The organism is Aureimonas sp. Leaf324 (assembly GCF_001423245.1).
GTDB lineage: Bacteria > Pseudomonadota > Alphaproteobacteria > Rhizobiales > Rhizobiaceae > Aureimonas.
This window is the reverse complement of record NZ_LMOH01000027.1, coordinates 166,524-221,057: the sequence shown is the minus strand read 5'-3', so window position 1 is coordinate 221,057 and position 54,534 is coordinate 166,524. Positions and strand designations below refer to the sequence as shown.

58 protein-coding genes (2 of these 58 running past the window's edge) are annotated in these 54,534 nt (G+C 69.6%); 20 read left to right on the top strand and 38 right to left on the bottom strand.

The window, feature by feature from the left end; translation table 11 throughout:
* From pheS to rpmI, 3 genes are all read right to left on the bottom strand, one after another.
* On the bottom strand, nt 1-872 hold the 5' portion of the coding sequence (pheS, locus tag ASF65_RS17955; RefSeq protein WP_055892263.1) for a phenylalanine--tRNA ligase subunit alpha. The gene continues 211 nt to the left of window position 1, outside the view; only the first 872 of its 1,083 coding nucleotides appear in the window; the start codon lies at nt 870-872; its stop codon lies beyond the left edge, outside the window.
* A 201-nt stretch (nt 873-1,073) separates the two neighbouring features.
* Nucleotides 1,074-1,490, bottom strand: a complete 417-nt coding sequence (rplT, locus tag ASF65_RS17950) for a 50S ribosomal protein L20 (RefSeq protein WP_055892260.1) — start codon at nt 1,488-1,490, stop codon at nt 1,074-1,076.
* A 39-nt stretch (nt 1,491-1,529) separates the two neighbouring features.
* A complete protein-coding gene (gene rpmI, locus ASF65_RS17945; protein ID WP_055892255.1) occupies nt 1,530-1,730 on the bottom strand; it encodes a 50S ribosomal protein L35 in 201 nt (66 codons plus the stop codon).
* Between the two features lie 269 nt (nt 1,731-1,999).
* Between rpmI and ASF65_RS17940 the strand changes: the two genes are divergently transcribed.
* Nucleotides 2,000-2,710: a hypothetical protein gene (locus ASF65_RS17940; RefSeq protein ID WP_055892252.1), complete on the top strand. Its 711-nt coding sequence runs from the start codon at nt 2,000-2,002 to the stop codon at nt 2,708-2,710.
* 93 nt (nt 2,711-2,803) lie between these two features.
* Here the strand turns inward: ASF65_RS17940 and infC are convergent, their stop codons facing one another.
* Nucleotides 2,804-3,343 (bottom strand): translation initiation factor IF-3, encoded by a 540-nt coding sequence (infC, locus tag ASF65_RS17935; protein ID WP_082505828.1) that lies wholly within the window; start codon nt 3,341-3,343, stop codon nt 2,804-2,806.
* A gap of 204 nt (nt 3,344-3,547) precedes the next feature.
* Here infC and ASF65_RS17930 point away from each other — a divergent pair, with 204 nt between their 5' ends.
* From ASF65_RS17930 to yacG, 7 genes are all read left to right on the top strand, one after another.
* Nucleotides 3,548-4,345 (top strand): alpha/beta hydrolase, encoded by a 798-nt coding sequence (locus ASF65_RS17930; RefSeq protein WP_055892249.1) that lies wholly within the window; start codon nt 3,548-3,550, stop codon nt 4,343-4,345.
* 262 nt (nt 4,346-4,607) lie between these two features.
* Nucleotides 4,608-5,225 carry a transglutaminase-like cysteine peptidase gene (locus ASF65_RS17925; protein ID WP_055892246.1) on the top strand — a complete coding sequence of 206 codons (618 nt, stop codon included), beginning with the start codon at nt 4,608-4,610 and terminating at the stop codon, nt 5,223-5,225.
* A 46-nt stretch (nt 5,226-5,271) separates the two neighbouring features.
* Nucleotides 5,272-5,430, top strand: a complete 159-nt coding sequence (locus ASF65_RS21880; RefSeq protein WP_200940079.1) for a hypothetical protein — start codon at nt 5,272-5,274, stop codon at nt 5,428-5,430.
* A 114-nt stretch (nt 5,431-5,544) separates the two neighbouring features.
* Nucleotides 5,545-6,834 (top strand): UDP-N-acetylglucosamine 1-carboxyvinyltransferase, encoded by a 1,290-nt coding sequence (gene murA / locus ASF65_RS17920; RefSeq protein ID WP_055892243.1) that lies wholly within the window; start codon nt 5,545-5,547, stop codon nt 6,832-6,834.
* Nucleotides 6,835-7,006: 172 nt separating this feature from the next.
* The gene (gene infA, locus ASF65_RS17915) at nt 7,007-7,225 is read left to right on the top strand and encodes a translation initiation factor IF-1 (RefSeq protein ID WP_055892241.1); all 219 of its coding nucleotides are present in this window, start codon (nt 7,007-7,009) and stop codon (nt 7,223-7,225) included.
* Nucleotides 7,226-7,232: 7 nt separating this feature from the next.
* Nucleotides 7,233-7,865 (top strand): Maf-like protein, encoded by a 633-nt coding sequence (locus ASF65_RS17910; RefSeq protein ID WP_055892238.1) that lies wholly within the window; start codon nt 7,233-7,235, stop codon nt 7,863-7,865.
* 12 nt (nt 7,866-7,877) lie between these two features.
* On the top strand, nt 7,878-8,072 hold the full coding sequence (yacG, locus tag ASF65_RS17905) for a DNA gyrase inhibitor YacG (RefSeq protein ID WP_055892235.1): 195 nt from the start codon (nt 7,878-7,880) through the stop codon (nt 8,070-8,072).
* 104 nt (nt 8,073-8,176) lie between these two features.
* Here the strand turns inward: yacG and ASF65_RS17900 are convergent, their stop codons facing one another.
* Nucleotides 8,177-8,890: a TerC family protein gene (locus tag ASF65_RS17900; RefSeq protein ID WP_082505812.1), complete on the bottom strand. Its 714-nt coding sequence runs from the start codon at nt 8,888-8,890 to the stop codon at nt 8,177-8,179.
* 304 nt (nt 8,891-9,194) lie between these two features.
* Between ASF65_RS17900 and queF the strand changes: the two genes are divergently transcribed.
* The 4 genes from queF (at nt 9,195) to ASF65_RS17880 (ending at nt 12,825) form a co-directional block, all read left to right on the top strand.
* Nucleotides 9,195-9,653: a preQ(1) synthase gene (queF, locus tag ASF65_RS17895; RefSeq protein ID WP_055892232.1), complete on the top strand. Its 459-nt coding sequence runs from the start codon at nt 9,195-9,197 to the stop codon at nt 9,651-9,653.
* A 139-nt stretch (nt 9,654-9,792) separates the two neighbouring features.
* Nucleotides 9,793-10,908, top strand: a complete 1,116-nt coding sequence (gene ribB, locus ASF65_RS17890) for a 3,4-dihydroxy-2-butanone-4-phosphate synthase (protein WP_055892228.1) — start codon at nt 9,793-9,795, stop codon at nt 10,906-10,908.
* A 98-nt stretch (nt 10,909-11,006) separates the two neighbouring features.
* Nucleotides 11,007-11,864: a VOC family protein gene (locus tag ASF65_RS17885; protein WP_055892224.1), complete on the top strand. Its 858-nt coding sequence runs from the start codon at nt 11,007-11,009 to the stop codon at nt 11,862-11,864.
* A 1-nt stretch (nt 11,865) separates the two neighbouring features.
* On the top strand, nt 11,866-12,825 hold the full coding sequence (locus ASF65_RS17880; RefSeq protein ID WP_055892220.1) for a glutathione S-transferase family protein: 960 nt from the start codon (nt 11,866-11,868) through the stop codon (nt 12,823-12,825).
* A 106-nt stretch (nt 12,826-12,931) separates the two neighbouring features.
* Here the strand turns inward: ASF65_RS17880 and ASF65_RS17875 are convergent, their stop codons facing one another.
* The 10 genes from ASF65_RS17875 to ASF65_RS21550 form a co-directional block, all read right to left on the bottom strand.
* Nucleotides 12,932-13,951, bottom strand: a complete 1,020-nt coding sequence (locus ASF65_RS17875) for a zinc-dependent alcohol dehydrogenase family protein (RefSeq protein ID WP_055892217.1) — start codon at nt 13,949-13,951, stop codon at nt 12,932-12,934.
* A gap of 145 nt (nt 13,952-14,096) precedes the next feature.
* Complete coding sequence (locus ASF65_RS17870; RefSeq protein ID WP_055892214.1) at nt 14,097-14,624, bottom strand: hypothetical protein; 528 nt, start codon at nt 14,622-14,624, stop codon at nt 14,097-14,099.
* A 61-nt stretch (nt 14,625-14,685) separates the two neighbouring features.
* Nucleotides 14,686-15,537: a fumarylacetoacetate hydrolase family protein gene (locus ASF65_RS17865; RefSeq protein ID WP_055892210.1), complete on the bottom strand. Its 852-nt coding sequence runs from the start codon at nt 15,535-15,537 to the stop codon at nt 14,686-14,688.
* A gap of 13 nt (nt 15,538-15,550) precedes the next feature.
* Nucleotides 15,551-16,297 carry an SDR family NAD(P)-dependent oxidoreductase gene (locus ASF65_RS17860; protein WP_055892208.1) on the bottom strand — a complete coding sequence of 249 codons (747 nt, stop codon included), beginning with the start codon at nt 16,295-16,297 and terminating at the stop codon, nt 15,551-15,553.
* A 65-nt stretch (nt 16,298-16,362) separates the two neighbouring features.
* Nucleotides 16,363-17,385, bottom strand: a complete 1,023-nt coding sequence (locus ASF65_RS17855) for a LacI family DNA-binding transcriptional regulator (RefSeq protein WP_055892205.1) — start codon at nt 17,383-17,385, stop codon at nt 16,363-16,365.
* Nucleotides 17,386-17,476: 91 nt separating this feature from the next.
* Nucleotides 17,477-17,635, bottom strand: coding sequence for a hypothetical protein (locus ASF65_RS21560; RefSeq protein WP_156369375.1), 159 nt, complete (start codon nt 17,633-17,635; stop codon nt 17,477-17,479).
* A gap of 77 nt (nt 17,636-17,712) precedes the next feature.
* Nucleotides 17,713-18,555, bottom strand: a complete 843-nt coding sequence (locus ASF65_RS17850) for a metal ABC transporter permease (protein ID WP_055892202.1) — start codon at nt 18,553-18,555, stop codon at nt 17,713-17,715.
* On the bottom strand, nt 18,552-19,415 hold the full coding sequence (locus ASF65_RS17845; protein WP_055892200.1) for a metal ABC transporter permease: 864 nt from the start codon (nt 19,413-19,415) through the stop codon (nt 18,552-18,554). The genes ASF65_RS17850 and ASF65_RS17845 overlap by 4 nt, the downstream gene beginning before the upstream one ends.
* The gene (locus ASF65_RS21555; protein WP_156369374.1) at nt 19,412-20,209 is read right to left on the bottom strand and encodes an ATP-binding cassette domain-containing protein; all 798 of its coding nucleotides are present in this window, start codon (nt 20,207-20,209) and stop codon (nt 19,412-19,414) included. The genes ASF65_RS17845 and ASF65_RS21555 overlap by 4 nt, the downstream gene beginning before the upstream one ends.
* A complete protein-coding gene (locus ASF65_RS21550) occupies nt 20,206-21,054 on the bottom strand; it encodes a metal ABC transporter substrate-binding protein (protein WP_244486814.1) in 849 nt (282 codons plus the stop codon). Before ASF65_RS21550 ends, ASF65_RS21555 begins: the two co-directional genes overlap by 4 nt.
* 550 nt (nt 21,055-21,604) lie before the next feature.
* On the opposite strand from ASF65_RS21550, the gene ASF65_RS17830 reads away from it, so the two are divergent.
* Nucleotides 21,605-22,390: a thermonuclease family protein gene (locus ASF65_RS17830; protein WP_055892193.1), complete on the top strand. Its 786-nt coding sequence runs from the start codon at nt 21,605-21,607 to the stop codon at nt 22,388-22,390.
* Here ASF65_RS17830 and ASF65_RS17825 read toward each other — a convergent pair.
* Both ASF65_RS17825 and ASF65_RS17820 read right to left on the bottom strand, forming a co-directional pair.
* Nucleotides 22,379-24,040: a lysine--tRNA ligase gene (locus ASF65_RS17825; RefSeq protein WP_055892191.1), complete on the bottom strand. Its 1,662-nt coding sequence runs from the start codon at nt 24,038-24,040 to the stop codon at nt 22,379-22,381. The genes ASF65_RS17830 and ASF65_RS17825 overlap by 12 nt on opposite strands.
* A gap of 114 nt (nt 24,041-24,154) precedes the next feature.
* Nucleotides 24,155-25,042, bottom strand: coding sequence for a transporter substrate-binding domain-containing protein (locus ASF65_RS17820; protein WP_055892187.1), 888 nt, complete (start codon nt 25,040-25,042; stop codon nt 24,155-24,157).
* An 80-nt stretch (nt 25,043-25,122) separates the two neighbouring features.
* On the opposite strand from ASF65_RS17820, the gene ASF65_RS17815 reads away from it, so the two are divergent.
* Complete coding sequence (locus tag ASF65_RS17815; RefSeq protein WP_055892185.1) at nt 25,123-27,045, top strand: glycosyltransferase family 2 protein; 1,923 nt, start codon at nt 25,123-25,125, stop codon at nt 27,043-27,045.
* Nucleotides 27,046-27,073: 28 nt separating this feature from the next.
* On the opposite strand, the gene ASF65_RS17810 is transcribed toward ASF65_RS17815, so the two are convergent.
* On the bottom strand, nt 27,074-27,331 hold the full coding sequence (locus ASF65_RS17810; protein ID WP_055892183.1) for a DUF2188 domain-containing protein: 258 nt from the start codon (nt 27,329-27,331) through the stop codon (nt 27,074-27,076).
* A gap of 273 nt (nt 27,332-27,604) precedes the next feature.
* On the opposite strand from ASF65_RS17810, the gene ASF65_RS17805 reads away from it, so the two are divergent.
* Nucleotides 27,605-30,631 (top strand): calcium-binding protein, encoded by a 3,027-nt coding sequence (locus tag ASF65_RS17805; protein ID WP_055892181.1) that lies wholly within the window; start codon nt 27,605-27,607, stop codon nt 30,629-30,631.
* A gap of 1,089 nt (nt 30,632-31,720) precedes the next feature.
* Here the strand turns inward: ASF65_RS17805 and ASF65_RS17795 are convergent.
* From ASF65_RS17795 to ASF65_RS17770, 6 genes are all read right to left on the bottom strand, one after another.
* Nucleotides 31,721-31,948 carry a hypothetical protein gene (locus ASF65_RS17795; RefSeq protein WP_055892175.1) on the bottom strand — a complete coding sequence of 76 codons (228 nt, stop codon included), beginning with the start codon at nt 31,946-31,948 and terminating at the stop codon, nt 31,721-31,723.
* Between the two features lie 356 nt (nt 31,949-32,304).
* Nucleotides 32,305-33,573, bottom strand: a complete 1,269-nt coding sequence (locus tag ASF65_RS21875; RefSeq protein WP_244486812.1) for a DUF4167 domain-containing protein — start codon at nt 33,571-33,573, stop codon at nt 32,305-32,307.
* 336 nt (nt 33,574-33,909) lie between these two features.
* Entirely contained in the window at nt 33,910-34,809 is a 900-nt protein-coding gene (prmC, locus tag ASF65_RS17785; protein ID WP_055892169.1) for a peptide chain release factor N(5)-glutamine methyltransferase, read from the bottom strand.
* Nucleotides 34,810-34,816: 7 nt separating this feature from the next.
* Complete coding sequence (prfA, locus tag ASF65_RS17780; RefSeq protein WP_055892166.1) at nt 34,817-35,890, bottom strand: peptide chain release factor 1; 1,074 nt, start codon at nt 35,888-35,890, stop codon at nt 34,817-34,819.
* Between the two features lie 52 nt (nt 35,891-35,942).
* The gene (ptsP, locus tag ASF65_RS17775; protein WP_055892163.1) at nt 35,943-38,210 is read right to left on the bottom strand and encodes a phosphoenolpyruvate--protein phosphotransferase; all 2,268 of its coding nucleotides are present in this window, start codon (nt 38,208-38,210) and stop codon (nt 35,943-35,945) included.
* 91 nt (nt 38,211-38,301) lie between these two features.
* On the bottom strand, nt 38,302-39,555 hold the full coding sequence (locus tag ASF65_RS17770; RefSeq protein WP_055892160.1) for an aspartate kinase: 1,254 nt from the start codon (nt 39,553-39,555) through the stop codon (nt 38,302-38,304).
* Between the two features lie 241 nt (nt 39,556-39,796).
* On the opposite strand from ASF65_RS17770, the gene ubiG reads away from it, so the two are divergent.
* The 3 genes from ubiG (at nt 39,797) to ASF65_RS17755 (ending at nt 41,896) form a co-directional block, all read left to right on the top strand.
* The gene (ubiG, locus tag ASF65_RS17765) at nt 39,797-40,540 is read left to right on the top strand and encodes a bifunctional 2-polyprenyl-6-hydroxyphenol methylase/3-demethylubiquinol 3-O-methyltransferase UbiG (RefSeq protein ID WP_055892158.1); all 744 of its coding nucleotides are present in this window, start codon (nt 39,797-39,799) and stop codon (nt 40,538-40,540) included.
* A gap of 115 nt (nt 40,541-40,655) precedes the next feature.
* A complete protein-coding gene (locus ASF65_RS17760) occupies nt 40,656-41,132 on the top strand; it encodes a hypothetical protein (protein WP_055892154.1) in 477 nt (158 codons plus the stop codon).
* 281 nt (nt 41,133-41,413) lie between these two features.
* Complete coding sequence (locus tag ASF65_RS17755; protein WP_055892151.1) at nt 41,414-41,896, top strand: DNA starvation/stationary phase protection protein; 483 nt, start codon at nt 41,414-41,416, stop codon at nt 41,894-41,896.
* 63 nt (nt 41,897-41,959) lie between these two features.
* Here ASF65_RS17755 and ASF65_RS17750 read toward each other — a convergent pair whose 3' ends face one another.
* Genes ASF65_RS17750 through ASF65_RS17725 form a run of 6 tightly spaced genes read right to left on the bottom strand, consistent with a single transcriptional unit; the run spans nt 41,960 to nt 44,943 of the window.
* Complete coding sequence (locus ASF65_RS17750) at nt 41,960-42,241, bottom strand: DUF1289 domain-containing protein (protein WP_055892148.1); 282 nt, start codon at nt 42,239-42,241, stop codon at nt 41,960-41,962.
* Between the two features lie 31 nt (nt 42,242-42,272).
* Complete coding sequence (locus tag ASF65_RS17745; protein ID WP_055892145.1) at nt 42,273-42,566, bottom strand: DUF1289 domain-containing protein; 294 nt, start codon at nt 42,564-42,566, stop codon at nt 42,273-42,275.
* A gap of 18 nt (nt 42,567-42,584) precedes the next feature.
* Complete coding sequence (locus tag ASF65_RS17740; protein WP_055892142.1) at nt 42,585-43,028, bottom strand: DUF1178 family protein; 444 nt, start codon at nt 43,026-43,028, stop codon at nt 42,585-42,587.
* Nucleotides 43,025-43,885 (bottom strand): carbon-nitrogen hydrolase family protein, encoded by an 861-nt coding sequence (locus tag ASF65_RS17735; protein WP_055892140.1) that lies wholly within the window; start codon nt 43,883-43,885, stop codon nt 43,025-43,027. Before ASF65_RS17735 ends, ASF65_RS17740 begins: the two co-directional genes overlap by 4 nt.
* Nucleotides 43,886-43,897: 12 nt before the next feature.
* A complete protein-coding gene (gene grxC / locus ASF65_RS17730) occupies nt 43,898-44,155 on the bottom strand; it encodes a glutaredoxin 3 (protein ID WP_055892137.1) in 258 nt (85 codons plus the stop codon).
* 38 nt (nt 44,156-44,193) lie between these two features.
* Entirely contained in the window at nt 44,194-44,943 is a 750-nt protein-coding gene (locus ASF65_RS17725) for a ComF family protein (protein ID WP_055892351.1), read from the bottom strand.
* Between the two features lie 117 nt (nt 44,944-45,060).
* On the opposite strand from ASF65_RS17725, the gene ASF65_RS17720 reads away from it, so the two are divergent.
* The gene (locus tag ASF65_RS17720) at nt 45,061-45,933 is read left to right on the top strand and encodes a methyltransferase domain-containing protein (protein ID WP_055892135.1); all 873 of its coding nucleotides are present in this window, start codon (nt 45,061-45,063) and stop codon (nt 45,931-45,933) included.
* Between the two features lie 7 nt (nt 45,934-45,940).
* On the opposite strand, the gene ASF65_RS17715 is transcribed toward ASF65_RS17720, so the two are convergent.
* The 6 genes from ASF65_RS17715 to ASF65_RS17690 all read right to left on the bottom strand — a co-directional run bounded on the left by ASF65_RS17715 (nt 45,941) and on the right by ASF65_RS17690 (nt 50,116).
* Nucleotides 45,941-46,135, bottom strand: a complete 195-nt coding sequence (locus ASF65_RS17715; RefSeq protein ID WP_055892133.1) for a Flp family type IVb pilin — start codon at nt 46,133-46,135, stop codon at nt 45,941-45,943.
* Nucleotides 46,129-46,455: a hypothetical protein gene (locus tag ASF65_RS17710; RefSeq protein WP_156369373.1), complete on the bottom strand. Its 327-nt coding sequence runs from the start codon at nt 46,453-46,455 to the stop codon at nt 46,129-46,131. The genes ASF65_RS17715 and ASF65_RS17710 overlap by 7 nt, the downstream gene beginning before the upstream one ends.
* Before the next feature lie 69 nt (nt 46,456-46,524).
* Nucleotides 46,525-46,935, bottom strand: a complete 411-nt coding sequence (locus tag ASF65_RS17705; protein ID WP_055892126.1) for a (deoxy)nucleoside triphosphate pyrophosphohydrolase — start codon at nt 46,933-46,935, stop codon at nt 46,525-46,527.
* A gap of 15 nt (nt 46,936-46,950) precedes the next feature.
* Complete coding sequence (locus ASF65_RS17700; protein ID WP_055892123.1) at nt 46,951-47,739, bottom strand: GNAT family N-acetyltransferase; 789 nt, start codon at nt 47,737-47,739, stop codon at nt 46,951-46,953.
* The gene (argJ, locus tag ASF65_RS17695) at nt 47,720-48,952 is read right to left on the bottom strand and encodes a bifunctional glutamate N-acetyltransferase/amino-acid acetyltransferase ArgJ (protein WP_055892121.1); all 1,233 of its coding nucleotides are present in this window, start codon (nt 48,950-48,952) and stop codon (nt 47,720-47,722) included. Before argJ ends, ASF65_RS17700 begins: the two co-directional genes overlap by 20 nt.
* 168 nt (nt 48,953-49,120) lie before the next feature.
* Entirely contained in the window at nt 49,121-50,116 is a 996-nt protein-coding gene (locus tag ASF65_RS17690) for a peptidylprolyl isomerase (protein ID WP_055892118.1), read from the bottom strand.
* 309 nt (nt 50,117-50,425) lie between these two features.
* Between ASF65_RS17690 and secA the strand changes: the two genes are divergently transcribed.
* The gene (gene secA, locus ASF65_RS17685; protein WP_055892115.1) at nt 50,426-53,158 is read left to right on the top strand and encodes a preprotein translocase subunit SecA; all 2,733 of its coding nucleotides are present in this window, start codon (nt 50,426-50,428) and stop codon (nt 53,156-53,158) included.
* Between the two features lie 81 nt (nt 53,159-53,239).
* Here the strand turns inward: secA and ASF65_RS17680 are convergent, their stop codons facing one another.
* On the bottom strand, nt 53,240-53,719 hold the full coding sequence (locus ASF65_RS17680) for a hypothetical protein (protein ID WP_055892112.1): 480 nt from the start codon (nt 53,717-53,719) through the stop codon (nt 53,240-53,242).
* Between the two features lie 172 nt (nt 53,720-53,891).
* A protein-coding gene (locus ASF65_RS17675) for a murein L,D-transpeptidase family protein (RefSeq protein ID WP_156369372.1) crosses the window boundary here: on the bottom strand, nt 53,892-54,534 show its 3' portion. It continues 392 nt past the right edge of the window; 643 of the gene's 1,035 nt are visible here — the last part of the coding sequence; its start codon lies off the right edge, out of view; the stop codon is at nt 53,892-53,894.

The following is a 54,534-nucleotide window of genomic DNA, read 5'->3' as shown; positions in this document are numbered from 1 at the left end:
CCGCAGCCGAGGATCTCCATCCAGTCGGTGCCTTCACCGAAGCGCACCTCGGACCCGGAGCGGTCGCACTGGATGTCGACCTCCATCGAGGGCTCGGTGAAGGGGAAGAAGCTCGGGCGGAAGCGCATGTTGAGGCTCGGCACCTCGAAGAACGCCTTGCAGAACTCCGTCAGCACCCACTTCATGTTGGCGATGTTGGCGGACTTGTCGATGACGAGCCCTTCCACCTGATGGAACATCGGCGTGTGGGTGGCGTCCGAATCCTGCCGGTAGGTCTTGCCGGGGATGACGATGCGGATCGGCGGCTTTTGCGCTTCCATCGTGCGGATCTGCACGGGCGAGGTGTGGGTGCGCAGGAGCTTGCGCTCCGCCCCGTCCCTGGCCTTCAGGAAGAACGTGTCGTGCATCTCGCGGGCCGGATGGCCCTCGGGGAAATTGAGCGCCGTGAAGTTGTAGCGATCGGTCTCGATGTCCGGCCCTTCGGCGACCGAGAAGCCCATGTCGGCGAAGATCGCGGTGATCTCGTCGACGACCTGGCTGATTGGATGGATGCGCCCGCGCGCGACCGGCGAGAGGCGGACGGGCAGCGTCACGTCGAGCCGCTCGGCCGACAGGCGCGCCTCGATCGCGGCATCGGCCAGCCGCTCGCGCTTGGCGCCGAGCGCCTCGGCCACCCGGTCGCGCAGGCCGTTGAGCTTCGGCCCGAACTCGCGCCGCTCCTCGGCGTCCATCTTGCCGAGCCCTTTCAGAAGTTCGGAAATCTCGCCCTTCTTGCCGAGCGCGGCAAGGCGCACGGCCTCGAGCGCCGCTTCGTCGGCAGCGTGCTCCACGTCGTTGAGATAGCGGGCTTCGATCGCGGACAGGTCCGTCACGGCAGGTCCTCACGGGCAGGCGAAGGGAAGGCGGGACGGGATGGCCCGTTCCGGCGGGCCCGTCCTACAGCATCGATCGCGGAAGAAAAACGCTTAAAACACGCCCGGCCGCCCGGCGGCGGCTCGTGGGAAACGCCAAAAGGCCCGCGACGCTGACGCCGCGGGCCTTGGATGTCATCGACCTCGAGAGGTCGACCGCCCTCAGGCGGCCTGCTTCTCGCCGACGGCGCGGGCGTGAGCGGTCTCGCTCGCGTCCTTGATGTAGCCGAGTGCGGTGCGCGACTGGTCGACGAGGGCGGCGAACGCCTCCGGCTCGTGGATCGCGATGTCCGAGAGGACCTTGCGGTCGACCTGGATGCCGGCCTTGTTCAGGCCGTCGATGAAGCGGGCGTAGGTCAGGCCATGCTCGCGCACGCCGGCGTTGATGCGCTGGATCCACAGGGCGCGGAAGTTGCGCTTCTTGACGCGGCGGTCGCGCGTGGCGAACTGCTTGGACCGATCGACGGCCGCCTTGGCGGCGCGGATCGTGTTCTTGCGACGGCCGTAGAAGCCCTTGGCGGCCTTCAGGACCTTCTTGTGCTTGGCGTGGGACGTAACGCCCCGCTTGACGCGTGCCATGATCTTATCTCCTTGAAATCTTTGAGTGCCCGACCGCGATCAGCGGTTGTAGGGCATGTAGACCTTGACGATCTTGGCATCGGCCTCGCTGAGGATCATCGATCCACGCGCGTTGCGGATGAAGTCGTTGGAGCGCTTGATCATGCCATGGCGCTTGCCGGCGGCACCCGCCTTGACCTTGCCCGAGGCGGTCATGCGGAACCGCTTCTTGGCGGCCGACTTGGTCTTCATCTTGGGCATTTTGCTCTCCTCGATCGGAAAATCGCGCCCCGCATCGACCGGACCCGGAGGAACGGTCGAATCAAATCCCGACAAAGGATCGGAGGCCACGACAGCATCAGAACCGACACGGCATGCCCTGCCGGCCGGTTCGCGTGAACGGGCGGCTTATACAGACGAGAGACGCCAGACGCAAGATCGACGCATCGCCGCCAAATTGCGCGTTCGGATTGAACCTTTGCAGAGGTTTGCACGCGATACTCTTCGCATCGCCCTCCGTCCCCGCGCCCATGACCCACACCCCCTGCCCTGCCGGCCACCGCGCCGCCCTCATGCTCCGCATCGGCGAGGCCGTGCTGGAAGGAACCGGCTGGCAAGCAGTCGCCGCAAGCCTTGCGGCGGAACTCGGGCCCGACCTCGCCATCGCACCGGACGGCGTTCTCCCTGCGCCCGCGCCGCAGCCGGGAGCCATCGCCTTGCGGGTCGAGGCACCGGACGTCGGCGCCTGGACGATCCGCGTGCCGGCCGACACCGATGCGGGCCTCATGGCGTCCCTCCCGCTCGGCGAAGCCCTGGGCCTGGCCGCGCAGATCACCGCGGGACGCGCCCCTGCGCGCCGGGACCTCGAGCGCCTGCTCGATCCCCTGCCCTATGCCGCCGTGCTCCTCGACGCGCGCGCGCGCATCCTGTTCGCCAACGCGGCCGGCGAGGACACCCTGTCCAGCAGGCGCCGGTTCCGCCCCGCGGCCAGGGGCCGGCCGCTGCGCCCGACGCATCGTCAGGCGAGCGAGCGCTTCGACACCGCGCTCGCGGCCATCCTTCTCGACGGCGCGCCGGACAGGCGCTGGATCATGGCGGGGCCGGACGGCACGCACCTTGCGGTCCACATGCGCCCGGTCGGGCCGCCGGCGGCAGCGATCGGAGCGGTGCGTCTCGTGGTGACACTGCGCGCGATCGGCGCGGCCCTTTCGGGCGAGGCGCCCGCCCCCCTTGGGAGTTGACGGATCCAACCGCGACCCGAACGGCGCGCACGAAAAAGGGCGACCCGTGCGGGCCGCCCTTCAAGGCTTGGAGGGCGAACGCCCCCGTGCCGGTCAGCCCTTGGGCGACAGCACCATCATCATCTGACGGCCTTCGAGCTTCGGCTCGGCCTCGACCTTGGAAATCTCGGCGGTTTCCTCGCGCACGCGGTTGAGCAGGCGCATGCCGAGTTCTTGGTGCGCCATCTCGCGGCCGCGGAAGCGCAACGTGACCTTCACCTTGTCGCCCTCGTCGAAGAAGCGGCGCACGGCCTTCATCTTGGTCTCGTAGTCGTGATCATCGATGTTGGGACGCATCTTGATCTCTTTGACCTCGATGACCTTCTGACGTTTGCGCTGCTCGGAAGCCTTCTTCTGGCCTTCGTACTTCAGCTTGCCGAGATCGAGGATCTTGCAGACCGGCGGCACGGCGGTCGGCACGATCTCCACGAGGTCGAGACCGGCCTCCTCGGCCAGGGCCAGGGCCTCCTGGGTGGGTATTGCACCTCGGTTCTGGCCGTCGGCGTCGATCAGCTGAACGGACGGAACCCGGATGTCCCGGTTGGAGCGCGGCCCCTCCTTCTGGGTCGGCGGTGCACGAAATGGTCTGCGAATGGTCGTTGACTCCGGCTGTTGACGATCGAATACGGTCAATGATCAAAACGGTGCGCCGGGCGGGACAGGCGGGGCCGCGGCGCACCGCGACCGGGCCCTCTGCCCGGAGACTGAAGCCTCATATAACACGCCTCGACCCCGATTTCACGCCGGGCCCCAAGAAAAAACGCCCGAATTCAGCCATCGCCGCGCCACGGAGGCCGCATGACCGAAGCGCCCGCCGCCCATCCGCCGCCCCATTTCGAGATCGCGCCGCATTCCGGCAAGCGCCTCGCCTATCTCGCGGTCGCCGGAGGGGGCGAGGGCCCGACACTCGTCTGGCTCGGCGGCTTCCGCTCCGACATGCGCGGCACCAAGGCCGAGGTCCTGTCGGCCCTCTGCGAGCGCGAGGGCCTCGGCTTCCTGCGCTTCGATTATTCCGGCCACGGCGAATCCGATGGACGCTTCGAGGACGGCACGATCTCGGGCTGGACCGAGGACGCCGCCGCGGTGGTCGCGGCGCGCACGAGCGGCCCGCTCGTCCTCGTCGGCTCCTCGATGGGCGCCTGGATCGCGCTGCGCCTCGCCCTACGCCTGCCGGGCCGCCTCCAGGCCCTTCTCCTGCTCGCGCCCGCGCCCGACTTCACGACCCGGCTCGTCGAGCCGAAGCTGACGGCGGAGGACCGGGCGGCGCTCGCGCGCGACGGCTTCCTCGCCGAGCCATCGCCCTATTCCGACCAGCCGACGATCTACACGCGCAAGCTGATCGAGGACGGCGCGCGGGCCTCGGTCATGGGCGGGCCGATCGCGATCGACGTTCCGGTCCACGTGATCCAGGGAATGGAAGACCCCGACGTGCCGCACACCCACGCGCTGGAGCTCGTCTCGCTTCTGCCCTCGGCGGGGGTGACGCTGACCCTCGTCAAGGACGGCGACCACCGCCTGTCGCGGTCCGAAGACCTCAGCCGCATGGAGCAGGCGGCGCTGGCCCTCGCCCGCGAACGCCGCCCACCCGCCTCCTGAAGTCCGGATCCGGCCGCGCGGCAGCGCAGCGCGACCCCGTCCGTGACGTTTGCGCAACAAGCCGGCGACATGGCCCAGGATCCCCGCAAGACCCTGAAGTCGCAGGGACTTCGCGCTCTTAAAAACTTTTCCCGGCACCTCTTGCCACCCCGAAGACCCCGCCTATTTCGCCTCCGTTGTTTTTGGGTGATTGACAGCTTCTGGCACTGCACACACGATAGTCAGCGAGCGATGACGGGTCGCTCGCTCGACGGAGATCGTGATGATTTTTCGGCGCTTTCTCGGCGTGACGGTCGTACTTTGCCTCCATTCGGCGGCCGCCCTGGCTGCCGGCGCAGCCCTGCCCGGCGACGCGATGGTGGTGGGCGACCCCATCAAGCAGCCCTTCGGCCATAAGGCCTTCTGCGACCGCCAGCCCGAGGAATGCGGCCCCACCGCGGACGCCGTCGAGGCGCCGCCGGTGCTCGACGACGAGCTGATGGCCAAGGTCGCCAGGATCAACCTTGCGGTGAACGCCGAGATCCAGCCGGTGAGCGATCAGGCGCTCTACGGCCAGGAGGAATACTGGACCTTCCCGACCGACAACAAGGGCGACTGCGAGGACTACGCCCTCCTGAAGCGGGCCCGTCTCCATGCGGCCGGCATCCCCCTGTCGGACCTCCTCCTGACCGTGGTCAACAAGCTCGACGGCACGGGCCACGCCATCCTGACGCTGCGCACCGGGTCGGGCGACTTCGTGCTCGACAATCTCGACTGGCGCGTGCGCCGCTGGACCGAGGTGCCCTACCGCTTCGTCAAGCGGCAGTCGCCGACGAACGCCGGCGAATGGCTGGAGATCGAGAACGCGCCGGAGCCGCTGGTCTCCTCGGTCTCGCGCTGAAGGCCCACGCGACAGAGACCGCGACACGGTCTAAGAGCGGAGCTTGATGAACAAGCTCTTCTCCTTCCTGATCATCCTCGTGATGATCCTCCAGGTCATCCGCCCGATCGGCCTGCCGGGCCTCCGGCGCCGCGGCGACTTCTGGAAGCTCGCGATCGTGGCGATGGTCGTGTTCGGCCTCGACGTCCTCCTGCGCCCGCACTGAGTGCGCCGGTTCAGCCACCACCGACCGAATTTGATCCACACCGGCCGCTCGTGTAGGACACGCGCTTTGACGAGTCCGTCGGTCCCGTCCGTCGGCCCAGGCGCTGGAATTCCCATGGATCGCATTCGCATTCGCGGCGGCAACGCCCTCAACGGGACGATCCCGATCTCGGGCGCCAAGAACGCGGCGCTGCCGCTGATGATCGCCTCGCTTCTCACCGACGACACGCTGACGCTCGAGAATGTGCCGCATCTGGCCGACGTCGAACAGCTGATCCGCATCCTCGGCAACCACGGCGTCGACTACACCGTGTCGGGCAAGCGCCTGGCGACGCACGCCGCCTCCGGCCGGACCATCCACTTCACCGCGCGCACCATCGTCGACACGACCGCCCCTTACGAACTCGTCTCCAAGATGCGCGCGAGCTTCTGGGTGATCGGGCCCCTGCTCGCCCGCTGCCACAAGGCGCGCGTCTCGCTGCCGGGCGGCTGCGCCATCGGCACGCGGCCGGTCGATCTCTTCATCGAAGGCCTGCAGGCGCTCGGCGCCACGATCGACATCGACGCCGGCTACATCGTCGCCGAGGCCAAGGGCGGGCTCGTCGGCAACCGCTACACCTTCCCCAAGGTCTCGGTCGGCGCGACGCACGTCATGATGATGGCGGCCTCGCTCGCCAAGGGCCAGACGGTGATCGAGAACGCCGCGCGCGAGCCGGAGGTGGCCGATCTCGCCGCCTGCCTCAACGCGATGGGCGCCAAGATCTCGGGCGCCGGCACCTCGACCATCACGATCGACGGCGTCGCGGCGCTGTCGGGCGCGCGCCACCGCGTCCTGCCCGACCGCATCGAGACCGGCACCTATGCCATGGCGGTCGCGATGACCGGCGGCGACGTGACGCTGGAAGGCACGCATTCCGACCTCCTGCAGACCGCGCTGACGGCGCTCGGCGACGCGGGCGCCGAGATCACCGACACGCCGAACGGCCTGCGCGTGCGTCGCAACGGCGGCGGCATCCGGCCGGTCGACGTCGTGACCGACCCGTTCCCCGGCTTCCCGACCGATCTCCAGGCCCAGTTCATGGCGCTGATGACGCGCTCGGACGGCGTCTCGCACATCACCGAGACGATCTTCGAGAACCGCTTCATGCACGTGCAGGAACTGGCGCGACTGGGAGCCAAGATCTCGCTGTCCGGCCAGATGGCGCGCATCGAGGGCGTGCCGCGCCTCGTCGGCGCCCCGGTGATGGCGACCGACCTTCGCGCCTCCGTCAGCCTCGTGATCGCGGGCCTCGTCGCCGACGGCGAGACGGTCGTGAACCGCGTCTATCACCTCGACCGCGGCTTCGAGCGGCTGGAGGAGAAGCTCGGCGCCTGTGGAGCCGAGGTCGAGCGCATTTCGGGCTGACGACCGGCCTTCGCACGCCGGAACGCAGCCAAGGCTTGCTTTTTGCCGCGCGAAATCCGATCTAGGGCGCCAATTCAACCCATTGACGAGGCCGCCATGCCCGGTGGCCCCGATAAACTTGAGGGGAGGACGCAAGACGTCGTCCTGCCCCGCAACGAGGCCCGATACCCGCATGGCGAAAGAAGAAGTTCTCGAGTTCCCCGGCACGGTCACCGAACTGCTGCCCAACGCGACCTTCCGCATCAAGCTCGAGAACGACCACGAGATCATCGCCCACACGGCGGGCCGGATGCGCAAGAACCGCATCCGCGTGCTGACGGGCGACAAGGTTCTCGTCGAGATGACGCCCTACGACCTGACCAAGGGCCGCATCACCTACCGCTTCAAGTAAGACGCCGATGCCGGCCACGCCCCATAGCGCGCTGGTGCTCGCCTCCGGGTCGCCGCGCCGGCTCGAACTGCTGCAGCAGGTCGGCATCGAGCCGGCGCGCCTGCTTGCGACCGCGATCGACGAGACGCCGGAACGCTCCGAGCACCCGCGCTCGCTCGCCAAGCGCCTGTCGAAGGCGAAAGCCTTGAAGGCCTACGAGGCGATCGCCGCGCGCGGCGAGACGAAGGACACGTTCGTGCTTGGCGCCGACACCGTGGTGTCGCTCGGCCGGCAGGTGATTCCCAAGGCCGAGATCGCCGACGACGCCGTCACCAACCTGCGCATCCTGTCCGGCCGCTCGCACCGCGTCTTCACGGGCGTTTGCGTCGTCACGCCCGGCGGCAAGGCGCGCCAGCGCCTCGTCGAGACGCGCATCCGCTTCAAGCGCCTGTCGCGCGACGACATCGAGCGCTACGTCGAGAGCGGCGAGTGGCAGGGCAAGGCGGGCGGCTACGCCATCCAGGGCCTCGCCGGCGCCTTCGTGGTGCGCCTCGTCGGCTCCTATTCCAACGTCGTCGGCCTGCCGCTCTACGAGACGCTGTCTCTCCTCACGGGCGAGGGCTTCGTGGTGCCCCGGCCGGGCGCCGCCCCGCTGACCTGAGGGCGCCGTGCCATGAGCGCCGAGATCACGGGCCTGCGCGCGGCCCGCAAGTGCCCCGAATGCGGCCGCCCGTCCGACCGGGCGACCTTCCCGTTCTGCTCGCCGCGCTGCAAGGACGTCGATCTCCACCGCTGGCTGTCGGGCGCCTACGTCATTCCGGGTCCGGAGGACGAGAGCGTGTCGCCGGACGACGACGACTGCGGCTGAACACCAAGACCTTCTACGAAAAAGCCGGCGGACTGCATCGCAGCCGCCGGCTTTCTCATGTCGGAAAGGTCCGCTCCCCGATAAGGCGCGGACCTTCGGCCGGGTTACTGTGCGGGCGCCGGGGTCGTGGCGGGTCCGCCCTGCCCCGTGCCGGCGGGCAGCGCCGGATGGGCGGTATCCTCGACCGCGAACGGGATGTATTCGCCCGCCGGCGGATAGACCTGCACGAGGCCCTTCAGCACCATCTCGACGGCCACGAACAGGATCACGGCGAGGCCGACATAGGCGATCCAGCGGTGGCGGTTGAGAAGCTTGGCGATGAAGTTGGCAGCCAGCGCCATCAGCGCGATCGACAGGAGCAGGCCGAACGCCAGAAGCGTCCAGTGGTGGCCTTCCGCCGCGCCCGCCACCGCGATCACGTTGTCGAGCGACATGGAGACGTCTGCGAGGATGATCTGCGTCGTCGCCTGCGCCAGCGTCTTGCGCGGCTTGGCCGCGGCGCTGGCGAGATCGGCCGTCTCGTCGTGCTCGGGCGCGCGCAGCTCGGTCCACATCTTCCAGCAGACCCAGAGGAGAAGCAGACCCCCGGCCAGCAGCAGGCCGAAGATGCCGAGAAGCTGGGTCGCGACGACGGTGAAGGCGATGCGCAGGATCGTGGCGGCGGCGATGCCCCAGAAGATGGCCTTCTTGCGCTGCTCGGCCGGCAGCCCGGCCACGGCGAGGCCGATGACGATCGCGTTGTCGCCCGCCAGGACGACGTCCATGATGATGATCTGGCCGAGCGCCAGCCAGCCTTCGGGTGTGAGGAGTTCGAACATGGGGGCCTTTCCCGCCGCTCCAGCGGATGGGCAACCCATGCGAGACGAGACCTCTGGACGCGCGGCTGGCGATCAGTCGGCGGACGGGGCTCGCAGGCGACGGGTCGCGGATGGAGAAAATCGTCCGCCAGTCCGACATCGCAGCCGCAGGACGCGACTGCCAGAGGGGCCCGGCCTGGCGCTCCGGCCTTATCCGTCCTCACGCAAAGTTGCAAGATGCGTGATGGATGGCGGGCCGAGGTTGAACCGACGGGCGTGCGGGTCTAGGCCACCCGCCGACACGTCCACCCGGAGGACCGACACCATGACCACCACGACCCTGACCCAGCTCGGCGCCGACGCGCGCCCGGCCGCCAGCCCCGAAGAGGCCGTCCTCGAGACCGTGCCCTACACCCGGCGCGAGGGCCCGCCCGCGATCGTACGCTTCGCCTGCCCCGAATTCACCTCGCTCTGCCCGGTCACCGGCCAGCCGGACTTCGCCCATCTCGTGATCGACTACGCGCCCGACCAGCGCCTCGTCGAATCGAAGTCGCTGAAGCTCTTCCTCGTCACCTTCCGCAACCACGGCGCCTTCCACGAGGACTGCACGGTGATGGTCGCGCGGCGCATCATGGAGGCGACGCAGCCGCTCTGGCTGCGCATCGGCGGCTACTGGTATCCGCGCGGCGGCATTCCGATCGACGTGTTCTGGCAGACCGGTGCGCCGCCGGAGGGCGTGTTCCTGCCCGACCAGGGCGTGCCGCCCTATCGCGGCCGCGGCTGAGGCCTTCCCGGCGCCTTGCCAAGGCGGCGCAGCGAGGCCGCGTCGACGGGCGACGCCGGGGCGAACGATCCGTCGCCGTTGATCGCAGGCGCGCGCCCGTCTACACGCGGCGTGACAAGGACTTTCGGGGGAACGCCGCATGGAACTGGACACGATCGAGGACGCGATCGCCGCGATCGCCGCGGGCGAGCTCGTGGTGGTGGTGGACGACACCGACCGCGAGAACGAGGGCGACCTCATCATGGCGGCCGCGCGCGCGACGCCGGAGAAGATGGCCTTCATGATCCGCCACACGAGCGGCATCCTGTGCGTGCCGATGACGGGCGAGCGGGCGAACCGGCTGAACCTGCCGCCGATGGTCGCCAACAACCTCGACCCGATGCGCACCGCCTTCACCGTGTCGGTCGACTACCGCGTCGGCATGACGACGGGCATCGCGGCGGAAGAGCGCGCGGCGACCGCGCGGGCGCTGTCCAACGACAACGTGCCGGGATCGGAGTTCCTGCGCCCCGGCCACATGTTCCCGCTGATCGCGCGCGAGGGCGGCGTCCTCACCCGCTCCGGCCACACGGAAGCCGGCACGGACCTTGCCATGCTCGCCGGACTGCCGCCGGTCGGCGTCCTCGCCGAGGTCGTCAACGACGACGGCACGGTGAAGCGCCTGCCCGAGCTCATCCCCTTCGCGCGCGAGCACGGTCTCAAGATCATCTCGATCGAGGACCTCATCTCCTATCGCATCCGGCGCGAGAGCTTCGTGACCTGCGTGCGCGAGGAGGAGATGATGATCGGCGGCCTCAAGGGCCGGATCCGCGTCTACGAGACGCCGTTCGACGACATGCAGCACGTGGTCGCCCTGTTCGGCGACGTGCGCTACGCCGAGAAGGTGCCGACGCGCATCCATCGCGAGCAGCCGGTCAACGACCTCTTCGCCAAGGTGCGCGGGCGCCCGAGCTGGGTGGAGCTCGCCGTCGACAAGCTGAAGGACCGCGGCCAGGGCATCCTGATGCTCCTGCGCACGCCCGAGGTCGACCAGTTCGAGGCCGCGCCGACACCCGGCGAGCCGGTGACCGACGGCGAGCGCCACGGCAGCGCCAAGGTGCGCCGCCAGCGCTGGCGCGAGGTCGGCATCGGCGCGCAGATCCTGCGCGACATCGGCGTGCGCTCGATCTCGGTGCTCGCCACCCACGAGCGCGCCTATGTCGGGCTCACCGGGTTCGGCATCGAGGTCGCCGACACGATCCTCGTCGACGACTGACCGTTCAACGGGAGGGCCCTCGGCAGGAGGGCCCCTCGGGGCTTATCTGATGGGAAGCCGGCGGTCTTCTTGCGCCGGCGCCACCCGGAGCCCCGCCCATGAGCCTGCCCGACCCGTCCCCCAAGACGCCGCTGCGCATCGGCACGGTGTCGCTCGTGGTCCGCGACCTCGCCCGCATGGCCGACTTCTATCGCGAGGTGATCGGCCTTGCCGAGATCGGGCGGGATGGCGCGACCGTGCATCTCGGGGCGGGATCTCTCGCCTTCCTGGCGCTGACGGAGGATCGGTCGGCGTCCCTCTCGGGCCGCCGCTCGGCGGGCCTCTTCCACACCGCCTTCCTCCTGCCGGACCGCGCCTCGCTCGGCCGCTGGCTGCGCCATGCGGTGGACAGCCGCGCCCCGCTCCAGGGCGCCTCGGACCACGGCGTCAGCGAAGCGATCTATCTCGCCGATCCCGAGGGCAACGGCATCGAGGTCTATGCCGACCGGCCGAAAGCCGAATGGCCGCGCGCGGGCGGCGCGTTGCAGATGGTGTCGGATCCCCTCGACACGCAGGCGCTGCTGGCCGCCGACGCCGGCAGCGCCTTTGCCGGCGCGCCCGCCGGCACCACCGTTGGGCACGTCCACCTCCAGATCGGCGACGTCGCCGCGGCCGAGCGCTTCTACACGGCCGCCCTCGGTCTCGACGTCATGCAGCACGGCCCAAGCGCCACTTTCCTGTCGAGCGGCGGCTATCACCACCATGTCGCCGGCAACATCTGGAATAGCCGCGGCGCTCCTGCCCGCGATCCCGCCGCCACCGGCCTCAAGGGCTTCGAGCTCCTAGCCCGCGACGAGGCGGCGTTCGGGGCGGCCGAGGCCGCGATCCTTGCCTCCGGCGCGACGGCCGCGCGGCAGGGCGAGGCGATCCACCTGACCGATCCCGCCGGGGTCGGCATCATGCTGAAGCGGGGCTGAGATGCTGGTCGATGGCCGTTGGACGGAAAACTGGCAGCCGGTGCAGGGCACGGACGCCAAGGGCGGCTTCGTCCGCCAGACGTCGAGCTTTCGCCACTTCGTCACCCCGGACGGCGCGGCGGGGCCGACCGGCGACGGCGGGTTCCGGGCGGAGGCGGGCCGCTATCATCTCTATGTCGCGCTGATCTGCCCCTGGGCCTCGCGCACGCTGATCGCGCGGCGGCTGAAGGGGCTGGAGGACGTCGTGTCCGTCTCGGTGGTGCGTCCCGAACTCGGAGCCGAAGGCTGGCGCTTCGGCGCGGGCGAGGGCTCGACGGACGATCCCGTCAACGGCGCGCGCTTCGTCCACGAGCTCTACACCCGCGCCGATCCGCACGTGAACGGCCGCGCGACGGTGCCCGTCCTCTGGGACAAGCGGCGCGGCACGATCGTCAACAACGAGTCGGCCGACATCCTGCGGATGTTCGATTCCGGCTTCGGCGCGCTGGCGCGGGGCGACATCGACCTGCGACCCGCCGACCTCGAGCCGGAGATCGACGCCCTCAACGACTGGCTCTATCCGCGCCTCAACAACGGCGTCTACCGCGCCGGCTTCGCGACGACGCAAGAGGCCTACGAGGACGCCTACGCCGGCGTCTTCGAGGCGCTCGACGCGCTGGAGGACCGTCTCGCGACAGGCGGACCGTTCCTCTTCGGACGCCGGCTCACCGAGACCGACATCCGCCTCTTCGTCACGCTCGTCCGCTTCGACGCCGCCTATCACGGCCTCTTCAAGTGCAATCGCCAGCCGCTGTCGAGCTATCCCGCCCTCACCGCCCATACCAGGCGGATGCTGGACGTGCCCGGCGTGCGCGAGACCGTGTCGATCGACCACATCAAGCGCGGCTACTATTCGATCCGGGCGCTCAACCCGAACGGCATCGTGCCGCTCGGGCCGGACCTCGCGAGCCTCGGGCTCTGAAGCGTTTTCCGACCGGGCAGGATGGTCGGCGCGGGGCGAAAGCGCCCCGCCGCTTGGCGGGCGTCCGAAGGACGATGACGACCGTTCGGCCCAATCGGACAGCGCTTTAGGGCACGACGATCACGCGGATCTCGCCGGCGGGCGCTCGGGCCGAGATCGCCTCGGCGCCCTCCTGCAGCGTGACGCGGCGCGAGACGAGCGGGGCGACGTCGATGGCGCCCGCGGCCAGAAGCGCCGCGGCGCGCGCATGGGTGAAGGGGTTGACGAACGAGGTCAGGAACTGGACCTCGCGGAACAGGAGATCGAAGGGTTCGATCTCGACCTTTTCGCCCTGTGGCAGGACGCCGAGAAGGAGCACACGGCCCCCACGCGCGGCGAGGCGCGGCGCCTGCGCCACCGTCTCCGCGACACCCGCCGCCTCGACCACGAGGTCGGCGCCGCCCAGCAGGAGGCCGCCCTCGCCGGCGATCCGGTGCTCTGCGTCGGACTGCCCGGCATCCACGGTCTCGGTCGCGCCCAGCCGCTCGGCCAGCGCGCGCTTGTCCGCGCTGCGCGTCGCAAGGACGATCCGCGAGGCACCGGCGAGGCGCGCGAGCTGGACGACGAGGAGCCCGATCAGGCCGCCGCCGAGGACGACCACCGTTTCGCCGGGCTTCAGGGCCGCGACGTCCATCCCGTGGATGCAGCAGGCGAGCGGCTCCGTGAAGGCGCCGTGAACGGGATCGAACCCGTCCGGCAGGCGATGGGCCTGCGTCTCCGGCACGATGACGTGCGTGGCGAAGCCGCCGTCGCGGTGGATGCCGATCGCCTGGAGATTGCGGCAGAGATGCACGCGGCCGCGATGGCATTCGGGGCAGCGCCCGCAGGCGATGTTGGGATCGCCCGTCACCATCATGCCGGGGCCGAAACGCGTCACGCCGGGTCCGACGGCTTCCACCGTGCCGGCGAACTCGTGGCCGAGCGTCACCGGGGGGCGCGAGGGAAACTCGCCATGGAAGAGGTGGCGGTCGGTTCCGCAGATGCCGCAGGCCTCGACGCGCACGAGAAGGTCGCCCTCGCCCGGCACGGGCTTTGCGGTCTCGCGCACGGCGAGCTCGCCGACGCCCTCCAGACGGATCGCCTGCATGTCATGTCCTCCCGACGCTGAGCCACGCCGATCCCCCTCGGCTGCTTCGCACGCAATGCAAAGGATCGCTAGCCGGTGCGGGAAAGTCCAGACGCCGGATGCGCCGACACGGCGTTCGTTCGGGCGACAGGACGCCGGCTTTGGCTCACGCCTTCGCGCTAGCGCGGCGCCCGGCCTCCAGCCAGAGTTGCCGCTCGCGCTCGGCGTCACCGAGCGCCCGGTGCTCGGGCCTGGCGTCGCGCCCCATCCGTTCGATCTCGGCGAGGATCGCCCGCGCCTCCTCGTCCCGGTCCGGCCCGAGATGGCGGGCGACGAGGTCGGCCCGCGCCTCCTCCGTGTCCTTCAGCCGGAGCGCATGACGCGGCTGCCCGCCGCCGCGCAGGAGCACGCTCAGCCACTTCCCATCCCATGACGGGGCGCTGGCATAGAGCGAGTGGGCCCCGAGGACCTCCAGCATCCGCTGCGCCAGCGCATCGGCCGCCATGCCCTCGCGCTCCAGCCGTTGGCGCGACAGGCCATGGATGCCCTCGGCCTCGGCCTCCCAGTCGGTCCAGTCCGGCTGGGGGCGGATGAGGTGGCTCTCCCCTTCGCCGGTCTCGAAGACCCAGGCGACCTCGACGGGAAAGCTCTTTCGGTTGAGGGACGAGGCCTCGAAGTCGAGAAAGACGATCATCACCCCTCAACGACGAGGCCGGCGGATCGCTCCGCCGGCCTCGTCTCGAAATGCGAAGCGATCAGCCCGCGTAGGCCTTCACGTCCTGGCGCTGCTCGCCGAGGCCCTCGATGCCGAGGCGCATGACGTTGCCGGGCTTCAGCCAGACGGGCTCCGGCTTGATGCCCATGCCGACGCCCGGCGGTGTGCCGGTGGTGATGATGTCGCCCGGCTGCAGGCTCATGAACTGCGAGATGTAGTGGACGAGGTGGGCGACGCCGAAGACCATCGTCTTCGTCGAGCCGTCCTGGTAGCGGTGGCCGTCGACCTCGAGCCACATCGAGAGCGCCTGCGGGTCGGCGACCTCGTCGCGCGTCACCAGCCAGGGGCCGATCGGTCCGAACGTGTCGGCCGACTTGCCCTTGACCCACTGGCCGCCGCGCTCGGTCTGGAAGTGGCGCTCGGAGATGTCGTTGACGACGCAGTAGCCGGCGACGTGGTCGAGCGCGTCGGCTTCCGAGACGTAACGCGCCTCGGTGCCGATCACGACGCCGAGCTCGACCTCCCAGTCCGGCTTGATCGAGCCCTTGGGGATCACGACGTCGTCGTTCGGGCCGACGATGGCGCTCGTCGCCTTCATGAAGAGGACGGGCTCGGAGGGCACCGCCATGCCGCTCTCGGCCGCGTGGTCGGCGTAGTTCAGGCCGACGCAGATGAACTTGCCGACGCGGCCGACACAGGGGGCGATACGCTCGTCCCCTTCGATCGTCGGCAGCGAGCCGAGATCGGCGGCGCGAATCTTGGCGAGGCTCTCGTCCGACAGGGCCTCGCCGGCGATGTCGTCGACGAGGCTCGACAGGTCGCGCAGGGTTCCGTCCTCGAGGCGGATGGCCGGGCGTTCGTGGCCCTTCTGGCCGACGCGAAGAAGCTTCATGGGTGGTGTCCCCTCAATAGGTGGCTCGGCCGCCCGACAGGTCGAAGACCGAGGCGGTGGTGAAGGAATTGTCCTTGGAGACGAGCCAGGCCACCATCGCGGCGGCCTCCTCGACCTCCAGGAACCGGCCGCGCGGAATGCGCACCAGCATATAGTCGATGAACTCGGGCGTCAGCGTCTCAAGGATGCGGGTGCGCGCGGTCGCGGGGGTGATCGCGTTGACGGCGATGTCGTGCTTGGCCAGTTCCTTGCCAAGCGACTTCGTCAGGCCGATGACGCCGGCTTTCGCCGCGGAATAGGCGGACAGGTTCGGGTTGCCCTCCTTGCCGGCGATCGAGGCGATGTTGACGATGCGCCCGTAGTTGCGCGCCTTCATGCCTGGCACCACGGTGCGGTTGACGTAGAAGGTGCCGTTCAGGTTGATCTCGACGACGCGGCGCCACTCGTCCGGGTCGTATTCGTCGAGCGTCGCGTTCTTGCCGGCGATGCCGGCCGAGTTGACGAGGATCGAGACCGGGCCGACCCCCGCCTCCACGGCGGCATGGGCACGGCCGAGGGCCGCAAGATCGGTGATGTCGACGGTCTGCGACGACGCGGCCTCCCCCAGCGCCGCCACCGCGTCGCGCAGGAGTTCGACGTTGGTGTCCCAGAGACTGACGCGAGCGCCGGACGCGACGAGACGCTGCGCCACGGCAAAGCCGATGCCCTGCGCGCCGCCGGTGACGACGGCGACCTGGCCTTCAAGATCGATGCGGTTCATGCTTCCCCTCCCAAGGACGCCCTCCCCCTTGTTTAACGTTACATGAAACCGCTCGCAAGTCGGCCTCACCCCGTCTCTCCGGGGAGAAAGGCGACGGGGAGGCAAAGGTCCTGCGTCTCGAAACGCCCGGTTTGCAAACGTTTCAGCATCGCCTCGCCCGCCCGCTCTCCAAGTTCGTAAGCGGGCGAGGCCAGGGTCGTCAGGCGCGGGCGCGCATGCCGGTGGGCGGGGAAGTCGTTGAAGCCGACGACGCGCACGGCGCTCGGCACCGCGACGCCCCGGTCGAGAAGATGGAGGAGCGCCGCCGAGGCGATCTGGTCGTTGGCGCCCCAGACCGCGCCGGGCAGACCGTGTTCGGCGATCCAGAGGCGCAGGGCCTCCTGGACGGCGGAGAAGTCGTCGTGGTCGACGCGCAGGACGTCGGCGGGCTCCGCGCCCAGCCCTTGGCCGAGACCGGCGAGCCGGTTCTCGATCGCCGGCCAGCTCTGGCGCGGCAGCATCGCAAGGACGCGGGTCACGCCAAGACGGGCGAGATGGGCGCCGACCCGGCGGCCGCCCCCTTCGTCGTCCTGGCGCACGAGGCAGAGATCGCGCCCCTCGGTCTCCACCACCTCCTGGAAGAGCACCACCGGCTGGCCGAGGTCGCTGAGGCGCCGCACGATATCGTGGCGCGCCGCGCGCCCGCCCGACACCATGGCGCAGAGGCCGCCGACATCGTAGGTCCGCATCAGGCTGGAGGCGGCGAGCTGGTCGGGATGGAGCCCGGAAAGCGTCAGCGTCCAGTCCGCGCGGTTCAGGACGTTGGCAAGACCGGCCACGAGCTGGGCGGTAAAGAAGTTGGCGAGGAAGGCCGGCGATTCGTCGACGATCACCATGCCGATCGAACGCGGCCCCTGCCCCCGCAGGTTGCGCGCGCTGGACTGGCGGCGGTAGCCGAGGCGCGCGATCGCGTCCTCGACCCGCGCACGGGCCGCCGCACCCACGAACTGCGTCTTGTTGTTGATGACGTTGGACACGGTCATCGCCGAGACGCCCGCCTCGCGCGCGACGTCCTTGATCGTCGCCCGACTTTGCCTGTCGGCGTTCATGCGTGATCCGCGTCTCCGGTGCCGGGCGCACAGCGCCTCCCGGCCCCCCGTCATAGCGAGGCGGGGGTGCCCCCGCCAAGCCCGGCGGTCGTCAGGTCGGATTTTCGGGCGGCGTCGTCGTGCCGGGCGCCATCTCGGTTCCGAACAGGCCGAACCCGTCGGACCAGAGCCCGATCAGAAACAGGGCCACGAGAATGGCCGCGACGATCAGCACCGTCGCCTGCGATTTCGTCCGCCTCTCCTCGCGCATGCCCACACTCCGTCGTTGCTCACCGAAGGCGAACGGTCTCGGCAAAACGCGGTTTCCGGCAAAATCCTCAGCCGGGATCAGGTCGCGGCGTCCGCGTCCACCTCGCGCGGGGCACGGCGGCCGAAGAGGAGCGCCAGGATCCAGCCGGCCGACATGACGAGGACGATGGTCGGCGCCGGCGCGCTGTCGAGGAACACCGACAGCCAGATGCCGAGCGTCGAGGCGAGGAGCGCGAAGGCGGCGGCCACCACCAGCATCCGGCCGAAGGAGCGGACGAGGAGGAAGGCCGTCGCGCCCGGGGCAATCAGGAGCGCCACGACAAGGATGATGCCGACCGCCTGCATGGAGGCGACGATCGCGGCCGACAGGGCGGCAAGCAGCCCGTAGTGCAGGACGCGGACGGGCAGGCCCGAGACGCGCGCCTGCACCGCGTCGAAGCTGTGCAGAAGCAGGCTGCGCCAGGACAGCACAACGAACAGGAGAACCGGCACGACGATCGCGGCGATCTCGACGAGATCGCCCGGCGCGAGGCCGAGGAGATCGCCGAACAGGATATGGTCGAGATGCAGCGCCGAGCGCACCTTGGCATGGAGGATGATGCCGAGCGCGAACATGCCGGCGAAGGCGACGCCCATGGCGGTGTCCTGCGCGATGCGGCTGTTGTTCTTCAGGAAGCCCGAGCCGGCGGCGCAGAAGAGGCCGGCCGCGAAGGCGCCGAGCGCCAGCGGCAGGCCGGCGGCATAGGCGAGGACGATGCCGGGCAGGACGGCGTGGGACACCGCGTCGCCCATCAGCGACCAGCCCTTCAGCACCAGGAAGCAGGACAGGAGCGCGCAGGGCACCGCGATCAGCGCGCCGGCCAGAAAGGCGTATTGCAGGAAGTCGATCTGGAAGGGGAAGAGGAGGTCGGCGGCGCTCATGGCAGCGCCTCCCGAACCTCGGCCCTCGCCCGGCGGCGCGCGGCGAAGATTCCGTGCTTGGGCGCGAAGACGAAGGCGAGAAGGAAGAGCGCGGTCTGGAGCACCACGATGACGCCGCCCGTCGCCCCGTCGAGGAAGTAGCTGGCATAGGCGCCGACGCCGCTCGTCAGCGCCCCGATCGCGACGGACAGCGCGATCATCCGCCCGAACCGGTCGGTCAGGAGATAGGCCGTCGCGCCCGGCGTCACCACGGCGGCGACGACGAGAAAGGCGCCGACGGTCTGCATCGCCGCGACGGCGCATGCGCTGAGAAGCGTGAAGAACAGGGCGCGCCAGAGCGTCGGGTCGAGGCCGATCGTGCGGGCGTGGTTCTCGTCGAAGAACACGGCCATCAGCGTGCGCCAGGTGAGGAGCAGGATCACGAGCGTCACGCCCGAGATGAGGACGAGCTGCAGCGTGTCCGACGGCGTGACGGCGAGGATGTTGCCGAGCACGATCGACTGGATGTCGATCGGCACCGGCGAGATCGAGACCATGAAGAGGCCGAGGCCGAAGAAGGCGGTGAAGATCAGGCCGATCACAACGTCCTCCTTCAGCCGCGAGACGCGCGAGATGAGAAGGATCGCGCCGGCCGCCAGCCCGCCCGACAGGAAGGCGCCGATCGAGAAGGGCAGGCCCAGCATGTAGGCGCCCGCGACGCCCGGCACGATCGAGTGCGACAGCGCATCGCCGATCAGCGACCAGCCCTTGAGGACCACGAAGGCCGACAGGAAGGCGCAGACGCCGCCGACCAGCATCGAGACCCAGATGGCGTTGAACATGTAGTCGTAGGTGAAGGGCTCGAGGAGCGCTGTGCTCACGCGACGGCCTCCACGGGCTCGCGGCCAGCGGGACGCGGCGCAGGCATCGCGCCGAACAGCCCGCCGCGCAGCGTGCCCCCGAAAGCCCGTTCGAGATGGGCGGGCACGAAGACGTCGGCGGTCGGCCCGGCCGCGAGCACCGTCCGGTTGACGAGGATCGCACGGTCGCAGAAGTCGGGCACGGCGGCGAGGTTGTGGGTCGAGACCAGCATCGCCGCGCCTTCGCGGCGGAGGTCCTTCAGAAGCGCGATGATCGCCTCTTCGGTGCGCAGGTCGACGCCGGTGAAGGGCTCGTCGAGGAGGATCACCTCGGCACCTTGCGCCAGCGCCCGCGCGAGAAAGACGCGCTTCTTCTGGCCGCCCGAGAGTTCGCCAATCTGGCGGGCGCGGAAGTCCGCCATGCCGACGCGGGCGAGCGCCGCGGCCACCGCCTGATGATCGGCCGGCTTCGGGCGCCGAAGCCAGCCCATGTGGCCGTAGCGGCCCATCATCACGACGTCCTCGACGAGAACCGGGAAGTTCCAGTCGATCTCCTCGCTCTGCGGCACGTAGGCGACGCGGTTCCCCTTCAGCGCGTGGCCGACAGGCGCGCCGAGGATCGACACGCGGCCCGCCGACTGCGGCACGAGGCCGAGCACGGACTTGAACAGCGTCGACTTGCCGCCGCCGTTGACGCCGACGAGCGCCGTGATCGAGCCGCGCGGGACCGAGAAGCTCGCCTCGCGCAGGGCGACATGGCCGCTGCGGTAGACGACGGTGAGGCCGGACGCCTCGATGCCGAGAGCCGCGCTCACGAGGAGAAGCCCGCGGCGATCGTCTGCGTCGTCACGCGCAGGAGGTCGATATAGGTCGGCACCGGTCCGCCCTCGGCGCTGAGGCTGTCGACATAGAGGACGCCGCCGTAGCGCGCCCCGGTCTCGCGCGCGACCTGGTTCGCGGGATCGGGCGAGACGGTGCTTTCGGAGAAGACGACCGGGATCTTCTCGGCCGTTACCGTGTCGACCACGCGGCGCACCTGCTGGGGCGTGCCTTGCGAATCGGCATTGATCGGCCAGAGGTAGAGCTCGCGCAGACCGAAGTCGCGGGCGAGGTAGGAGAACGCGCCCTCGCTGGTCACGAGCCAGCGGTGGCCCTCGGGCAGCGCGGCGAGCGAGGTGCGCAGGCCCTCGACGCTCGCCGAGATCTCGCCCTTGTAGCGCTCGGCATTGGCGGCGTAGGTCACGGCGTTGGCGGGGTCCTCGGCGGACAGCGCGTCGCGGATGTTGTCGACATAGGTCAGCGCCAGCGTCGGCGACATCCAGGCATGCGGGTTGGGCTTGCCCTGATAGGGTCCCTCCCCGATCAGGATCGGCTCGATGCCGTCCGTGAGAACGGCCGAGGGCTTGTCCCCCAGCCGCGAGAAGAAGCGCTCGAACCAGAGTTCCAGCCCCAGCCCGTTCCAGAGGACGAGATCGGCGTCGCGCACCGAGAGGATGTCGCGCGGGGTCGGCTGGTAGTTGTGGATCTCGGCACCGGGCTTGGTGATCGAGACCACCTCGGCGCGATCGCCCGCGACGTTGCGCGTCATGTCGGCCAGCACCGTGAAGGTCGTGGCGACCTTCAGCTTCTCGGCGGCGAAGGCGGGCGCGGCAGCCAGCACGGCGGCGAACGCGAGGGGGAGAACAGAGAAATGTCGCCGGCTCAGGTTCACGCAGGGCTCCTAATGAATCTCGCACGGAGATTATGCAAATGCGAATGGTTTGCAAGTAGGACCGTTCCGATGGGGGTGCTGACGTTTTGGTGAGGGGGAAACGACCCGGCGCCGCGATCGCTCGGCCGCAACACGCCGGAGCCTCGATGTGCGGCCCCGCCGCGCCGGAACGCCTGGAACTCTCCGACCGACCCGTCGACAGCGCCGCGGGCGGGTCGCTGCCGCCGGCCTGGGACCCCGACGGGACACCGCACGGCCCCTCTCCTGACGCCGCTTGGAAGCCCCGTTCGATCGCGGACGGACCCGAGAGGATGCCCGGCGACCGGACAGCCGCATCCTTCCCCGGGAGCGTTCGAGCCATAGCTTTGCGATGGCCACGCGGGTGAGGACACCCGCGGGACGTCGGGCGTGGCGGGGCGGCCTGTTCGAGGCGCCCGGCCGGCGCTAGAGTGGAAGACGTGCGGCCGGCCCTCGCCGCACGCGAAGAAGGACGGCACCCATGCAACCGCTGCGGATCGCTCTCGGCCTTCTGGCGCTCGTCACCGTGTTCTTCATGGCGGTGCCGGCCGAGACCACGCTGTTTTCCGGGCGCCGCGACATCGCCGAGCCGGCGACGATCGTGGAGAGCGCCGAGGCCGCGTCCGAACCGGCCGCAGCGGTGCCGGCGGCGCCCGCCTCTACGCCGGCCGTGCGGGCGATCGACGCCGCACCGATCGATCCAAGCGGCCTCACGCGCCTGCCTGCCGTGGCGAGCGGCGCGGCGACGCCGCCCTCGCCCGGCGAAACGGCCGCGGTGGAAGAGACGCCGGCGGCCATGGCCGCGACACCGGCTCCCGAGGTCGCCGCCGCAGCACCGGCCGCACCAGACGGCCCCTTCTATCGCCTGTTCCCGCGGCCGATCGCGGTGGACGCGCGCACCCTGAAGACCGGCGAGGTCACGCTTCTGGTCGAGGACGTCGAGCCGGTGGCCGGCGACGCGCGATGCGCCGACGGGGCGCAGGCCTGGCCCTGCGCGACGCGGGCCCGCACCGCTCTCCGTGGCTGGATCCGCGGCCGCTCTTTGATGTGCGCGGTGACGCCGGACCAGCGCGAGGCGCGCGAGATCAGCGCGCCCTGCCTTCTCGGCGAGGCCGACGTCGGCGACTGGGTGGTGCGCAACGGCTGGGCGCTCGCCACGCCCGGCGGCCGCTACGAGGCGGCCGAGCGCGAGGCGCGCGACGCGCGTCGCGGCGTCTGGGCCTACGGCCTGTCGGAGACGCGCACGGCCGCTGGGTCAGGCGGCTGAGGCGAGGCGTCCGGCCAGGGCGTCGGCGATCAGCCGCCGCGTCTCGTCGATGCCGTAGAGCGCCACGAAGGAGCCGAAGCGCGGGCCGCGCTCCTGCCCGATCAGGATCTGGTAGAGCGCCGAGAACCATTCGAGCGAGACGCCGGGGCCGCCGTCCGGGCCCTTCTTCTTCTCGTCCTGGTATCGCGGGATCGGGCGCGCGGCGTCGAGCACCGCGTCCTGGATCGCCGCGGCGTCAGCGCCTTCGGGCAGCGCCGCAAGCCGCCGGTCGAGATCCTCCAGCGCCGCGCGCTCCACCTCGTCGGGCGCCCGGAAGCGCTTGGTCGGGCGCACGAAGTCCTCGAAGTAGCGCAGCGCGTAAGTCACGAGGCGGTCGAGCTCGGGATCGGTCTCGGCCGTCACGCCCGGCGCATAGCGCGAGATGAAGCCCCAGAGCGTCTTCGGATCGGAGGCGTTGGAGGCCGAGACGAGGTTGAGGAGCAGCGCGAACGAGACCGGAATGCCCTTCACCGGCGGCTCGCCGCCATGGATGTGGAAGGTCGGGTTCTGCAGGCGCGACTTCGTGTCCTGCCGCTCGAAGGCGCTGGCGAAGGCGTAGTAGTCCTCGACCGCCTTCGGGATCACGTCGAAATGGAGGCGCTTGGCCGCGCGCGGCTTGTTGAACATGTAAAGGCCGAGGCTTTCCGGCGACGCGTAGGTCAGCCATTCCTCGATCGACAGGCCATTGCCCTTGGACTTCGAGATCTTGGCGCCCTCGGCATCGAGGAAGAGCTCGTAGACGAAATGCTCGGGCGCCTCGCCGCCGAGGATCTCGCAGATCCGGTCGTAGACCACGGCGTTGGTCTGGTGGTCCTTGCCGAACATCTCGAAGTCGACCCCGAGCGCCGCCCAGCGCATGCCGAAGTCCGGCTTCCACTGGAGCTTCACCTGCCCGCCGGTGACGGGAAGCGTCGTCTCCGTGCCGTCCTCGTCGAGGAAGGTGATCGTGCCGGCCTTCGCGTCGACATGGCGCATCGGCACGTAGAGGACGCGGCCGGTGGTGGGCGAGATCGGCAGGAACGGGCTGTAGGTCGTCTGGCGCTCGGGCCCAAGCGTCGGCAGCATCACGCCCATGATGTCGTCGTAGCGCTCGGCCGCGCGCAGGAGCACCGCGTCGAAGCGGCCGGAGCGGTAGTAGTCGGTCGCGCTCGCGAACTCGTAGTCGAAGCCGAACGTGTCGAGGAAGCGCCGCAGCATCGCGTTGTTGTGGCCGGCGAACGTCGCCTCCGGACCGCCGAACGGGTTCGGCACGTCGGACAGCGGGCGCTGCAGGTAGGGCTCGAGCGCCGCCCGGTCCGGCACGCTGTCGGGGATCTTGCGCATCCCGTCGAGATCGTCGGAAAAGCAGATCAGCCGCGTCGGGATCTCGTCGTTCGTCAGGATGCGGAAGGCGTTGCGCACCATGGTCGTGCGCGCGACCTCGCCGAAGGTGCCGATATGGGGCAGGCCCGACGGGCCGTAGCCGGTCTCGAACAGCGCCTCGCGCTTGCCGGTGCGCTGGAGGCGCGCGACGATCTTGCGCGCTTCCTCGAAGGGCCAAGCCTGCGAGGTCTGTGCGGCCTCGAGGATGTCCGGCATGCTGCGGCCGGCCGCTTCGCTCTCGTCGCCCATGGTGGATCGCCCTTTCCTGCCGCCAGCCTCCGGCGCACGGGACAGCGCGGGGCTCGCATCGACAAGCCCCGTCTATGGTTTTTGCGCGTGCCCCCGTCAACGGCGGGCGGCGGCTCAGAAGGCGCTGACGGGAAAATAGCGCAGGAGAAGCTCCGACATGCGCCCGTTCGCGACGATCCGGCCGACCGCATAGTCGAGGGCCGAGCGCAGGTCCTCGTCCTCGGGTTTCACCGCGATGGCGAGCCCTTCGCCGAGGAAATGGTCGGAAAGATACGGACCGCCGGCAAAGGCGCAGCAGTCGGCGGCGGCCTCGCTCGACAACCAGAAGGACAGCCCGACCCCGTCGCCGAAGACCGCGCGCACGCGCTCCGCGCGCAGCGCCTCTAGCGCCGCCTCGCGCGTCGGCAGCGCGACCGGTGTCGCCCGCGGGAAGAACGCCTTCAGCATCGCCTCGTGGGCGCTGCCCGCGACGACGCCGATCGGGACGCCGGAGAGGCCAGCGTCGAGCTCGCTGTCGAGCGGCCGCCCGTTCAGCGCCACGAAGCGGGCGGGATAGCGGAAGAAGGGGTGGGTGAAGGCGAAGCGCGCCCGGTTGTCGGCGTCGAGCGCAAGCCCCGCGATCACCGCCTCGCCGTCGCCCGCCGCCAGCGCGTCGCCCAGCTCGGCAAAGGGGCGGGCCTCGATCTGGCACCGCGCGGCGAGGTCGAGTTCCTCGCAGATCATGCGGGCGAGATCGACGTGGAAGCCGGCGAGGCGCCCGCGCTGGTCGAGAAAGTTGAAGGGCGCAAAATCCACCGAGGTGAGGAACCGGATGCGCGCCCGGCCCGCCAGGTCCGGTTCGGCGAAGCGCTGGCCCTGGTCCCAGAAATTCGGGGTCGGCACGACGGCGCGCTCCATGGGGGACGTCGAGGCCGGGGCGGCGGGCGTGGCCTGCGGCTGCGCAGCCAGCGGAACAACCCAGAGCTGTGCGACCAGCACGCTGATGGCGAGGAATGCACGCAAGGGTTTCTTCTCCGGCGCCGATTTCAAACCCAAGATGTGGCCGATCCTCGCAAGGGGACTCGCGTTCGAGGGCTGGTCTGTTGCGTGTATCGGAATATGCCCTCGCGGACGAGGACGCCAGCGACCTCGGCCGGGTTTCCGCGCCGGCGCTGGCCGAGGACGGTCTCGCCTTCGTCGGTGCCGGGCTGCCCGCCCTTGCGGCCCCGGTCATCGAAGCCCTGGCCCACCTTCGCCTCGATGCCGAGCGCTTCGATGCCGCCTGCCGGCTGGCCGAGCGGAACGGGTCCAGCGCCGACGAGGAGCTGATCGCAGCCGGTCTCGTGGACGAGGCGACGCTGGCGAGGACCCTGGCCGGGGTCCTCGGCCTCCGCTTCGAGCCGATCCGCGACGACGCTTCGCTGCTTCGCGATGCTCGCGGCGCGTTCGACGCGTCGGAGCGTCACGCCAAGACATGCGATACCGCGATGCGGCCCCGGCTCTACCTCGCCCCCCGGCTCGACCGGCTGGAGGGCCTTGCCGAGCGTCTCGCGCGGGCGCCCGAACTCGCCGCGACGCTGCGCATCGCGACCTTGTCCGACATCGCCGCCAAGCGCTCCGCGGCGAGCGCCGCGGAGCGCTCGACGCGCGCGCGTCTCAGCCTGGCCGCCGACCACAACCGCTGGTCGGCCCGCGACGTGCTGACGCCCGCGCAGGCGGCCGTCGCGGTGCTCGTTCTGGTGGCGCTGGCCCATGCCTGGTTCGCGGCGCCCCGGCACTTCTGGTTCGCGGCCCATGCGACGGCGAGCCTCTGCGCCCTGTCCTTCACCCTCTTCCGCCTGCGCGTCCTCGTCGGCACGGCGCGCGCCGCCAGGCCCCGCCGGGCTCCGCCGCCCGCCCGGCGGGCCGAGGGACCCGCGCCCATCTATTCCGTTCTCGTCGCCCTCCACCGCGAAGCGGCGATGGCCGAGCCGCTGGCCGCGCTCGACTGGCCGCGCTCGCGGCTCGAGGTCTTCTTCGTCTGCGAGGCGAACGATCCCGAGACGATCATGGCGGTGGAACAGGCGATCGCCGGCGAGCCGAACTTCTCCGTCATCGCGACGCCGCGCACGAACCCCACCACCAAGCCGAAGGCCCTGAACTTCGCCCTGCCGCTGACGCGCGGCGACTACGTCGTCCTTTTCGACGCCGAGGACCGGCCCGATCCCGGCCAGCTGCGCGCCGCGCACGCCGCGTTCGAGGCGGCCCCGGCCTCGCTCGCCTGCGTCCAGGCGCCGCTCGTCATCCGCAACGCCGCCAACGGCTGGCTCGAAACCCTCTTCGCGCTGGAATACGCCGTCCTCTTCCGGGCGATCCTGCCGTGGCTGGCGCGCCACGGCCTGCCGCTGTCGCTCGGCGGCACCTCGAACCACTTCCGCCGCGCGGCGCTGGTCGAGGCCGGTGGCTGGGACAGCCACAACGTCGCCGAGGACGCCGATCTCGGCATCCGCCTGTCACGCCTCGGCTACCGGATCGGCACCATCGCCTCGCCGACCTCCGAGATCGCGCCCTCGCGCTTCCTCGACTGGCGCAACCAGCGCACGCGCTGGATCAAGGGCTGGTGCCAGACGTGGCTCGTGCACATGCGCGATCCCGGGCTCGCCTGCCGCCAGCTTGGGCCCCGCGCCTTCCTGACCTTCCAGATCCTGTTCGGCGGCATGATCGCGGCGAGCCTCATGCACGTGATGTTCGCGGGGCATCTGCTGACGGCCGCGTACGCGTATCTCGTGCGGGGCGAGGTCTACATGTCGGCCGGGGTCCTCGCGGCGGTCGACGCCGTCAACATCGCGCTGGCCTATGCGGTGTTCATCCTGACCGCTCGGCTCGTCGCCAGCCCGAGCGAGCGTCCGCTGCTCGGGCGGCTCTGGTCCCTGTGGTTCTACTGGCTGATCGTCAGCCTCGCGGGCCTGCGCGCGATCGGCCAGCTCTTCCATTCCCCCCACATGTGGGAAAAGACCCCGCACCGGGAACCGGCCTCGGGGTCCTGAACCGCCGGCACACCGGCCAGCCCTTGGATCAGGCGCGCGGCGCCTCGCCGTCGATCACGTCGGCATGGGGCCGGTCGTCGCCGCGCGCGACCTCCTCGTGCCAGACGCCGCTGCCGTCCTGGTACTGGATGCCCGCGGTCTCGCCGGCGAGCTCCTGCCGCAACGAGGCATCGCGCGCGGCGGCCAGTGCCCGGTCGTGCGTCGGGAAGGTCTCGGAAAACACTTCCCCGACCTTGTAGGCCCATCCGCCGTCGTGTTCGACGATCTTGTAGTGGATGTCGGACATCGGTCTCCTCCATGCAGTGTCGACTCACACGCAGAACGCCGGTTCACGCGTGGCGTTCCGGAAAACGGCCCGGATTTCCGCCGGTCCCCGCCCGGGCCGACACGGCCAGGCGTTGCAGGATTGCCACCAAGTTGCAATCCGAATTGCCCCATGCAATTTTCGGTTGCATTGCCTTTGCGAGTCGTCCTTATCTGCGATTGCAACCTAAAGTAGGTTCATCAATCGCAACGGCGCTCTCCCTGCGTGTGGAGAGCCGCGCATCGTGGGGGCGTCATGCCGCTTGGAATTATTGTTGACGGAGTCGAGGGCGTCGTCGGTGATGTCGTTGAGCTGATCTCGATCGACCCGGACGCCACTGTCGAAATCACCGGCCTCGAGCTGGATGGCGACATCCTGAATCTTGATATCGACTCTGCCGATATCGCTGGCCTCGTGGAGGTCGATGCCGGCGTTCGTCTGACGCTCAACAACGGCCTCCAGATTCTTCTGGCCGATGTCGACCTCAACGCGCTGAATGGCCTCCTGCAGCTTGACGGCCAGCTGGTTCTGCTGCCGGTCGACGGCCTTGCGGAAGGCGACGAAGACGACAACCTCATCGTCGGCACCGACGGCAACGACACGCTGAACGGCGGCGAAGGCAACGACACGATCCTCGGCCTCGGCGGCGACGACGTCATCGAAGGCAACCAGGGCGACGACACGATCGACGCGGGTGACGGCGACAACACCGTCTACGGCGGCCAGGGCAACGACACGATCGACGCCGGTGACGGGGACGACCTGCTCCTCGGCAACCAGGGCAACGACGAGATCAACGCTGGCGACGGCGAAAACACCGTCTATGGCGGCGACGGCAACGACTTCATCACCGCCGGTGGCGAGGACTCCAACGGCGCCAACCTGATCTACGGCGGCGCCAATGACGCCAAGACCTTCGGCAACGCCGTCGCCGTTCTCCTCGGCGAAGGCGAAGAGGGCGCGGAACTCACCGATGGCCTCGACGTGATCCTCGTCGAATCGGACGGCGACAACACGATCTACGGCGGCGAGGGCGCAGCGGACGCCGAGGACGGCAGCGACGTGATCTACGTCGACGGCGACGGCGACAACCTGATCTACGGCAACGGCGGCAGCGACCTCATCGCAGTGCTGGGCACCGGCAACAACACGATCTACGGCGGCCTCGGCGCCGACGTGATCCTGGCCGGTACGCTCGACGGGATCGCCGGCGACGGCAGTAACCTTTTGGTCGGCGGCGAGAACTCCGCGGACAGCTACACCGACATCCTGCCGGAAGAGTTCACCGGCGAGTTCGACTTCCAGAACCGTGACTTCATCGAGGAAGTCCTCGAGCGCACGGACCCGCTCGCGGGCGTCGACGTGATCGCCGTCCGCTCCGATGGCGACAACACGATCTACGGCGGCACGAGCGCCAGCGACACGACCGATGGCGGCGACATCATCGCCGTGTTCGGCAATGGCGACAATCTCGTCACCGGCAATGCCGGCGAGGACCTGATCGTCATCCAGGGCACGGGCAGCAACACCGTTTACGGTGGTGCCGACAACGACACGATCCTCATCAACACCGGCTTCGGCATCACGCCGATCCCGACGAGCAACACGGCCGCCCTTGCAGCCGTCGCGGCAGGCGACCTCTCCAACGAGACGTTCGTCGCCGGTGGTGCCGGTGATGACGATATCTCCGCGTCGGTCGAGGGCGATATCCTGGTCTACGGCGGCTCTTCCGAGGTCGACGAGACTGACGGCGACGACGACATCTTCGTCAGCGCCGGCCGCAACGCCGTCGTCTTCGCCAATGGCGGTGACGACGACGTCGAGGTCTACGCCCAGCGTGCGACCGTCTATGCGGGCCTTGGCAACGACAGCGTCTATGTTTCCTTCGATACCGACGCTCTGGTTGTCGGCGGTGACGGCGAGGACATCATCGAGGTGTTCGGCAACGGCGACGCCACCGTCTACGGCGGCGGCGCGGACGTCGATCCGGAAAACAGCGCTGACGAAATTTCGGTCGGTGTGGACGGCAATGCCCTGATCTTCGGCAACGGCGGTGACGACTACATCGAGTGGGAGTCCGACGAAGCGACCGTTTACGGCGGTGACGGCAACGACACGATCTACGGCGGCTATGTCTTTGGTGAGGGTGGAAATCTCACCGGCCAGTCCCTCGTCTACGGTGGGGCCGGTTCCGACGTGATCGATATCGACGCCTACGACGACGTGACCGTCTACGGTGGCACCGGCAGCGTGGATCCGACGGACGACGCGGACGATATCGAGGTCGATACCTTCGGCAACGCCCTGGTCTTCGGCAACGGCGGCGACGACGACATCGAAGTCTATGCACAGAACGCCTCCGTTTACGGCGGCGTCGGTAACGACACGATCTATGTCGATCTGTACGGCACCACAGGCGAGAGCTCGCAGGTCTCGGGCGACCAGGGTTCCGACGACATCTACGTCGCCCTCGGCGACGGCAACGTCACCGTGTTCGGCGGCCAGACGGGTGTCGATCCGATGGACGATGCCGACGACATCTATGTCGAGATGTTCGGCTCGGGCAACGCCCTCATCACCGGCAACGGCGGTGCGGACGACATCACGCTCGGATTCAGCCTCGAAGGCGACGTGACCAGCCAGTCGACCATCTTCGGCGGCGTCGGCAACGACACGATCTCCGTCTTTGGCGGCTCGGCCTCGAACAGCGTAACGATCTACGGCGGCGAAGATTCCGATCTCATCGACCTGTCGGACTCGTCGGTCAGCGCCACGGTCTTCGGCGGCCGCAGCTCGCTCGACGCGGCCGATGGCAGCGACACGATCCTGCTCGGGTCCGGCAACTCGCTGGTCTACGGCAACGGCGGCAACGACCGGATCGTCTCGGGCGGCGGCGACAACACCATCGTCGGCGGCGCAGGTGCCGACACGATGGTGGCCGGCGAGGGTGTCGATACGTTCCTGTTCGGCGCCGGGTCCTCGGGCACGGCGTTCGGCGCGGCGGATCGCATCGAGGGCTTCACCGTCGGTGACGACATCCTCGACTTCGGCCTCGCGGCGGGCTCCGCCACGACGTTCGCAACGGGTTCGGCGGCCACCTACGACGGTGCGCTGAACAACGCCAACGCGGCCTTCGCCAACGCCTCGGGTCCGTCGCTCTACAGCTTCCAGACGGTGGGCGCCGATGGCTGGCTCTTCGTCGACAGCGACCAGAACGGCACGGCCGATCTGGTGGTGCAGCTGGCCGGCGTCACCAACCTCGCGGCCTCGGACATCGTCTGACGCCACGCATGACGGCAGGCCGCCCCGCGCGGCCTGCCCATTCCGACAGGGTGCCCTCCTAGGATCCCCACGATACTTCCAAGTCTGGTCGCCCTGCGCGCCCGCTCCCGCCCAAAGGGAGCGGGCGCACTCGTTTCGGGCAAGCCTTCGCCGTCGGCGTCTCACCCAGCCGCCTCGGTGTCGTGCTCGTCTTCGACAGCGCTCGCCGCGGACCGCGGCCGCATGACGGGATCGTGACCGCTCGTCGCCGGTCGACCACCGGCATGGGCTCCCTTGAGAGCGTCGGCGAAGATATTCGGTCTCTCGTGATCGTCGAAGTCGCCAACGCGTCGAACGGTCAGGCAGCGTCTGGCCGTCGAGCCGAACATGCTCGGCGCGAGGCTGGAGACGACCACGACTGGAACTCATGGGTTGGGGGAGCGCGCTGTCGTCGGTAACCGCGCAGGGCGGTCAGAGCCGGCCAGTTCGCCTATCGAAAGCACGCCGACGCCGATGGAGGTCTGTCATCACCGCTCGCCCTTTCGGCTCGCGGGGGGATGCCGCGTTGGGACGCTGCGGTCGGGTCGCGTCGGATGATGAAGCCGCGCCGATGGGCCCGGCAAGGCGGTCGAAGCATCTCCCCGCCCCCTGCCGCCTCGCTCGATGGCCAGAGCTGACGCGCGGCGGCGGAAGGCCGTCCCGGACGTCTCCGTCGCGCCGGACGGCTGCGGTCTGATCCACGGATCGTCCTGATCACCGGATCGTCGTGAAACCGGAAAGCACCGGCCGTCCAAGGGAGAAGGCTGCGCGAAGGTGTGCCGCGCCCGGATCGGCCGGGTTCAGGCGAAACAGACGCCAGGCGACACCGGAATAGCCGGCATCCGCCCCCTTCACGATGGGAGAAGCGGGTGATGTCGGGGATCCCAGGGACCCGACATCTCGACCCTTGAAGTTCGTCGGCAAAGGCCGGTACTGCGAACGGGCGTCTGCCAAGTCCTGGGGTGGCAACCGAAACCTCGTGCCGGCTGCCCGATGATCAACGCCGGCGCTGCGGCCGGCGTCTCGATGGCATCCTACGACGCGATCAGGATCGACACGGGCGTCTCGGCCCTACTGCTCGGGTCCGCCCTCGATCTCGGCGATGGCGTAATCGATCATCCCGGCGATCGCGCCGTGGTCGCGGCGAAGAAGTTCGCGGGCGAGCGACAGCAGGTAGACGGCGGTCCGCTCGTCCACCTGGCGCGACGACTGCGCTTCGCCGGACCGGTCGAAGCTTGCCCCCTCGTCACCTGCGATGGGCTCGGGGCCGCTCGATCCCAGCTTGTATCCGATCGTCATGGTCGCCCCTCCGAAGCCTCTCGATGTCACGCCGCCCGACAGATGTTCACCGTACCAGTTCATCCTCTCTCCCTGCCTTCCCGCAATCATCACTTGCAACTCGCGCTCCGCCACGAAAGCAACAATAGGTTGCATGACAGTTTGATTGCAACCGTTTCCGGCGAGCTTCCGCTACGAGAGTTCCGACCGACCGACAGCGATGCAAATCGGCAACCCTCCGCCACCGCGATCGACGCCTCGTTCCGGTCATCGGCTCCCACCTGCCCTGCATGCGAACCTGCGTCCAAGAACGGCGAAGGGCCCGGTGCGTGCGCGCCGGGCCCTTCGTATTCGACGAGATGTAAAGGCGTCGCGTTCTAGTTGTCGGAGCCGACGAGAGCCGGCGAGCGCTCGTCCCCGCCCTCACCCTCGTCCTTCTTGCGACGGGGCTTCGAGACGCGGCGCTTCGGTGCCGTTTCGTCCTCGCCGATCGGCGACGCCTCGACGGCGGCGGCCGGCCTTGCGGCGCGGCGACGGGCGGGCGCGGCCTCCTCGACCGGTGCCATCGGTGCAGCGACCGGTTCGGACGCAGCAACGGGTGCCGTTGCATCGTCGGTCGGGGTCTCGCGGCGACGACGGCCGCGACCGCGCGCCTCGCCCGCCGCAGCGTCGATTGGGGTGGCGTCGGACACCGCGACCGGCGTCTGCGGCGCGACCGGTTCAGCCGCGACAGGCGGCACCGGCGCAGCGGCGACCGACGGCGTCGGCGCACCCGCCTCGCCGCGGTCGTCGGCGACCGGCGCTTCGACACGCGCCTCGTCGTCGCCATGGCGCTGGCGGCCGAACCGCTCCTCGAAGCGGCGCTCGCCGCTGCGATCATTCATGCGGGCCCGCTCGCGACGGCTCTCGCGCCGGCCGCCCTCGAAACGCTGGCCGTCCTGACGGAGCGCAGCGCCCTCGCCCTCGGCCTCGGGCGCCTGCGGAAAGGGCTGCGGGCCCGTTCCGGGAAGACGCTGGTCACGCTCGCGGCGATCCTCGCGGTTCTGGCCGTCCCGGTTCTGGCCGTCCCGGTTCTGATAGTCGCGATTTTGACCATCGCGGTTCTGGAACGGCCGATCCCCGCGGTTGTCGCGGTTGTCGCGGCGCTCGCCGCGATGGTTCTGGTTGTCGCGGAAGTTCTGGCGCTCGCCTTGCGGGCGGTCTGCGCCCTGGCGCTCGCCGCCATGCTGGCGGTCACCCTGCCCCGGCTGGCGGTCGCCCTGATAGCCGTTCGACTGGCGGTCCTGGCCGCCGCCATAGGGCTGGCCGAGGCCCATGTCGGAACCCTGCGCCTCGTCGCCGTCCTCCTCGTCGAAGTCGGCATAGTCGCGCTCCGGCTGGCTCGGCTGGAACTGCCCCTGCGCGGCGGCCACGATGCGGCCGTAGTGCTCGGCGTGCTGGAGGTAGTTCTCGGCCATGACCCGGTCGCCGGCCGCAGCGGCGTCGCGCGCCAGCGTCGTGTACTTGTCGGCGATGTGCTGGGCCGTACCGCGGATCTTGACGTCGGGACCGTTGGACTCGAAGCTCCGCGACAGCGGATTGGAGCCCTTGCGCTGCCCGCGTCCGCGCATGCGCTGCTTGTTCTGCTGCTGCTGTCCTGGCCTCATGCTCATCCTGTTTTCTGGATCGTCCGGCGTCCCGGGCCGGGTCTTCCTTTTCGTCGCGAGCGGACGTCGCGTCGCCTCGCGGGGGAACTGTCTGGCATCCGGCCGCCCGGCTCCGAGGATCCGGCTGGCAATGCCCTTCATGGAAGCTTTCTGTCCGGTGCGGCGCCATCCCTGGCCGTCTTGCCGAACGGGGCGGCGGCGTTCGAGCGTCCTGCCTGGAGCGCGTTCCGAAGCCGTGGTCGGGGGACAAACCCCTCGCGTCATCCGCCTTTGCCGGGAGACACTAGTGACTCGCCCCTCCGCTCACAAGGGGCAAAGGGCCGAAGACCTTGCAAATCATGCGGTCCGCGCCTCGTTTTCCCCATGGCTGTCGCGCCGGAACCACAGGGCGCGGACGATGCCGGCGAGATCGCTCCGGGTCTCCATGGAGACAAACCCGGCCGCTTCCGCCAAGTGCGCCACATCGTGTTCCTGCCCCCGGCCGATCTCGAGCAGCAACTCGCCGCCGGCCGGCAGAAGCCGCGCGGCCTCCTCGACGATCCGGCGATAGGCGTCGAGCCCGTCCGCGCCGCCGTCGAGTGCGAGCGCGGGATCGAACTGCCGAACGCCGGGGTCGAGCCCCTCGAGGTCGGCGGTCGGAATATAGGGCGGGTTGGACACCACCGCGTCGAGTGGACGGCCGAGCGCCGAGAGGTAGTCGGCCCGCAGCGGCCAGAAGCGGTCCGCGACGCCGGCGGATGCCGCATTGCGCGCGGCCGTCGCCAGCGCCCCTTCCGCGAGATCGATCGCGATGCCCCGCGAGCGCGGAAGGCGCGACAGGAGGCACACGGCGATCGCGCCGGTGCCGGTGCCGACATCGGCAAAGAGGAGCGGCCCGTCGCCCCGGCGCTTGAGCACCTCGCAGGCGAGGTCCACCAGTGCCTCGGTATCGGGCCGGGGTTCCAGCGTCTCGGGCGACAGGGCGAACTCGTGCTCGCCGAACGCGCGATGCCCGAGGATGCGATGCACCGGCTCGAAGGCGAGGCGACGCTCGGCCATGGCCTCGAGCCGCGCCGCAGCCTCGGTGTCGACGGGGTCGCCCGCCCGCAGGATCAGGCCGGCGGCATCGAGATCGAGCGCGGCGGCAAGGAGCAGGCGGGCGTCGAGGTCCGCACTCGCCAGCCCGGCGGCGCGCAGGCGCGCGCGCAGATCGCCAAAGAGGCTTCCGACGGTCGGCGCGGTCGGCGACACGGCCACGGGCGGCTCAGTCGCCCATGGTGGCGAGGCGCGCGGCCTGGTCGTCGGCCACCAGCGCCTCGACGAGTTCGTCCATGTCGCCCTCGATCACGCGGTCGAGCTTGTAGAGCGTCAGGTTGATGCGGTGGTCGGTCACGCGCCCCTGCGGGAAGTTGTAGGTGCGGATGCGCTCGGACCGGTCGCCCGAGCCGACCTGCGCGCGCCGGTCGGCGGAGCGTTCGGCGTCGATGCGCGAGCGCTCCATGTCGAAGAGGCGCGCGCGCAGCACCTGCATGGCGCGGGCGCGGTTCTGGTGCTGCGACTTTTCCGACGAGGTGACGACGATGCCGGTCGGCAGATGCGTGATGCGCACGGCCGAATCCGTCGTGTTGACGTGCTGGCCGCCGGCGCCGGACGAGCGCATCGTGTCGATGCGGATGTCCTCGTTGCGAATGGCGATGTCGACCTCCTCGGCCTCGGGCAGGACCGCGACGGTGGCGGCCGAGGTGTGGATGCGCCCGGCCGATTCGGTGGCGGGCACGCGCTGCACGCGGTGGACGCCCGATTCGAACTTCAGGCGCGAGAAGACGCCCTGCCCCGTCACCGAGGCGATCACCTCGCGGTAGCCGCCGGCCTCGCCCTCGGAGGCCTCCATGATCTCGACGCGCCAGCCGCGCCCCTCGGCGTAGCGCTGGTACATGCGGAAGAGATCGCCTGCGAAGAGGCCGGCCTCCGAGCCCCCGGTGCCGGCGCGGATTTCGAGGATCGCCCCCTTGGCGTCGGCCGCGTCCTTCGGCAGGAGGAGGACGAGAAGCTCCTTCGACAGGGTTTCCAGCCGCTTCTCGACGTCCCCGATCTCGGCGCTGGCGAGATCGCGCATCTCGCGGTCGGACGAAGGGTCCGCCAGCATCTCGCGCAGGCCCGCGAGTTCCGCCTCCGCCGCGCGATAGGCGCGGATGCCGGCGACGACGTCCTCCAGCCCCGCATATTCGGCGGCGAGCTTCGCATAGGTCTCGTGGTCGGGACCGGATGCCATCTCCGAGGACAGCTGATCCGAGCGCCGGAGGATCTCGGTCATGGTGTCGGCGGGAAGAATGGCCATGCGTGTCGTCCGGTGCGGGCGCGCCGGACCGACCGGCCCGGCAGCGACCCTCTCAATGGGGGATGGCGTGCGCCTGCGCGTAGGCTTCCAGCATCTGCCGGAAGGTCTGGCGCGGGTGACGTTCGGCGAGATGGGCGGTGATCGTGCGGTGCAGGTCCTCGGCGTCGAGTTCGAGCAGCATCGCCTTCACCGGCCCGATCGCCGACGAGGTCATGGATATGGACCGGAACCCCAGTCCGATCAACGCCATCGCCGAGAGCGGGCGCCCCGCCATCTCGCCGCAGAGCGTGACGGAGACGGAATGGCGCTGCCCGGCGTCGAGGATCTCGCGCAGCGCCCGCATGAAGGGCGAGGAGAGATCGTCGAAGCGACCCGAGATCTGCGCATTGCCGCGGTCGACCGCGCAGAAGAACTGGAACAGGTCGTTGGAGCCGATCGAGACGAAGTCGACGAGCTGCATCAGTTCGTCGAGCTGGAACAGGAGCGAGGGCACCTCGATCATCGCGCCGAGCTTCAGCCGCCGCGGCATGGCGTGGGCGAAGCGCGTGAGGTGCTTGAACTCGCGGCTGATGAGGTCGCGCGCCTGGCGCAGCTCCTCGAGGTCGGTCACCATCGGGAACATGACGCGCAGCTCGCGCCCTGCCGACGCCTTGAGGAGCGCGCGCAGCTGGGTGCGCATCAGGCCGGGCCGGTCGAGCGCGAGGCGCAGCGCGCGGTAGCCGAGCGCCGGGTTCTCTTCCGGCGACTGATGGAGATAGGGCAGCACCTTGTCGCCGCCGACATCGAGCGTGCGGAAGGTCACCGGCTTGCCGTCGGCCGCATCCAGCACCGCCGAATACAGGCGCTCCTGGTCGCTGGTCTTGGGCATGGCCGAGGCGATCATGAACTGCAGCTCGGTGCGGAACAGGCCGATGCCCGCCGCGCCCGCCGCCTCGACCTGCGGCAGGTCGACGAGGAGGCCGGCGTTCATGAGGAGCGCGATCTCCTGCCCGTCGCGGGTGCGGGCCGGCGTGTCGCGCAGCGCCTGGTAGCGCTGCTGGCGCTTGGCGCGGAACTGGACGCGCTCGACGAACACCTTCTCGACGTCGGCGGGCGGGCGCAGGTGCACCGCCCCCTCCTCGCCGTCGACGATGATCGCATCGCCCTTCTCGGCCATCGACACGGCGCCCTTGGCCTGCCCGACGACCGGAATGCCGAGCGCGCGCGCGACGATCACGACGTGGCTCGTCGCCCCGCCCTCTTCGAGAACGAGGCCGCGGATCTGCTCGCGCCGGTAGTCGAGAAGCTCGGCCGCGCCCATCGAGCGCGCGACGATCACGACGTCGCCCGCAACCCCGTCGCCGAACATGTCGCCGGCCCGCCCCATCAGCTGGCGCAGGAGGCGGTTGGCGAGGTCGTCGAAGTCGTGCAGCCGCTCGCGCAGGAACGGGTCGGAGGCGTGCATCATGCGCGCGCGCATGTCGTTCTGCACCTTCTCGACCGAGGCCTCGGCGGTCAGGCCGTTGCGCACGGCCTCCTCCAGCCGGCGCACCCAGCCGCGGTCGTGCGCGAACATGCGGTAGGCTTCCAGGACGGCGCGGTGCTCGCCCTCCACCGCCATGTCGCGGCGCTGGAGCATGTCCTCGATCGAGATGCGCAGCGAGGACACCGCCTTCTCGAGGCGCGCGACCTCGGCCTCGGCATCCTCGTTGAAGAGGTTGGTGACGACGACGCGCGGCTCGTGGAGGATGACGTGGCCGAGCCCGATGCCGTCGGCGAGCGCCAGCCCCTCGAAGTGGACGGGGCGCGACAGGTCGAGGACGACGCCGGGCCGCGACAGGCCCTCGAGGCTGCCGGCGGCGATCATCTCGGCGACCACCATGGCGACTGTCTCGAGCGCCTCGGTCTCCTCGTCGCGATAGACGCGCTTTTCCTTGTTCTGGACGACCAGGACGCCGAGCGTGCGGCCCGCGCGCAGGATCGGCACGCCCATGAAGGAGTAGAAGATCTCCTCGCCGGTCTCCGGCAGATAGGTGAAGGCCGGGTGCTTCTGCGCGTCCTGGAGGTTGAGCGCGCGGGCGGTGGCGGCGATCGTGCCGACCAGCCCCTCGCCGAGCCGCAGCTGGGCAAGGTGCACCGAGCCGGGATTCAGGCCTTGCGTCGCGTAGAGTTCGAGGATGCCGTCGGCGCGCAGCACGTAGAGGGAGCAGACCTCGGCCACCATGTTGGCGGCGATCTGGCGCACGATCTCGTCGAGGCGCGCCTGCGCCTCGAGCGGTTCGGCCATGAGTTCCCTGATCCGGCGCAGAAGGATGCGCGGTCCCGAGGAGTCGCTTCGCATCAGGCACGTCTTCCGTCGGTCTGCGGTCGGTCCCGGCCCGACGGTTCGATCGGGCCGGAGGAGATTCGGGCGCCCTGGCGGCGCCGTGCGCTCAAGCTTTGTCGAGACCGTAGACGGAATGCAAGGTGCGCACCGCCAGTTCGGTATACTCGCCGTCGATCAGGATCGAGATCTTGATCTCCGAGGTGGTGATGGCGCGGATGTTGATGCCCCGCCCCGCCAGCGCCTTGAAGGCCGTGGCGGCGACGCCGGTGTGCGAGCGCATGCCGATGCCGATCACCGAGACCTTTGTGAGGCCGCGCTCGGACTGGACGACGTCGAAGCGCATCTCGGCCTTCGCGCCCTCGATCACCTGCGTCGCCTTGGCGAGGTCGCCGGCCGGCACCGTGAAGGTCATGTCGGTGCGCGTGCCGTCCTCCGAGACGTTCTGCACGATCATGTCGACGTTGACGCCGGCGTCCGCCAGCGGCCCGAAGATGGCGGCGGCCACGCCCGGCTGGTCCTCGACGCGGCGCAGCGAGATCTGCGCCTCGTCCTTGGCGTAGGCGATGCCGGTGACGACCTGCTGTTCCACGATTTCATCCTCGTCGCAAATAAGGGTACCCGGAGGGTTCAGGAAGTCGCCCATGCCCGGCGCGTCGGGGTCCTCGAAGGAGGACCGCACGAAGGTGCGCACCTTGTGGACCATGGCGAGCTCGACCGAGCGCACCTGCAGCACCTTGGCGCCGAGCGAGGCCATCTCCAGCATCTCCTCAAAGGAGACGCGGGCCATGCGCCGGGCTTTCGGCTCGATGCGGGGGTCGGTGGTGTAGACGCCGTCGACGTCGGTGTAGATGTCGCAGCGATCGGCCTTCAGCGCAGCGGCGACCGCGACGGCCGAGGTGTCGGAGCCACCGCGCCCGAGCGTCGCGATGCGGTTGTCGGGCGCCAGCCCCTGGAAGCCGGCGATCACGGCGACCTGCCCCTCGCCGAAGCGGCGCACGATCTCGGAACCGTCGATCTCCTGGATGCGCGCCGAGGCGTGGGCGCCGTCGGTGCGGATCGGGATCTGCCAGCCCTGCCAGGAGCGGGCGTTGATGCCCATCTGCTGCAGCGTGATGGCGAGGAGACCCGCCGTCACCTGCTCGCCGGAGGCCACCACCGCGTCGTATTCGCGCGCGTCGTGCATCGCGGAGGCCTGCGTGCACCAGCCGACGAGCTCGTTGGTCTTGCCCGACATGGCCGAGACGACCACGGCCACCTGATGGCCGGCGTCGACCTCGCGTTTGACGTGGCGCGCGACGTTCCGGATCCGGTCGATGTCGGCGACGGAGGTGCCGCCGAATTTGAGAACGAGACGCGCCATGACTTCAGACCGATGTCGAGCGGGCCGCCCGCCGTTCGCTCTGCGGGCGTGCCCGTCCATTCAGGAGGGAACACGAGCGCCCGCTTCGATGCCGGTCCCCGATCGGCACGGCGAGCGGCCTCGGTTAGCCGAACCGGTGGTGGAGCGCAAGGCGAGGCGGGCCACCCTGTCGCGCTTGACTTCCCGCCGCCGGGCGGAACATGCCCGGCCAACGCGTTTTTTCGGACAACGGATGAGCACCATGAGCGAGGCACGGCAGACCACGATCGACGCCGGCGAGGTCGAGCGCTTCTCGAAGCTCGCCGCCGAATGGTGGAACCCGCGCGGCAAGTTCAAGCCGCTGCACAAGTTCAATCCGGTGCGCCTCGCCTATATCCGCGAGCAGGTCGGCCTCAACTTCGGGCGCGACCTTCATTCGCTGAAGCCCTTCGAGGGCCTGCGCATGCTCGACATCGGCTGCGGCGGCGGCCTGATCTCCGAGCCGCTCGCGCGCCTCGGCGCCGAAGTCGTGGGCGCCGACGCCTCAGTCACCAACATCGAGGTGGCGCGCCTCCATGCGGCCGAAAGCGGCGTTGCGGTGGACTACCGCGCCGAGACCGCGGAAGCGCTTGAGGAGGCCGGCGAGCGCTTCGACGTCGTGCTGGCGCTCGAGGTCGTCGAGCACGTCTCGGACGTGAACTACTTCCTGACCTCGGCCGCGCGCATGGTGAAGCCGGGCGGCCTCATCTTCGTCGCCACGATCAACCGCACGATGAAGGCGCTGACCTTCGCCATCGTCGGCGCGGAATACGTTCTCGGCTGGTTGCCCAAGGGCACGCACGAATACGCCAAGCTGGTGCGCCCCGGCGAGATCGACGCGCCGCTCGGCGCGGAAGGCTTCACGCGGATCGACCAGACCGGCGTCGTCTACCACCCGCTGGCCGACGCCTGGCGCCGCTCGCGCGACATGGACGTCAACTACATGGTCCTCTACCGCCGCCCCTGAAACGGCCCCCGCCCACTCTTCCGGTCGCCACGGCGATCTGGTAGGGAATGCTTCCGTTGAAAGTCAGGTTTAAGGTCGCCGGGCCTCGGGGCGCGGCGAAGGCCGGGAATTCTCGATGTCAGCATCCCTCGCGCGGCTTGCCCTTCCCTCCGACGAGGATCGCCGGGTCGTCGCCTTTCCGCGTTGCCCGACCGCCAAGCGCATCCATGTCGCCCGCCCCCTGACCGACGACCAGCGGCTCGACCTCGAGCGCCTGCGCTGGTTGGCGCTGCGCTCGCAGCTCGCCCCGCGCGCCGATCTCGAGCGCGCCTGCTACGTCCTCGCCGGCCAGCCCACCGCCTCGCTCGACCGGCTCGCCACCGTGTTCTTCCGTGGCCTGTCCGAGCGGGCCTCGTCCGAAATGGTGATCTACCGTCCCGGTGCCGTGTCGGTGAGCGACGACGAATCCTGGCTCCTACGCCTCGTCGCCGCCTGCCGCGACGGGCAGGACGCGGCGGCGGGCGCCCTCGTCGCCTGGCGCGTCGCCCCGTCGGCGCGGCGCTGGATGCGCTTCCTGTCGGCGGCCATGGTCCGCGCGCTGGACGCCGCCTGACCGGTGCGCCCCGGCCGACCCCGCGAGCACGGTCGGCCCCTTCGGGATGCGCTTCATCCCGCCCTTTCCTATTCCCTCCTGCGGCAGCGACCGATCGCGCATCCGCTTCGGCGCGCCCGTCGAGGAACGGCCGACCCGCCTCGTCCATCCGCTAGTTTAGAATGATTCAAAGAAGGCTTGAAACGGGTCGCCATCGCATCTAGTTTGGAATCATTCCAATTCGCCCTCGCAACTCGTGGGCAAGACCACGCGTTGAAACCGCAAACCTCAGGAGAAGCATCATGGGTCTGGTTGCCGCCAAGATCGAACCGAGCGCCAAGGAAGAGATCGTCAACGGCCTGACGCAGGCGCTCGCCGAGACCGCGATCGAGACGCTCAAGGCGCAGAACTTCCACTGGAACGTCACCGGCATGAGCTTCGGCTCGCTGCACGAGCTGTTCCAGGAGATCTACGAGGATCACTTCGAGGCGCAGGACCTTCTGGCCGAGCGCATCAAGGCGTTCGACGCCCATGCCGAAGGCCGCTTCTCGGTCTATCTCGAGCGCAGCGCCGTCGAGGAGCATGACGGCCGTACCGACGCCAAGACGATGATCGAGGTCCTGATGAAGGACCAGGAGACCCTGTCCTCGACGCTCTCCTCGCTGGCGCAGGTCGCCGAGGAGCACGGCGACTGGGCGACCAACGACATGGCGACCGGCCGCATCGAGAAGCACGACAAGTTCGCCTGGATGCTGCGCGCCCACCTCAAGTCGACCGCCGCCTGAGCGATCGACCCTTACCCAGAAAAGGCCCGCCGGAGCGATCCGGCGGGCCTTTTTCGTATGCGGTCAAAGGTCGCCGTCCTCCTCGTCCAGCGGACAGGGCACGCCCTCCTGTTGGCACTTGCGGCGATAGGCGATCGCCCAGAAGGCGGGGTTCTTGTGCTCAGCGCGCAGGCGCGCGAGCAGCGCCTCGAAGAAGGCGCGCTTGCGCTCGGCACTGCCCGAATGAGGGAAGGAGTCCTTCTCCATCTTGGTCATCATGCAGCCGACGCAGCGTCCCGCGCGCTTGTACTTGCACACGTCGACACAGGGGCTCGGGGCATCCGCCCAGGCTGGCGATACGCTCATGGATGGGTCCTCGGGGTCCGTGACCCTGGAGTTAGGCAGCCTTGGCCCTCGTGTCGAGGTCGGCCTCCAGCTTGTCGAGCGGACAGGGCCGCCCCTTCTTCTCGCAGCGGCGGCGATACATGCGCGACCAGTAGGCGTAGCGGCCCGCCGCCTGCAGCCGCTCGCTCAGCATGGCGAGGAAGGCGCGCTTCTCGCCCTTGCCCTCCAGCCGCTTGAAGCGCTTCTTCTCGGGCTTGGTCATCCGGCAGGCGATGCACTGCCCCTCGATCTTGAACTTGCAGACGGAGACGCAGGGGCTCGGCGCCTTGGCGAAGGTCTTGGCCATGGATGTCGGTCCGTCGGTTCAGTTCTTGTCTTCGGGGAGCGGCGGCAAAGGCAGCGCGGCGATGCCTTCCTCGAGGAGGCCGCGCACCTCCTGCCCGCTCGCCTCGCCGAAGATCTGCCGGCCTTCGGCCTCGCCATAGTGGATGCGCCGCGCTTCCTCGGCAAAGCCCGCGCCGACATAGTGTCCCTCGGCGCGCACCTTGCGGGCCATCTCCTGCAGCTGCCGGTAGAGTTCGGCCGCCTCGCCCGCCGGCGCGCTCGTCACGGCGCCGCCCGTTCGGGGCACACGCTCGGGCGCTGCCGCGACGGCCGGGCTCATCAGCGCCTTTTCGACGCCGTGCCCCTCGCAGACCGGGCAGGCCAGCAGCTTGCGCGCGCCCTGCGCCTCGAAATCGGCGGAGGAGCGGAACCAGCCGTCGAACCCGTGGCCGCAGTCCCGGCAGCGAAGGGCGTAGCGGATCATGCCTCTGCGGTCGCGCGCACCGCCGGCGCCTCGAAGGGCCGGCGGTTCTTGAGGTTGGGGATCTTGGCGCGCACGCTGCCGACGAGCTCGGTGTCGACCGTCGCCAGCGCCACGCCCGGCTCGTCGCCCTTCACCTCGGCGACGATGCGGCCCCAGGGGTCCGAGATCAGCGAGTGGCCGAAGGTCTCGCGCCCGTCCTCGTGGCGACCGCCTTGCGCGGCGGCGATCATGAAGCAGTTGTTTTCGATCGCGCGGGCGCGCAGGAGGACGTGCCAGTGCGCCTCGCCGGTCTGGCGCGTGAAGGCGGCGGGCGCCGTCAGCACCTCGGCACCGGCCAGCGCCTCGGCCCGGAAGAGCTCGGGAAAGCGCATGTCGTAGCAGACCGCAAAGCCGATCCGCGCCGTGCCGTCCGCAAAGCGTACGTCGGCGAGCCCCGAGCGCGTGCCCGGCAGGTAGGTCGCCGATTCGCGCCAGCTCTCGCCGCCGTCGAGATCGACGTCGAACATGTGGATCTTGTCGTAGGTCTCGATCGTCTCGCCGTCCGGCCCGAACAGGAAGGCGCGGTTGGCCGCCATCCCGTCGCCGGCATCGACCGCCGTCGAGCCGAGATGGAGGACGATCGCATGACGGCGCGCCAGCGCGCGCGCGGCGGCCACCACCGGATCGCTGTCCGCCGGCTTCAGGTGCGAGCGGAACCGCTCGCGGTCGCGGCTGAGGATGCCGGTCATCTCCGGCGTCTGCACGAACTGCGCGCCGCGCGCGGCAGCGTCGGCGACCAGCGCCTCCATCGCCTCGATGTTGCGGGCGGGATCCTCGCCGGAGCGCATCTGCACCACGGCGGCCTTGAACGTCGTCATCGCCTCGGGCCCTCAGCCGGCCAGCATCGGATCGAGCTTGCCGGCCCGGTCCAGTGCGTGAAGATCGTCGCAGCCGCCGACGTGCCGGTCGCCGATGAAGATCTGCGGGAAGGTCGAGCTGCCGGGGGCGCGGCTCATCATCTCCTGCCGGTAGGACGGCTCGACGGTCGCGTCCTTCTCCTCGAAGGCGACGCCCTTGCGGGTCAGGAGATCCTTGGCGCGCGCGCAGTAGCCGCAGAACTGTCGGGTATAGATGGTGACGGGGGGCATGGCGTCCTCGAAACTTCAGGCGACGGGCTGATATGCGGTCATCCGCCGCCCGCCGCAACCCTGGCGAAGACGAGGACGCTGACCTCGGCGGCGCCGGCGCGCTTGAGCGCAAGCGTCGCCGCCGAGACCGTCGCGCCGGTGGTGTAGACGTCGTCGACGAGGAGGACGCGCCGGCCGCGCACCGTGTCGGCCGCCCCGGCCGGCACCTCGAAGGCGCCGCGCACGTTCTCGCGCCGCTCGTCCGGCCCGAGGCCCACCTGGCTGCGCGTCGCGCGCCGCCGCCGAAGACTCATGGGTGCATAGGCGAGCCGTTCGGCGCGGGCGATCGCGCGGGCGAGTTCGGCAGACTGGTTGAAGCGCCGCCGCATGAGGCGCCGCGCGTGGAGCGGCACCGGCACGACGAGGTCGCTGGCGGCGATCGCCTCCTCGCCCGCCCGGCGCATCCAGGCCGCCATCAGCGGAACGAGATCCGCCCGGTCGGCGTATTTCAGGGACGCCACCATGCGCGCGGCGAGCGTCTCGTAGACGAGGGCGGCGCGCAGGCGTACGAACACCGGTGGATCGGCGATGGCTTCCGCCGAGAGGAAGCCGCGCCCGAGATCGTAGGAAAAGGGAAGGCCCAGCACCTCGCAATAGGGACGCTCGATGAAGCGCAGCGACTGCCAGCAGGGCGAACACACGGCCGGCGCCCGCGCGAGGGCGGCGCCGCAGCCGGCACAGACCGGCGGATAGATGAGCCGACCGATCGGCCCCGCGACACGGGACAGACCGCGCCAGACGAGATCCATGCCCATCGCCCCACCCCCACGCCTTCCTCCGGCGCTTCCCTTGCGCCGCCGCCGACGATACTCCCCGGCGAGCCCGCCACAAGCCCCTTGCCCCGCTTCGAGACCTGGAGCCCGACAATGACCGCCAACGCCCCCTTCGACCGTGCGCTGATCGACCGGCGCCGCGTGCGCGCGGCGGCGCGCGCGGCGCCGGGCGCCTCGTTCCTCCTCGATGCGGTGGCGGACGAGCTGGCCGAGCGCCTGTCGCTGGTCCAGCGCCAGTTCGCGGTGGGCGTCGAGCTTGCCGGACACACCGGGGCGCTCGCCGCACGCCTCGGGCGGGGCGGCCAGGTCGAGCGGCTCCTGCGCATCGAGCGCGACGCGCGGTTCCTCGGTCCCGGCGAAGGGGTCGTCGCCGACGAGGAGGCGCTGCCCCTGCGCGACGAGAGCGTCGATCTCGTCCTGTCGCCGCTCTCGCTGCACCTCACCAACGACACGCCGGGCGCTCTGGTGCAGATCCGGCGGGCGCTGCGACCCGACGGGCTGTTCCTCGCAGCGCTTTTGGGCGGCGAGACGCTGAACGAGCTGCGCGCCTCGCTTCTGGCGGCGGAGGCTGAAATCTCAGGGGGCGCCAGCCCCCGCGTCGCACCGTTCGCGGACCTGCGGGAGGCGGGCGGCCTCCTCCAGCGCGCCGGCTTCGCGCTGCCCGTCATCGACCAGGACCGGCTGACGGTGCGCTACGCCTCGATGTTCGAGCTGATGCGGGATCTGCGCGACATGGGCATGAGCAACATGCTGCACGCGCGGGCACGTCGCCCAGTGGGACGGCAATTGTTCTTCCGGGCGGCGGAAATCTATGCCGAGCGCTTCGCGGATGCGGACGGCCGCCTGCGCGCGACCTTCGACGTCGTCTACCTGTCGGGCTGGAAGCCGCACGAGAGCCAGCAGAAGCCGCTGAAGCCCGGCAGCGCGACGCACAGCCTGGCGGAGGCGCTGCGGCCGAAGGACTGAAGATCCGTCAGGCGCCCCGGTCGAGGACTTCGGAGACCCTGACCATCAGGTTGTTGAACATGGCGCTGACGCCATCTCGGGTATCGCCGAGGCCGACCAGGAGCGCGATCCCGACGAGCGCGACGATCAGGCCGTATTCGATGGCGGTGGCACCCGAACGGTCGGCGAGGAAGCGTTGGGATGTGGGCAAGCGCTTCAGCATGAGCCCCCCGGTCGCCCGTCGCCGACCCGCAGGCACCCGCCGACCGGCGCGGCGCCGACCGCGAAGGTGAAGCGCGACGCCGACACCGAGCCGGTCGTCATGGTGTCGATGCCTTCCGAGCCGTTGGCCGCGACCAGCCGGTCGCTGCCGCGCGGCGCGATCCCGAAGGCGATGGCGCCGGCGAGCGGCGCGACGAGGAGAGCGGCACGCAGGAGGGCGCCGGCAACCCCGGCACGGCGTGGCGATCGATTGGGCTTCTTGCGCATGCGATCCGGCTCCAGTCCCGTCCGGCGCGCCGAGCGCCAGACCGATGGGATCATCGCCACGCACCGTGAAGACCGGTTTAAGCGGCATGCTTAACGCGGGGGCCTCCCCCGCGTTTTTTCGCGTCAGGCGAGAAGGTCGGTGAGGAACGGGATCAGCGGCAGGTCGGCCGGCGGCATCGGATGCTCGCGCAGGGCGGTCGCCCGCACCCATTTCAACGCCTGCCCCTCCATCGACCGGGGAATGCCCTCGTAGCGCCGGCAGACGTAGAGCGGCATCAGGAGGTGGAAGCCTTCGTAGGTATGGCTGGCGAAGGTGAGCGGGGCGAGGCAGTCCGCCTTGGTCTCGACGCCGATCTCCTCGCGAAGCTCACGGATCAGCGTTTCCTCCGGCGTCTCGCCCACCTCCACCTTGCCGCCGGGAAACTCCCAGAGCCCGGCGAGCGACTTGCCGGGCGGGCGCTGGGCGAGAAGGATGCGGTTGTCGGCATCGAGCAGCGCGCAGGCCGCGACGAGGAGGAGACGGGGCGTCGGCATGGGGCGGGTCTCCCGTCAGACGATGATGCCCGGCGGGGCGCGGTAGACGTAGCGATAGGCTTCCGTGAAGCCGAGGCGGGCATAGAGGGCGCGGCCGGCGGCGTTCTCGGCCTCGACCTGCAGCCACCCGGTGCGCGCGCCCTTGTGGGCGGTGTGGCGCAGCGCGGTCGCCACGAGATCGATGCCGATGCCCTGGCGGCGGTAGCCGCTGTCGACCGCGACGTCGAGAATGCCTGCGAGGTCGTTGTCGGAGATCGCGAGCGCCACGGCGATCGGCCGGCCTCCGTCGTTCTCGCGCACGAAATAGGCCGCGGGCGGGCGGATCGAGGCGAGCACCGCCTCCAGCCCCTCGCGCAGCGCCGGCGGCCGGCGATGGACGGTGAGCGAGGCCTCGAGGTAGCGCCGCGCGTCCTGCAGCGGGATCCGGTCGATCGCCTCGGCAAGGTCGAGGCTGGCGAGATCGGCGGTGTAGACGATCGATTCGCCAAAACTCGACCAGCCGGCCTCGTCGAGATGGCGGATGAGGCGCGGCGGGGCGAGCGGCGACTGCCGGAACACCAGCGGCCGGCCGACCGCGGCGAACCGCGCCTCGGCCCGCTCGATGCGCGCCTCGATCTCGGCGTCGTCGGCGGGGTCGAGCGGGTTCACAGAGTTCAGCCGCTTGGCCGGGAAGCTCGTCGTCAGCCGCACCGCCCAGGTGCCGTCGTAGAAGGTCGAACTGGCGGGCCAGGCGCGGAAGCCCGCCGCCTCCAGCCGGCGCACCACTGTCAGCCGCGGCACGCGCTCAGCTCCGGTAGTCGCCATTGATCGCGACGTATTCCTTCGTGAGGTCGCAGGTGTAGACCGTCCAGCGCCCGGTCCCGAGGCCGAGCTGGACGCCAATCCGGATCTCGTCCCGTTTCATCGCGGCCGAAGCTTCCGCCTCCGAATAGGCCGGGTCGCGCTCGCCGTCGACCGCCACGCGCACGTCGCCGAACGAGATCGCGAGGCGATCGCGCTCGGCCGGCTCGCCCGCCTTGCCGACCGCCATCACCACGCGGCCCCAGTTGGCGTCCTCGCCCGCGACCGCGGTCTTCACCAGCGGCGAATTGGCGATCGAGAGCGCGATGCGCTTGGCGGAGCGATCGTCGACGGCGCCCTCCACCGTCACGATGATCTCCTTGCGCGCGCCCTCGCCGTCGCGCGCGACCTGGCGTGCGAGATCGAGAAGGACGGCGGCCAGCGCCTCGCGGAAGGGCCCGAGCCGCGCGTCGCCGGCATCGGCGACCTCCGCGTTGCCGGCGGCGCCCGTCGCAAAGAGGAGCAGCGTGTCGGAGGTCGAGGTGTCGCTGTCGACCGTCACCGAGTTGAAGGTCGGGCCGACCGCGTCTGCCAGCAGCACCTGGAGGACGTCCGGCGCGATAGCCGCGTCGGTGGCGAGGAACGACAGCATCGTCGCCATGTCGGGCGCGATCATCCCGGCGCCCTTGGCGATGCCGTTGAGGCACACCGTCGCCTCGCCGAGCGCGACGGTGCGCGTCGCGACCTTGGCATAGGTGTCGGTGGTCATGATCGCGTCGGCGGCCTCGCGCCAGCGTGCACCCTCCCCTTGCGAAAAGAGGCCGGCGAGAAGCGGCGTGATCTTGGCGGCGTCGAGCGGCTCGCCGATCACGCCGGTGGACGCGAGGAACACTTCCGAGGGCGAGCAGCCGACCGCCTCGGCGGCGGCCCGTGCGGTCGCATCCGTGGTGGCGGCACCCTTGCGGCCGGTGAAGGCGTTGGCGTTGCCGGAATTGACGACGAGCGCGCGGGCCCGCCCACCCTTCAGGCTAGCGCGGCAATGGTCCACCGGGGCCGAGGGACAGCGCGAGGTGGTGAGCACCCCCGCCACCGCCGTCCCTTCGGCGAAGGTCATGGTAAGGACGTCGGTGCGGCCCTTGTACTTGATGCCGGCGGCGCCCGTCGCGATCGACACGCCGGCGACGGCGGGCATGTCCGGCACGGAGCGGGGGGCGAGCGGGGAAACGGGATGGGACATGGCGCAACCCTTGGGCCGGGGGAACTGGAGCGGTCGGCCTCCCTGTGCCCCAAGCCGCGGGTGAGCGGCAAGCGACATTTGCGCGGCGCGGCCGGACGGGGGCACGAAAAAGGGGCGCCGGATCGGCTCCGGCGCCCCTTTTCGACGGCTCGCTTCTCGAGCGACCGGTTACTGTGCCGGGGCCGGGGCCGGGGCCGGCGCGGCGTCCGTCTCGGCTTCGTCGGCCGCGGCTTCCGGATCCTCGGCGGCACCCGACATGGCCTTTTCCATCGTGTCCATCTGCGACTTCAGGGCCGGGTCGTCGTAGGTCACGGCCTCGTCGGCGCGGGCGGCCTGGACGAGCTCGACATACTTCTCGCGCATCACGACCTGTCGCACCTGGTCGGCCACCTGCTCGAAGGCGGGCGGCTGCTGCGGGCGCTTCTCGATCACCTTGATGACGTGCCAGCCGAACTGGGTCTGCACCGACTCCTTGGTGTAGGTGCCGGGCTGCAGTGCGTAGGCCGCCGTCTCGAAGGCCGGCACCATCTGGCCGGGACCGAAGAAGCCGAGATCGCCGCCCTGCGGGCCGGTCGGGCCGGTCGACTTCTCGGCGGCGAGCGCATCGAAGTCCTTGCCGGCGTCGAGTTCCTTGATCGCGGCCTCGGCCTCTTCCTTGGTGGGAACAAGGATGTGCTTGGCGTGCACCTCCTCGACCGGCTTGATCGCGGCGACTTCCTTGTCGTAGCGCGCGCGCACCTCGGCGTCGGTGATGGCGGAGATGCCGTGCTTCTCGAAATAGGCGTTGTGCAGCGCCCGCTCGCGCAGGAAGGCGATGCGGCGCGCCGTCTCGGCGTCGTCGCCGAGCTTCTCGGCCTCGGCCTTCTGGGCCAGCGCCTTGATGTCGACGAGGGCGGCCAGCGTCGCGAGACGGCGCTGCTCGGGCGGAAGCTGGGCGAACTGTGCCCCGAGATCGGCGCTGGCGGCCTCGAGGTCGGCCTGCGTGATCTTGGCATTGCCGACCGTCACGAGCACCGTCTCCGGCGGCACCGGGGCCGGAGCCGGCGCGGCGGCGGCGGGCGCGGCCGGGGCGGGCGTCGGCGCATCCTGGGCATGGGCGCCGACGGCAAGCGCGGCCAGGATCAGGCCGGAGGCGGCGAGCCGCGAGCGGAGCGAAGTGAGCATGAAGCGGAAGCCTTCCCGACGACGACGAAACAAGGGCGGAGCGCCGGGCGTCGTCGCCCGGCAGGGCAAGGGCGCGAGGCGGCTCCAGGACTGGCAAAGAGCCGACTTTGCGGTGTTTTGAGGGCCGCACGCCCGCGCTGGGGCCGGCGTTGACTTCCTCCGGGGGCCCTCTTATCTCTCCCACGTTCTGAAAGTCCAGCCGCCGCGTCCCGGAGCGCGGGCTTGCGGATCGGCGACGATCCCCGGCGGCGGACCCCCGCGTGGCGGCTCGCGCCCGCGACAATCTTGTTTCCTGGAAGGACGTTTCGGATGGTGAGTTTCGGCGGTCTGGCCCGCAAGCTGCTGGGGTCCTCCAACTCGCGCCGCGTCCGCAAGTTCGAGCCCACGGTCCAGTCGATCAACGCGCTGGAGGCCGAGCTCTCCCAGCTGTCCGACGACCAGCTTCGCGCCCGGACCGACGAGTTCCGCGCCCAGATCGCCGCCGGCAAGTCCACCGACGATCTTCTGGTGCCCGCCTTCGCGACGGTCCGTGAGGCGTCGAAGCGCGCGCTCGGCCTGCGCCATTTCGACGTACAGATGATCGGCGGCATGGTGCTGGCGGGCGGCGCCATCGCCGAGATGCGCACCGGCGAGGGCAAGACCCTGGTCGGCACCCTGCCGGTCTATCTGAAGGCGCTGGAGGGCAAGGGCGTCCACGTCGTCACCGTGAACGACTACCTGGCGACGCGCGACTCTGGCCAGATGGGCCGCGTCTACAATTTCCTCGGCCTGTCGGTCGGCGTCATCGTGCACGGCATGAACGACGACGAGCGCCGCGCGGCCTATGCCTGCGACATCACCTACGCGACGAACAACGAACTCGGCTTCGACTACCTGCGCGACAACATGAAGTACGAGCGCGGCCAGATGGTCCAGCGCGGGCACTTCTATGCGCTGGTCGACGAGGTGGACTCGATCCTCATCGACGAGGCGCGCACGCCGCTCATCATCTCGGGCCCCCTCGACGACCGCTCCGACCTCTACCGGACGATCGACGGCTTCATTCCGCAGCTGAGCCCTGAGGACTACGAGGTCGACGAGAAGCAGCGCCAGGTGTCCTTCACCGAGGACGGCACCGAGAAGCTGGAGCGCATGCTGGAGGCGGCCGGCCATCTCCACGGCCCCTCGCTCTACGACATCGAGAACGTCACGATCGTCCACCATGTCAACAATGCGCTGAAGGCCCGCAAGCTCTTCCAGCGCGACAAGGACTACATCGTCCGCGGCGACGAGATCGTCATCATCGACGAGTTCACCGGCCGCATGATGCCCGGCCGCCGCTTCTCGGAAGGCCTGCACCAGGCGCTGGAAGCCAAGGAAGGCGTCACGGTCCAGCCCGAGAACCAGACGCTCGCCTCGATCACCTTCCAGAACTACTTCCGCATGTACGACCGCCTCGCCGGCATGACCGGCACGGCGGCGACGGAAGCGGCCGAGTTCGCCGACATCTACGGCCTCGACGTCATCGAGATCCCGACCAACCTGCCGGTCGTGCGCATCGACGAGGACGACGAGGTCTACCGGACGGCGGAGGAGAAGTTCCGCGCCATCGCCAAGGAGATCAAGGCGGCGGCCGAGCGGCGTCAGCCGATCCTCGTCGGCACGACCTCGATCGAGAAGTCCGAGATGCTGGCCGAGCGGCTGCGCGGCGAGGGCATGCGCGACTTCCAGGTGCTGAACGCGCGCTACCACGAGCAGGAAGCCTATATCGTCGCGCAGGCGGGCGTGCCCGGCGCCGTGACGATCGCGACCAACATGGCCGGCCGCGGCACCGACATCCAGCTCGGCGGCAACCTCGACATGCGCATCGAGCGGGAGCTCGCCGAGGTGCCGGAGGGCCCCGAGCGCGAGGCCGCGATCACGGCGCTCAAGGCCGACATCCAGCGCCTCAAGGGCGAGGCGCTCGCCGCCGGCGGCCTCTACGTGCTCGCCACCGAACGCCACGAATCGCGCCGTATCGACAACCAGCTGCGCGGCCGCTCGGGCCGCCAGGGCGATCCCGGCCGCTCGAAGTTCTACCTGTCGCTCCAGGACGACCTGATGCGCATCTTCGGGTCCGAGCGCATGGACACGATGCTGACGCGCCTCGGCCTGAAGGAGGACGAGGCGATCGTCCACCCCTGGATCAACAAGGCGCTGGAAAAGGCGCAGATGAAGGTCGAGGCGCGCAACTTCGACATCCGCAAGAACCTTCTGAAGTACGACGACGTGATGAACGACCAGCGCAAGGTCATCTTCGAGCAGCGGCTCGAACTGATGGACGCCGGTTCGCTCCACGAGACCGTCACCGACATGCGCCATGAGCTGATCGACACGCTGGTGGCCAAGCGCATGCCCGAGAATGCGTATCCGGAGCAGTGGGAGACGGCGGAGCTGACGGAGGAGATCCGCGAGTTCCTGAACCTCGACCTGCCCATCGCCGCCTGGGCGGACGAGGAAGGGATCGACGACCAGGACGTCAAGCGGCGCATCTTCGAAGCCGTCGACAAGGCGGCCGCCGACCGCGAGGAGCGGTTCGGCGGCGACATCATGCGCTACATCGAGCGCTCGGTCGTTCTCCAGACGATCGACGCCCTGTGGCGCGAGCACCTCGTCAACCTCGACCATCTGCGCTCGGCGGTCGGCTTCCGCGGCTATGCGCAGCGCGACCCGTTGAACGAGTACAAGTCGGAAGCCTTCGAGCTCTTCCAGGTGATGCTGGACCAGCTGCGCGAGCGCGTGACGCAGCAGCTGATGCGCGTCGAGCTCGTGCGCCCCGAGACCGACGCGCCCGTCCTGCCCGACATGGAAGCGCACCATATCGACGCGACCACCGGCGAGGACGAGTTCGGCCGCGGCGCCGCGCGCCTCACCGCCGACTTCAACCCGCCGGGGGCCGACCGCCTGCAGCGCGATCCCGAGCGCCCGGAGACCTGGGGCGAGGTCTCCCGCAACGAGCCCTGCCCCTGCGGCTCCGGCAAGAAGTTCAAGCACTGCCACGGCGCCTACGAGCAGATCGCCTGACAGGACGAAAAGGCCGGCCTTCGAGCCGGCCTTTTTCGTGCGAGAAGGCAACGAGCTCAACGCTACTTCAAAGACTTGGCATTATCCGAATTTGTGGAGCCACCGGGCGGTGTCTTCAAACGTGAGCGTCGATCCAAAGGTCTCAGCGTCTCGCGCGAAGCGTTGGATGAAGTCCTTCGGAGCGAGGAGCACCGTATCGAAATCGTTGTACGGCACCCACCTGTTCTGCTTCATAAAAGCGCCTCGCATTGCATACTGCGCGGCTTGGTTGGGTGTGAACTTTCCTCCACCCAGCTTGCACTCGACATGCAACGCAAAACGGGTGCCATCAGCTTGGTCGCAAAAGACCAGAAAGATGTCAGTCTCCGACTCGCTGCCATCTGGAAGCTTCACCCACCAGTGGCGCCACCAGTCCTTGGCCGGCCGTACCGCCTGCTCATTGAATAGCAGTGTGGAGCGTCTCCGCCCATAAAACTTGGTTTGCGTGATAACCCAATGGCGAAAAGGCTCATCGCCGATCAGGGCATCGGCGAACGCACGACAATAATCATCCTCGACCATGCCACCCCATACCTTCACGTCCCGGGTCCCGATCGTGCCTTTCGATCGACATGGCCCGACATATGCAGAGGGCTACAAAGGCACGAGGTCGAGTCCCAGCTGAGAGTGGCCCCGGCCAAAATGTTCTGGCGGATCTGAAGTGCTTGTCGAGGGGCCCCCTACGGACTCCCGCTCAGTCGCTCCCGCCCGGCAGCGCCGGCTTCTTCTGCAGGAGGTTCTTGAACATCGAGGAGCGCGCGGTCTGGATCGGCTTGCCGTCGCGGTCGAAGCCCTGCCGGCGGTGCTGCTCGGCGGCGTAGGCCTCGGCGGAGATCGGCGTGCCGGTCTTGTAGGTCGAGGCTGTGGTGATCGCGAAATCCTCCGGCGCCATGGTGGCGGCGATCTTCTTCTGCATCTCCTCGTCGGCCATGCGCTTGGCGAGGAGGTCGGCCGGCGTCTCGACCGCCGGGCACTCGCCGTTGGCGTCGAGCGTGCGGCCGTCCGTGAGGGTCTCGTCGAAGACGTAGCGCTTCTCGCAGACCGCGACCGCCACCGGCTTGTGGGTGAGGTCGAAGCGGTCGGTGCCTTCCTTCAGCATCTTCCAGAAGGCGACATGCGGCGAGTTCTGGTGGCGCGCCATGTTCTCCGGCGTCATCCGGAAGGGCAGCGCCTGGATCTGGATCGACTTCTGGCCACCCTGGAAGGCATGGTTGGCGAGCGCGTAAAGCTCTTCCATCTGCCAGTTGTCCATGGCGTAGCAACCCGACGAGTTGCACGAGCCGTGGATCATCAGGTGGTTGCCGGAGGCCTCGTTGGCCCGGTCGTAGGCGTTGGGA

Bases quoted from the DNA above. Each gene is read 5' to 3' on its own strand.
- ASF65_RS17825 (WP_055892191.1), bottom strand. From the start codon at position 24,040: ATGGGCGACGAGAGCGAAGCGGCCGGCCGCAGCATGCCGGACATCCTC.
- ASF65_RS17770 (WP_055892160.1), bottom strand. From the start codon at position 39,555: ATGGCGCGTCTCGTTCTCAAATTCGGCGGCACCTCCGTCGCCGACATC.
- ASF65_RS17715 (WP_055892133.1), bottom strand. From the start codon at position 46,135: ATGCTGAAGCGCTTGCCCACATCCCAACGCTTCCTCGCCGACCGTTCG.
- argJ (WP_055892121.1), bottom strand. From the start codon at position 48,952: ATGTCCCATCCCGTTTCCCCGCTCGCCCCCCGCTCCGTGCCGGACATG.
- ribB (WP_055892228.1), top strand. From the start codon at position 9,793: ATGGAACTGGACACGATCGAGGACGCGATCGCCGCGATCGCCGCGGGC.
- ASF65_RS17760 (WP_055892154.1), top strand. From the start codon at position 40,656: ATGTCAGCATCCCTCGCGCGGCTTGCCCTTCCCTCCGACGAGGATCGC.
- ASF65_RS17700 (WP_055892123.1), bottom strand. From the start codon at position 47,739: ATGGCGACTACCGGAGCTGAGCGCGTGCCGCGGCTGACAGTGGTGCGC.
- ASF65_RS17855 (WP_055892205.1), bottom strand. From the start codon at position 17,385: ATGAACGCCGACAGGCAAAGTCGGGCGACGATCAAGGACGTCGCGCGC.
- ASF65_RS17900 (WP_082505812.1), bottom strand. From the start codon at position 8,890: ATGTTCGAACTCCTCACACCCGAAGGCTGGCTGGCGCTCGGCCAGATC.
- ASF65_RS17930 (WP_055892249.1), top strand. From the start codon at position 3,548: ATGACCGAAGCGCCCGCCGCCCATCCGCCGCCCCATTTCGAGATCGCG.
- ASF65_RS17925 (WP_055892246.1), top strand. From the start codon at position 4,608: ATGATTTTTCGGCGCTTTCTCGGCGTGACGGTCGTACTTTGCCTCCAT.
- ASF65_RS21880 (WP_200940079.1), top strand. From the start codon at position 5,272: ATGAACAAGCTCTTCTCCTTCCTGATCATCCTCGTGATGATCCTCCAG.
- ASF65_RS17795 (WP_055892175.1), bottom strand. From the start codon at position 31,948: ATGACGATCGGATACAAGCTGGGATCGAGCGGCCCCGAGCCCATCGCA.
- ASF65_RS21875 (WP_244486812.1), bottom strand. From the start codon at position 33,573: ATGAGGCCAGGACAGCAGCAGCAGAACAAGCAGCGCATGCGCGGACGC.
- ASF65_RS17830 (WP_055892193.1), top strand. From the start codon at position 21,605: ATGCAACCGCTGCGGATCGCTCTCGGCCTTCTGGCGCTCGTCACCGTG.
- ASF65_RS17710 (WP_156369373.1), bottom strand. From the start codon at position 46,455: ATGATCCCATCGGTCTGGCGCTCGGCGCGCCGGACGGGACTGGAGCCG.
- ASF65_RS17940 (WP_055892252.1), top strand. From the start codon at position 2,000: ATGACCCACACCCCCTGCCCTGCCGGCCACCGCGCCGCCCTCATGCTC.
- yacG (WP_055892235.1), top strand. From the start codon at position 7,878: ATGAGCGCCGAGATCACGGGCCTGCGCGCGGCCCGCAAGTGCCCCGAA.
- ubiG (WP_055892158.1), top strand. From the start codon at position 39,797: ATGAGCGAGGCACGGCAGACCACGATCGACGCCGGCGAGGTCGAGCGC.
- grxC (WP_055892137.1), bottom strand. From the start codon at position 44,155: ATGCCCCCCGTCACCATCTATACCCGACAGTTCTGCGGCTACTGCGCG.
- ASF65_RS17810 (WP_055892183.1), bottom strand. From the start codon at position 27,331: ATGTCCGACATCCACTACAAGATCGTCGAACACGACGGCGGATGGGCC.
- ASF65_RS17880 (WP_055892220.1), top strand. From the start codon at position 11,866: ATGCTGGTCGATGGCCGTTGGACGGAAAACTGGCAGCCGGTGCAGGGC.
- murA (WP_055892243.1), top strand. From the start codon at position 5,545: ATGGATCGCATTCGCATTCGCGGCGGCAACGCCCTCAACGGGACGATC.
- ASF65_RS17870 (WP_055892214.1), bottom strand. From the start codon at position 14,624: ATGATCGTCTTTCTCGACTTCGAGGCCTCGTCCCTCAACCGAAAGAGC.
- rplT (WP_055892260.1), bottom strand. From the start codon at position 1,490: ATGGCACGCGTCAAGCGGGGCGTTACGTCCCACGCCAAGCACAAGAAG.
- ASF65_RS17720 (WP_055892135.1), top strand. From the start codon at position 45,061: ATGACCGCCAACGCCCCCTTCGACCGTGCGCTGATCGACCGGCGCCGC.
- rpmI (WP_055892255.1), bottom strand. From the start codon at position 1,730: ATGCCCAAGATGAAGACCAAGTCGGCCGCCAAGAAGCGGTTCCGCATG.
- ASF65_RS21560 (WP_156369375.1), bottom strand. From the start codon at position 17,635: ATGCGCGAGGAGAGGCGGACGAAATCGCAGGCGACGGTGCTGATCGTC.
- ASF65_RS17750 (WP_055892148.1), bottom strand. From the start codon at position 42,241: ATGAGCGTATCGCCAGCCTGGGCGGATGCCCCGAGCCCCTGTGTCGAC.
- ASF65_RS17865 (WP_055892210.1), bottom strand. From the start codon at position 15,537: ATGAAGCTTCTTCGCGTCGGCCAGAAGGGCCACGAACGCCCGGCCATC.
- ASF65_RS17740 (WP_055892142.1), bottom strand. From the start codon at position 43,028: ATGATCCGCTACGCCCTTCGCTGCCGGGACTGCGGCCACGGGTTCGAC.
- secA (WP_055892115.1), top strand. From the start codon at position 50,426: ATGGTGAGTTTCGGCGGTCTGGCCCGCAAGCTGCTGGGGTCCTCCAAC.
- ASF65_RS17910 (WP_055892238.1), top strand. From the start codon at position 7,233: ATGCCGGCCACGCCCCATAGCGCGCTGGTGCTCGCCTCCGGGTCGCCG.
- ASF65_RS17755 (WP_055892151.1), top strand. From the start codon at position 41,414: ATGGGTCTGGTTGCCGCCAAGATCGAACCGAGCGCCAAGGAAGAGATC.
- ASF65_RS17875 (WP_055892217.1), bottom strand. From the start codon at position 13,951: ATGCAGGCGATCCGTCTGGAGGGCGTCGGCGAGCTCGCCGTGCGCGAG.
- ASF65_RS17850 (WP_055892202.1), bottom strand. From the start codon at position 18,555: ATGAGCGCCGCCGACCTCCTCTTCCCCTTCCAGATCGACTTCCTGCAA.
- ptsP (WP_055892163.1), bottom strand. From the start codon at position 38,210: ATGCGAAGCGACTCCTCGGGACCGCGCATCCTTCTGCGCCGGATCAGG.
- ASF65_RS17705 (WP_055892126.1), bottom strand. From the start codon at position 46,935: ATGCCGACGCCCCGTCTCCTCCTCGTCGCGGCCTGCGCGCTGCTCGAT.
- ASF65_RS17725 (WP_055892351.1), bottom strand. From the start codon at position 44,943: ATGGATCTCGTCTGGCGCGGTCTGTCCCGTGTCGCGGGGCCGATCGGT.
- prfA (WP_055892166.1), bottom strand. From the start codon at position 35,890: ATGGCCATTCTTCCCGCCGACACCATGACCGAGATCCTCCGGCGCTCG.
- ASF65_RS17680 (WP_055892112.1), bottom strand. From the start codon at position 53,719: ATGGTCGAGGATGATTATTGTCGTGCGTTCGCCGATGCCCTGATCGGC.
- ASF65_RS17735 (WP_055892140.1), bottom strand. From the start codon at position 43,885: ATGACGACGTTCAAGGCCGCCGTGGTGCAGATGCGCTCCGGCGAGGAT.
- ASF65_RS17745 (WP_055892145.1), bottom strand. From the start codon at position 42,566: ATGGCCAAGACCTTCGCCAAGGCGCCGAGCCCCTGCGTCTCCGTCTGC.
- ASF65_RS17885 (WP_055892224.1), top strand. From the start codon at position 11,007: ATGAGCCTGCCCGACCCGTCCCCCAAGACGCCGCTGCGCATCGGCACG.
- infA (WP_055892241.1), top strand. From the start codon at position 7,007: ATGGCGAAAGAAGAAGTTCTCGAGTTCCCCGGCACGGTCACCGAACTG.
- queF (WP_055892232.1), top strand. From the start codon at position 9,195: ATGACCACCACGACCCTGACCCAGCTCGGCGCCGACGCGCGCCCGGCC.
- ASF65_RS17860 (WP_055892208.1), bottom strand. From the start codon at position 16,297: ATGAACCGCATCGATCTTGAAGGCCAGGTCGCCGTCGTCACCGGCGGC.
- ASF65_RS17805 (WP_055892181.1), top strand. From the start codon at position 27,605: ATGCCGCTTGGAATTATTGTTGACGGAGTCGAGGGCGTCGTCGGTGAT.
- ASF65_RS17690 (WP_055892118.1), bottom strand. From the start codon at position 50,116: ATGCTCACTTCGCTCCGCTCGCGGCTCGCCGCCTCCGGCCTGATCCTG.